The sequence below is a fragment of the Alteromonas sp. CH_MED4-4 genome (assembly GCF_037029575.1).
In the GTDB taxonomy this organism is placed as follows: domain Bacteria; phylum Pseudomonadota; class Gammaproteobacteria; order Enterobacterales; family Alteromonadaceae; genus Alteromonas; species Alteromonas macleodii.
The window spans coordinates 115343-173013 of record NZ_JAYMEU010000002.1 but is presented as its reverse complement, the minus strand read 5'-3'; the positions used below and the strand labels follow the sequence as shown (position 1 = coordinate 173013).

Genomic DNA, 57671 nt, shown 5'->3' with positions numbered 1-57671 from the left:
AAGAAATAGCATCGTTCGCGTTGCGTACTGCTTGGTTCAAGCCTTCAACTTGCGACGTAAGTCTGTCAGAAATTTGAAGACCTGCAGCATCATCTGCGGCACTGTTAATTCTAAAACCTGAAGACAATCTTTCGAACGACGTGTTAAGACGATCATTTACGTCAAAAAGCTGACGTTGTGCGTTGATCGAAGACACATTTGTGTTAACGAATAAACTCATTGGAATACCTCCTAGGGACTCGTCGACCAATGTGGTACGATCAAATCCTTCCAGTTCAAATTAGCTTGGTCACTACTCCGAGCTAACGCCTCTGTTAAAAGTAAAGTAAATTACCCCTCAACTATTGGTATCGGCCAACCCTTTAGGTTCTTTAGTTTTTTTTTCGTTTTTTTATTTTTTTTCGAAGCAAAAAGGTAAGCCTCTGAATTAGTTGACAAATAAATTTATAAAAATTTAAAAAGATCACGTTTATTCGGTTGATTTATCGAGCAATGATTAAAACGAGTTAAAACGTTCAAGACGGTTTGTCTTTTTCGCAACAAAGCGGCAGTACCTACTTCTCATACGCAAGACAGAATCAGCTTATTTATTGAACAGGAAAGAATTGGAATGTAAGTGCTACTGTATGTCTCATCAATAAGACAGGCGGAAATCTTTTACTCTAAATTTAAAATTGGCATTGATGCTGCATGGTATATTTTGAGCAAATTGTCGTGCTCTGCAATTTGTTTGAAATTGGCGGGATGTTTCGGTATTACTAAAAAAAGGCCGAGACTATCTAATCTCGGCCAATTTGCTCACGTTAGGAGATTGAGCAAATTCAGTTTCTGTCGGCTGGCAGGTATTTAGTAGGATAAACTGGCCTCTCAACCAACACTTCTACACTCTCAGTCCTGTTAGTCGACGCTTTCTCAAAGGGGCGGCCTTACGGCCGCTATCCTTTTTCAGGGGATGGCCTCTCAACTCCTTCCCAAATTCAAGCGTCTTTTAATTAACCACCTAGTAGTGAAAGTGCAGCCTGTGGACGCTGGTTAGCCTGTGCCAGGATAGTAGTACTAGCTTGCTGTAAAATCTGGTTGCGGCTTAGTTCTGCCGTTTCGGTGGCAAAGTCTGCATCTTTGATTCGCGATCTTGCCGCTGATACGTTCTCTGAGATATTGCTCAGGTTTCTAATCGTAGATTGGAATCTGTTTTGAATAGCACCCAAATCTGCGCGAAGGCCACCAATTGCAGAGATTGCTGCATCTACATCATCAAGAAGAGCAGACGCACCTGCTGCAGTCAAAACGTCGGCAGATATAATTCCAAGCCCTGTAGCACTGAAGCCGTTAACCCCTGCTGCGGTTAATGCTTGAGTTGATAAGTTCACTGAAATTGTTTGTCCAGAGTTTGCGCCTACCAAAAAGCTAGCAGAGAACACACCTGAAAGAATACTAACCCCAGCAAACTCAGTTGTTGTTGCGATACGTGAAATTTCAGTTCTCAATGCAGAAACTTCTTTTTGCAGCGCCGCTCGGTCAGCTGAGCTATTAATACCGTTCTGCGATTGAATCGCCAACGTACGAATACGTTGTAGAGCAGTGGTAGTTTCAGCCATCGCACCTTCAGCAGTTTGTGCTAGTGAAATACCGTCGTTAGCATTTCGTACCGCTTGATCCAAACCTTGAATTTGCGAGGTCATACGGTCAGTAATTTGCAGTCCCGCGGCATCGTCTGCAGCACTGTTAATTCTAAAACCAGATGAAAGACGTTCAAACGCGGTGCTCAAGTTATTACCGGTAGTGAACAATTGACGTTGTGCATTCAAAGATGACACGTTGGTATTAACAAATAGACTCATGGGTCTCTCCTAACAGTTTCGAGTGTTGCGCTATTGGTTTTATTATTTGCGCGATTAGTTTAAATATTTGGCATAGCCTGTGCTTTGAATTACATGTCAGTTTAATCTGACGTTTCATTGGCACACTACCAATGGAACTTGCTAAGTAGAGAAGTTACTTCTCTTTGCTGGTCGGTGGGTTTGGTGTTCCAGAACCTCAAACCTCTCACTACCTCCTGGCTCTATTCTCGCCGGTCAGCAGCTCTAACCATTCATCAGCAAACTCCATTTTTTATCGACCTTTACTTGAATTTACTTTAGTAATTTTTTCAAATAATTTTATTCGATTTAACGCACTGTTTTTCCTAACTTTTAAATACAGTTAATTTAAAAAAACTTGTATTCAAACTGTGCTTTTTACGCTCTTAAACATAAGATTTAGAAGCGTAGAGAAAAGAAACATGGTTTATCTCCCCTTTGTAATAGTTATCGTCAAAGATCGAATTTTACTTTAGGTATTTTTTGCTAATTTTTAGAAAAACGGCGGATATAAATTAAAAATCTATATATTCCAAAGTGTTAGAGGGTAGTTTTACGTGCACGAATAGTGTAAATGAGGGGAATAACGCGTTTTAAAGGTCGGTATATTAGAAAAGCTGGTCTTCAAAAGACCAGCTTTGAACGCACGTGAACTAGAGCACTACCTCCTGACTTCACGTTAATGGCGATTAGCCTAGAAGCTGTAAAGCAGCCTGAGGACGCTGGTTAGCCTGAGATAATACAGTAGTACTTGCCTGCTGAATGATCTGGTTACGCGTCAAGTTAGCGGTTTCCGTAGCAAAATCTGTATCTTTAATCTGTGAACGTGCAGCCGACACGTTTTCAGAGATATTGCTTAGGTTACGAATAGTTGACTGGAAGCGGTTTTGCAAAGCACCCAAATCAGCTCGTAAGCTACCAATAGCAGAAATCGCGCTGTCTACGTTATCAAGAATTGACGATGCTGCGCTCGCTGTAAGAACATCACCAGTGCCAATACCAAGACCTGACGGACCAAAACCTGAAACACCCGCAGCGGTTAAAGTAGGTGTAGACAAATTAACTGAAATTGTTTGACCCGCATTAGCACCTACTAGGAACGAAGCAGAGAATGTACCTGATAGAATGCTTACACCGGCAAACTCAGTAGTTGTGGCGACACGCGAAATTTCTGTACGTAGTGCAGATACTTCTTTCTGAAGCGCTGCGCGGTCTGCAGAACTGTTGATACCGTTTTGTGATTGAATAGCTAGAGTACGAATACGTTGAAGTGCTGTTGTTGTCTCAGACAACGCGCCTTCAGCAGTTTGCGACAATGAAATCGCATCGTTAGCGTTACGAACGGCTTGGTTTAGACCTTCGATTTGTGAGGTCATACGATCGGTAATCTGAAGACCTGCAGCATCATCAGCAGCGCTGTTGATACGGAAGCCTGAAGATAAACGTTCAAATGAAGTACTCAAAGAATTACTAACATCAAATAGCTGACGCTGGGCATTCAATGAGGATACATTGGTATTAACGAACATAGACATAAAGTCTCTCCTACACTCTCAGTCCAGCGTGCGCTGGCTGTCGGGATTTCCGACGTTTTGTTTTAGTAGTCATCAAGACCTGAGGGGTAATTGATGAACTGGCTCTCTCAGAAACTGTATCGACAACATATAAATTCTCTTTAGAAAAAATTACGATATTTGCCGATTAGCGGTAATATATTGCCGCTCGACGAGACAAGAACTTTCAGTAACCATCAGATTTTTAAAGGAGATTTCAATTGAAACAAAAACTTCAAATAGTTGAAATTAGTCGTGTATCACCACCTGCAGTTCATGCAGCCTTTACTGATTTGATGGAGAATCCCTTCGACAAAAGTAGCAGTTCACTGCTGTGCTGCTATCGCCAAGCAACAGATCATGTGAGCAGAGATGGCGCTATTGTTATCCTTACTTTGCGTAAAGAAACGTTAGAGGTGATCAACAAAGTGTTGATTAAAGAGCTCGGTACCGATTTAAGAGATCCTAAATTGATGTACGACGGTCAAAGAGCAATAGTAACGGCCTACGCTAAGACAATTGATGAAAATGAACAAGCACATACTAAGATGCTAAGTGTTCTCTCCACAACTGGACAATCTTGGTCTAGCAAACACTGGTTCGGCGATGATGGCTGGTGGATATGGAAGCCGCAATGGATAAACAATAAGGCATTCGGCTTTGCTTATCACCGCCCCGCTGATTACATTTCGCTTTACGAAGGCGACCCCACCCGCGCAATGCGCGTCCACAAACCAAACGTTTTCGGTCTTGCTAAAAATAACAAGGGATTCCCAAATGAAAGCGCCCTCTTGTTTGACCACGACGGTGAAGCAACAGTATTTTTAAGACGAGATGCCGATACATTTTCTGCTCAATTTGGCACATCTACGCCTCCCTATACAAAGTGGTTCTGGCATGACTTGGGAATTTATATTGGTGGGCCTTGTGCCATAGCGCTCACTAAAACAACATTCCTTGTTGCTGGTCGGCATGTGAACTGGGTCACCAGAGAGTTTTCGACACGACTTTGGCATTTCGATAAGACAAATAAAACACTAACCGAAATACTAACAATGCCCAGTAGCGGTGATACGAGTTATCCGGGCCTGATATTAGATAATGATCTACTCTACATGTCTTACTATTCAAGCCATATAGATAATCAGGCTAGGGTCTATGTAGCCAAAATTGGTGGGGTTAAATCGTTATTTTAACCCCGACTAAATGTAGTTAAATAAGGAAAGGTTGGAAATTTGCGGAAATGTTGCCAGTGCCGCACTTAACGCGGTTTCCTGTTTCGCAAATTCAGTCGATGCTTCAGCGTAGTCAACATCTTGAATTGAAGAGCGCTGGGCTTTCGCTGCAATTTCCATGTCTAGGTTACTTTCATAAGTACTTTCTGCGATATTCAAGCGACTTCCCAAGGAAGCGCGCTCTAGAGATATTTTCTCTAGGCCGTTATCCAGACCTACCAATGCATCGGCGATAGCATCCTGTAGCGCTCCATGATTAATTGAAGTGTCTGATAGTAAAGACTGCACTTCATGGATTGTTTGAGCCATGCTTTTTTTCTCAGGTTGATCTAGAGAAAAACTGATCGAGTCGCCTGGTGACGCAACGGCTTCAAATTGCATACCTTTCAGCGTAAAGGGCTCTCCTGAGGTGTAGCCTACCGTTTCAATAACTGCACCACTGTTTTGATTAACAAGCTGAGCCTGACCTGTTCCGAGAAAATCAACCCTAAAGTCGTTGTTTGTTAGGTTAGCATTATCATAATTATTATTAAAAAAGGTATCGAAAGTACCTTGCTCCTTAATTGTCGCTCCCTCTAACGAAGTTACCGTATTCGCTGTTACTGAAAAGTTGAAACGAGATAGTACGTTCTCAAAAACTTCATACCCGTTACTGGTAGACTGAATCTTCGAGCTATTTGAAAGCTGAATGAAGTTTACGCCAGCATCGCCTGAAAAGGATATTGCATTACCTCCCGAAGCAGGGTTAAAAGTAAATGCTTGATTGCCAGATTGATAACCTGCGTACAGGTAATTTCCATCTGCATCCTGCGTGTTCATCAAATCAAATATTTCGAGCTTAATTTGCTCTAACTCTGACCCGATAGCTCGTTTGTCAGGATCATCCAAAATACCATTTCCCGCCTGAACGATTAATGTTCTAGCACGGTTAACCGAATTGGTAATATTCGTCAATACAGCTTCCTGCTGTTCGAGCGAACCTGTTACTAGATCATTGTTGCGCTGAAATTGGGTTAGCTCATCGATTTCTTCGGTTAAACGTAATACTTTTGCCGCACCAACGGGGTCGTCACTTGGAGTGATAATGCGTTTTCCAGAAGCTAGCTGCTCTTGAGTCTTTGCCAAATCGCCCTGATTTTGCATAATCGAGCGCATGTTTTGATCATAAATTTGATTCGTTGATATACGCATAACTCACCTACCTTGCTGACTGCAAAATGGTATTAAACAATTCTTGCGCCGTAGACAAAATTCGCGCTGCGGCAGCATAGCTCTGTTGATACTTTATTAAATTTGCGGCTTCTTCGTCTAAGCTAACGCCAGAGACAGACTCAAACCAATTCTGCGATTGAACCTTCATGGCTTCCGCTGAAGCAAGTGTTACTTTTGCCATCGAGGCATCTTCACCAATTCGGCCAACCATAGATGCATAAGCATCTTGGAAGGTACGTGGTGTATTCGTTGCCTCACTGCTCACTTGCACGGTATTTTCGTTTTGAATTGCAGCTAAATTAAGCGCATTACTGTTATCGTTAAAGCCATCTGTATTATAGCTGATCGAGAAGCTATCCCCAGCTTTTGGCACGCCATCCAAGCTCAAATCAAAGCCTGGATCTGGGCTTATTCCCGCTTGACTAATGAGGTTAGTTAAATCAGTTGTGCCAGTTACTGTAGCTAAAACATTACCGCTTCCATCTACAACGTCGTATGTATCTGCGGCCGTAAAGTTAATTTGAGCTGGCGCTGAATTTAACAGCTCACCCGCTCCGTCAAAAGCAGAAGCGCCGACTTCTGTGTTAGATACCGTAACGTCAATAACATTTGCGCTTCCCAAATTTGTATTATTTGCTCCCGCTCTCACCGGGCTTGCAAACGCCAAATCTTCAGGGCGATTTGTCTCTAGTGTAATCTTAGACGCGATATCTTTAGTTGGCTGAATGAGAAACTCATTACCCACGGTATAGGGATCGGTTCCTGAGAAATCAACTTCAATACCACCGGGCAATTCATTAAACCCAGCTGTAACCGCGTAATTGGAATAGATAATATCATTGCCAGAAGCGTCTTTTTTCGGTGTGCCATCTGCATTTAATAGCGTAATTTCTATTTGGCTAGGCACGCCCGCAGTTACTGCCGTAACCTCAATTTTGTAGTCAGCATCCGTTAGCTCTGCACCTTTACCTTCGGTAATCTGGGCAGTTACAACATAGTCACCATTGGTATCGCTATATGCTAATCCGCGAAACGAAGGTATATCGAAAATATTGCTACCAAGTTGACCGTCTAAGTCCATCCCCAATTTATTTTGCGTATTCATTGCATCGGCGAATGCTACTGATAGCTGACCAACATCCCGCATTGCAGGGCCTAAAATTTCGTTTCTGTACCCGAATAAACCGCCAAGTGCGCCACCTAAATCATCTTCCACTATACGTATTGAGGCATCAGCTTTTGTCTGTGAGCCAAAGTTTGTTTCTAGTTTAAGCTGCTTGAACGTTAAGTCAGCATTGGTATTCAGTTCAAATAAATTAAATGCGCCATTTTCTAATACCAATGACTCACCAGAAGTCAGATTAATTGTTACCGCTCCATTTTGCGTGGTGCTTTCTTTAACTGTTATCCCCATGATTGAAGCGAGCTCGTCTATCGCTTGATCTCTCTCATTAAGCAATGCGCTAGGCTGGTCGCTAGTATTGTTGCCATTGGCAATAACAATATTGCGGTTTAGATCGCCAATGTTGCCAATCAAGGTGTTCGCTCGGTTCACCATCGACGTGAACTCTAGGTTTAGTTCTTCTTCTTTCTCCAACATATAATCAGAAAGTGTCTTCATTCGTTGGTACAAAGACTCAGATTTTCCTAACACTTGGTCGCGAGACGCCAGGTTAGTAGGATCGTCAGCAGCTGTTTGCAACGCGGCGAAGTACTCGCTCAATCCTTGGGAGATTGAGTTAGCCTCACTCGCTAGTAGATTGTCAATGGCCGCTGTTTTACTAGAGAATGCCTCAAGCTCGCCGACAGAAGTAATGTCCCTGCGCAATTGATTTTGAGCAAATACGTTGATGATACGTTCGGTATTGCCGATCTCTACACCGAAGACTTGGCTGTTTTGAAGCTCAGTGCGCTCGCGAACATAGCCTGGCGTGTTGACGTTGGCAATATTGTTACTGGTCGTTTGTAATAGCTTACTACTGGCGTTAACACCACTGGTGGCTAATGAGAATAAATCGACAGAACTCACAATGTAATCTCCAATGCTATGGCATTAACGTGCTGAGACGATCGCTGTTATACACTGCCATTATCTTGCGCGCGTATTCAGGGTCGGTAGCGTAGCCCGCTTCTTGAAGCGCATGGGTATAGCGCGCTGCGTCAGAAGCATTCTCGACAGCATGGCTGTAGCGAGGCTGTGATGTGATAAAGCGTCCATAGTCTTCCATTGCGTCTTCTACTGACGAGTAGGACCTAAAAGCAGCCTTTTGTTTTTGCGGTAGTCCATTGTTAAATTCCAACGTGTCGACTACAGCCTGCTCTCCTTGCCATCCCTTATTTGCTTTGATGCCAAATAAGTTGTGCGAGCTTTCCCCATCCGCTTTATGGATAACAAATTTGCCCCACCCGGTTTCAACCGCGGCTTGGGAAATTATTGCTTTAGGATCCATTCCGTATTTTGCTGCCACTTTCTCAGCTATTGGCATTAGGCTCTCTACAAACTGCTCGGGACTTTCGAACATGGCATCTTTTTGTGCTGACTGGCTGCGAATAGACTGTGAAGAGAGGGCAATATCCTGCGCCTCAGTTACGTTGTACACACGGTTTCTGTTAAGTGATGATAAGTCTCCGTCACTTCTGATTACACTGGCAGGCGTATAGCTATCCTCAGTTTGACCTAACTGTTTAACAATGACATCAGCGAGACCTAAACCGCCACCGGAAGTGAGGTCTGTCGCTAGCTGTTGGTCGTGCATATCACGATAAAACTTAACTTGCTGTGAATTAAATGGGCTATTTTCGTCAGCAAGGGCATCTTGTGCTTTACGCATTGATTTCAACATCATTTGCACAAATATCGCTTCAAACTGCTGGGCAGCTTCTTGCAATACCGTCTCGTCGCCCGACGCAATGGCTTCACGCATTTTGTTTATGCTGCCCATATCGTGGACATTGCGAGCCATATCAAGCTGACTTTTTGTGCTAAGTGATTCCATCGTGCTTATTCCGCTGTGACTTTATTTTACTAACGTCTCGTAAATGCTCTTTCTCGTTTTAAATAATAACGAGCTCTCCACGCAATGCGCCTGCTTGACGTAATGCTTCCAAAATTGCCATTAAATCGCCCGGCGCAGCGCCCACCTCATTTACCGCGCGCACAAGCTGGTCCAGAGTAACGCCTGGCTCAAACTTAAACATGCGGCTATCTGCCAAATCGACATCAACAATCGACTGAGTGGTAACGGCAGTCTGCCCTTCACCAAACGCGTTAGGTTGAGAAACTTGCTGATTTTCAGAGATGGTCACCGTTAGCCCGCCGTGAGTAATTGCTGCTGGTAACAAGCGAACGTCACTGCCAATAACAATGGTGCCTGTTCGGCTGTTTATTACCACCCGCGCTGGCGCATCAGCTGGTGTAAATTCGAAGTTTTCTAAGGTAGCCAAAAAGCCCACGCGCTGACCGACATCTCGCGGGGCCGACACGCGAACAGACGCTGCATCAATGGGCCTAGCAATAACATAGCCATTTTCGGGCTGTGCACCTAAGCGCTCGTTGATCGTATCTGCAAGCGACTTAGCCGTTGAGAAATCTGGATAATGGAGGTTAAGCGTTAACGTGTCGCCATTGGCAAAGCCTGTTGGTACAGATTGCTCTACCATCGCACCGTTTGGAATTCTGCCTACCGTTGGCGTATTAACGACAATACGAGAGCCATCACCGCCTTGTGCGCCAAAGCCACTTACGACTAAGCTGCCTTGCGCTACAGCGTAGACTTTACCGTCAACACCGCGAAGAAACGTCTGGAGCAGCGTTCCGCCTTGAAGACTGGCCGCCTCGCCAACTGAAGAAACCGTAATATCAATGGTTTGTCCTGGTTTTGCAAAAGCAGGCAGGTCGGCGTGTACCGCCACTGCGGCCACGTTTCTTATTTTTGGCTTGGTGTTAGCGTCAAGACTGATACCAAAGTTACGCAGCATGGTTCTGAAACTTTGTTCGGTAAACGGGCTTTGTTCACCCGTTCCAGGCAAACCTACAACAAGACCATATCCCACTAACTGGTTACTACGTACGCCTTGAATACTCGCTACATCTTTAATGCGCTGCGCACCTGCCTGTAAAGATAAAAGCATTGTGAAAACGGCTAATACTACTGAAAACAAACGCATGTTCACTCTCCTATCCTAAAACCTAAAGAGGCCACCAAGCAGAATCAAAGAACTTGGTTAACCAACCCTTTTCTTGTGCTCGCGCAAAACTTCCCGTACCCGAATATTGGATACGCGCATTTGCAACCTTAGTGGACACGATTTCATTCTCGGGGCTAATGTCTGCCGGACGAATAATGCCGGTAAGACGGATATATTCATCGCCCTGATTCAGGGTTAGCCACTTTTCGCCACGAATAACAAGGTTGCTGTTAGGAAGTACGTCGACCACGGTAACGGAGATAGCACCGTTTAAGCTGTTGCTTTGGTTAGCAGTGGCATCACCGGAGAAATCTCGGGATGAACTTATTCCTAATTGTACGGACTCTCCGCCAATATTTATCGCTTGGCCAGCAAGCCCGGTAATAGGGTTAAGATTGACGTTTGAATCTTTCGCTGTGCTAGTGTCGGCTGATTTGCTCGCTTGGGTATTCTCGCTTAACGTTACAGTGATGATGTCACCGACTCTTCTTGCAGTAACGTCAGAATATAAGTTGTTAGCAAGCTGCGAACGAAAAAGCGAGCCATCTTCTACTACCGTTTCACGCGGGTAATCTGGCACTACCGGTGCAAACGACGGGTCGTTTGCCTGAACGGGAGGCTCGTTTGTACTGGCGCAACCGCCAAGTATCAGAAGTGCAGCAGATAAACCTAAAATACGCATGACGCTACCTACTAAAGTTGCTGAATAACCTGACCAAGCATTTGGTCGACCGATGAGATAACCTTTGAGTTCATCTCATACAAGCGCTGGCTTTCGATAAGGTTTACTAACTCTTCGGTCACGTTGACGTTAGACGTTTCCAACGTGCCTTGTGATATATAACCCAAACCTTGAAGCCCAGGGATACCTTGGATAGGTGCACCGCTTGATGCCGTCTCTACATAAAGGTTCTGTCCCGTTGGCTGAAGACCAGTAGGATTCACAAAGTCAGAGATATTCAATTGACCTAAAACCTGTGGCTCTGCTTGTCCTCGGATACTTACGCTTATTTCACCATCTTGCGAGATGGTGATTTGTTGCGCATCTTCGGGAATAGCCACTTCAGGCTGAAGCAAAAAACCCGCGCCCGAAGTAACAATTTGGCCTTGGTCGTTCAGTGAAAACTGACCATTTCTTGAATATGCAATGGTGCCGTCTGGCTGCAATATTTCAAAGTAACCACGACCCTGAATTGACATATCAAGCGCGTTTTCAGTGGTTAACAGGTTACCCTGCGTATGTGCTTTTTGAGTAGCAACGACCTTCGAGCCTGAACCAAGCATAAGCCCAGAAGGTAGCTCTGTGTCAGCAGACGAACGACCGCCTGGCTGATTGATATTCTGATAAAGCAAATCTTCAAACACCGCGCGGTCTTTTTTAAAGCCCACTGTTGATGCGTTTGCTAGGTTGTTAGACACCACTGCCACATCGGTCTGTGCGGCGTCTAGTCCGGTTTTACTTATCCACAATGCTGGATGCATGTTAACCTCCGACGTTGCTCATAGGGCAACGGTGATAAAAATTATTTTAAAGGATGCGTAGTAGCTGATTACCGCGAGTATCAAGCTCTTCTGCTTGCTTCATCATTTTGACTTGAAGCTCGTAGTGACGCTGCAGGCTTATCATGTCCACCATTTCGTCAACCGCATTGACGTTAGAACCTTCAAGCATGCCCGACATTACTTTTACGTTGGCGTTGGCTGGCGCTATTGAGCCATCTTCCATTCTGAATAAGCCGTCGTTCCCACGTTCCATATCTGCATAGTTTGGGCTAACTAATTTAAGTCGTCCCACTTCTTCAATAACATTGGCAGGGGCACCTAACTGTCTCATTGACAACGTGCCATCGGCGGCAATATTGAGATTATCTAAAGGAACAGGAAGGAATATTGGCCCATTGTCACCAAGCACGACGCGATCGTGGATATCTGTCAAAATTCCGTCATCGCCCAACTTGAAATTTCCATCACGCGAGTACGCTTCTTGACCATTTTGATCTTGTACAGCGAACCAACCATCACCTTGAATGGCTACGTCTAAATCGCGGTCTGTTTTAATCATCGGACCCGACTCGTAATTATTCGACGGGCTTTCTGTCATGGAAAACACGCGAGTCGGCAAACCTTCGCCGTAGGCCGGCATTGACCTTGCCTGCTCTAACTGCGCTCGGAATCCCGTTGTCTGTGCATTAGCCAAGTTATTGGCCCTAATCCCTGTTCCTAGTAGGTCTTGGGAGGCGCCACTTGCTGAAATATAGAGAAGTTTGTCCATGACTGACTTTTGACTCTGATTAAACCTTAAACAAGATTTTGCAAAGGCAGTGCCAATCTGTGGATATTTAGTGCAATTGAAAAATAAGGGTGGTATTAATTTGATATATAAAGAAAAATAAAAAGGTCGCATTGTTGCGACCTTTCTAAACTGGGTCAAATAACAGCGGTATCACGCGCCTGAAATTTGCCGCTTAGCCTTCTTTAAAAGTGACTATTTATAAACTATCGGATATTAAGGATAGTCTGGTTTAATGAGTTGTTCACTTCAAGCGCACGCGAGTTTGCCTGGAAGTTACGCTGGGCGATAATCATGTCGATGAGCTCAGTGGTAAGGTTAACGTTAGCTTGTTCTAGCGCCGAAGAGTTAATTTCGCCGAAAGTACCAGTTGTTGCTTCACCCGCTAGTGCCTCACCTGAAAGAATACTTTCCTTCCACTGAGTACTGCTCTCCTGAGTTAGACCTTGTTCATTAGAAAAGCGAACCAAAGCGACTCGAACAATAGGTTCAGACGTACCATTAGAGAACGTCGCTCGAACCAAGCCATCCGGACCAATGTCGATACCTGTTAATCGACCTACAGGTAAACCGTCTTGTTCTAGTGAAGTAACTTCAAACGCAGAGGCGAACTGAGTCGGCTCATTAGGCGTCGCGTTATTAACATCGAGGTTAAAATCTATGCTTATTTGCTGCGTAGGATCTGAGCCATTAGCAAGTATACCTGCGCCTAACGCTTCTGTTTGCATTTTGAAATCAAGTGTAGGTAGGCCATCAGGCGTTTCCATGCCAGCAAAATCACCACCTTGAGAGAAGATAAGTTTAGATGCTGTTACGGCGTTACCAGTGTTACCACCGACACTATTTACTGCTGTTGCTGGGTCTGTGTCATTACCCGCTGAATCTGTCATATCAACTAGCGTGTCATCGATTGCAGTAGCAACATACCACTCATTATCAACACCCGGTGAAGCATCCTTTATGAAGTAATAGGTCATTACGTGGCTATCACCTAACGAATCGTAAACGGTTACCGATGTTGCCGCGTTGTAGGTAAGTGGATCTTCAGGGTCAAAATCTTGTGGATCTAGGGCTGCATCACCAGCAGGCAAGTTCATTCGAATGTCAACTTCTGTAGTTTGTGCGGGAGAACCCGAAGAGTCTGGAATACGCACTGGCTCAGTAGTACTAAGTGCTACCGAGGCACTTGTACCATCAGAGTTAACGGGGAAACCCAATAAGTTATCGCCGTTACTGTTAACCACGAAATTGTCGCTATCTAACTTGAACTGACCCGCACGTGTGAACGAGAAGTCGCGAGACGTAATTTCAGGTACTGTCGCAAAGAAGCCATTACCCGTGATCGCCAAATCAAGCGAGGTGTTGGTAAACTGAAGGCTACCTTGAGAAAATTGCTGAGCAACTTCTTGAGTGAGTACACCGTCACCTACTTTAGTTTTACCACCTGAAAGCAGTGATGCCGCATAAACATCGCCAAATTCAGCGCGAGATTCTTTAAAGCCAACTGTATTTACGTTTGCGATGTTGTTGGCGGTTACATCCAAATCTTTTTGTGCGGCTGATACGCCACTCAGTGCAATATTAAAAGACATTATTGATTCTCCTACTAACTGCCGATTTGAATGACGTCATCAAGATTGATACTGACATCACCATCCAAATTCAAAATTACGCCTTGACCACTACCAGCCAAGCTTACACTTCCAACATGGCGATTAACGGCGGTATTCAGCTGAACACCTTCTCCATTCAACTCGCCAGTGGCACTGATAACATATTCACCCGGTGCCATCTGGTTGCCATGCTTATCTTTGCCATCCCATTCAAACTCAATGTTGCCAGCGCTTTGTGTGCCTGCATCAATGGTTTTTATGACTTCACCAAACTGGTTCTCAATAGTGATCGTCATATTCTGAACTGTTTTTTCATTCACGATGACACCCGAAATGCCATCGCCTTCATTGGCCATATAACCCACGTTACCTTGAACCAGCACGTTTTGCCCGATAAGACTAGAAGCTTGTAACGCTTGATTCGATGTCATTGAAGCTGCAAACGACTCAAACTTTTCGTTAAGCTGGGAAATACCGTCGGCCATCGTAAATGATGTCATCTGCGCTACCATTTGATCGTTATCAACGGGTGCAGTGGGATCCTGATTGGCTAACTGCTCAGTTAACATTGAGAAGAAATCTTCCTGGGTTAACTGCTGCTCGGTGCCGTCAGCTATTTTGACGGTTTCCTCTTGCCAATACAGATCAGTATTTAAGCCAGTATTGTTTATGGTATTCACTGAGTAATCCTCACATTATTCAAGCGGCAAGTTACTGCCCTTGACCTAGCTGCAGTACGCGACGGAAAATACGCTTTGTGGTGTCCGCAACCTGCACGTTAGTTTCATACGCTTTAGACGCTGACATCATATTCGCCATCTCTTCCACAATGTTCACGTTGGGTTTATAGATGTAGCCGTTTTCATCTGCCATCGGGTTGTTAGGTGAATACTCCACTTGCAAAGGGGCATCACTTTCTACAATCCCCTTTACTTGAACACCTGCACCTTTTGACTGATCGCGCATTGCATCTTGCAACGCCGTAGCGAAGACTGGATGGCGAGCTCGGTATGTTTCGTCATAGCTGCTGCTAACCGAGTTAGCGTTGGCAATATTACTTGCCGTTGTATTAAGACGTACATTCTCCGCCTCCATACCCGTACTCGAAATTTGCATTACATTAAATAAACTCATGACTACTGACCTCCTGAGCTAAGCGCTTTTTTCATGCCTTTAATTTTTCCGTTCAAAAATTCTAGGCTGGCTTGGTAGCGCAATCCATTGTCTAAAAACCGATTTCTTTCCGCTTGAACTTCAACCGTATTACCGTCGCCAGTGTCTGGTTGTGTTGGGATGCGGTATTGCATGTCAAAGTTTGCCGCTACTGACGTAGAATTGCCGCTTAAGTGGCGATCATTTGTCCGCACCATTCCTGAAGAAGCGTGATTGGCTGTACCACCTGATGCTTCTCGCATAGCCGACTGCATTGCTTTATTGAAATCAATGTCCCGCGCTTTATAACCAGGCGTATTTGCGTTCGCTAGATTTCCAGAAATCACTTCCATACGCTCTGTGCGTATAGTGAGTGCTGACTCATTAAAGCCAACCAGCTTATCTAGGTTAATAGCCATAACATGACCTCTGACATACTAAAAATTTGTTTCGTGGTGACAATGTAAGCGGACAATTAAATATCGAATCTTGCCGTTTTACTGTCGTTTGTAGAAATAGTTAGCAAGGCAAATGCCATAATGAGATTTTGACGGAGGGTGTAAGTCAAAAGTGTCGACCTGATCATAAAAAAAGTATTAGTTATCAGGCCGATAAGTTAGATCATTTTTTTTGATAGTAAAGGCCAGGGTGGCACTTAACCATACTGTAAATTTCACTCGCAGCACTTATAGACTCCGACGCGCCAAGGAAAAGCACACCTTGAGGCTGCAGCTGTCCGGCAATTTGTTGCAGGATGCGTTGTTTTACTTCGGCCGAGAAATAAATTAAAACATTACGGCAAAAAACGATATCAAAGCGGCCAAGTGCTGCATAGCTCGAAAGTAAATTTAGACTTCTAAAGCTTACCATCCGACGAACGTCGGGTTTTACCTGCATAAGCCCGCTATCATTTTGCTGGAAAAAGGCCTGTCTCCTTTGCGGGGACAATCCCCTTGCAAGGGACAGTTCGTCATAAATACCTAACTCACACTTTTGCAGCATTTCTGACGATAAATCTGTAGCAACAATTTCAACACCCGCTCTTAATGCACCTGGCCTTTGGCGCTGATATTCAAGTACAGACATCGCAATAGAATAAGGCTCTTGTCCAGACGAACAAGCGGCACTCCATATGCGAAGCTTCTGATTTTTTGCCGATAGTGTTGGTAGTAACTCTTTTACAAGTAAATCGAAGGGATAGTTGTCTCGAAACCACAACGTTTCGTTTGTGGTCATTGCGTCAATAACGTTCTGTAGTAAAGTTCTGTCGAACCCTTTCACAACCACGTCAATCAGTTCGTCAGCAGACTCATACTTATGCTTATAGAGTAATGAAGCTAAACGGCTGCGCACCAGGTATTGTTTATTATCACCTAATACTATGCCGCATTGCTTTTCCAAAAACTCTCTAAACTTGAGGTAACTTGCTGGCGAAACGTCTTTATTAGCCAATCCAATCTTGCTCCGTTATTCGCACTCAGTCATTAGCCACTTTTGTACCGCGGTAGCAAGTTCATCGGGGTGGAATTTCGCGATAAAGTCATCAGCCCCTACTTTCTGCACCATAGCTTGGTTGAAGACACCACTGAGCGACGTATGCAATACAACATGAAGCTTTTGAAGTTCAGGCGTATTCTTAATTTCGGCGGTTAGTGTATAGCCGTCCATTTCTGGCATCTCGATATCTGAGACCAGCACGCCTACACGGTTCGTTACATCGCCATACTCTTCCGCAATTTCTTTAAGCCTGTTTAATGCTTCAAGACCGTTTTTAGCTAGCTCAATTTCTAAGCCTAGTGAAGTTAGGGCCTTTTTAACTTGGTTTCTCGCTACCGCAGAGTCATCTGCAATAAAGATAATTTTATTCTCTTGGCCTTCGGTTGTCAGACCTTCTGCCACCTCTGAACTTACTTCGGCATTCAACGGAGAAATTTCATTTAAAATTTTCTCAACGTCTAGAATTTCAATAAGTTCATTTTCAACTTCAGTCACCGCCGTTAAATAGCTTGCTCTGCCGGTGCCTTGAGGTGGCGGCATGATCGCATCCCAATTGGTGTTGATAATACGCTCTACGGCACCCACCAAAAAGCCCTGAACTGAACGGTTATATTCCGCAATAACAATAAAGGCATTAGAGAGATCTTCAATTTTACGGCCGCGTGTTGCCATACTTAAATCAATGACCGATATGGTTTGACCACGGATGTGCGCCACACCACGAACCAACGGGTTTAATTTCGGCATTGCTGTTAGCGGAGGACACTGAAGCACTTCCCGCACTTTAAAAACGTTAATTCCAAAGCGTTGGCGGCCGTTCAGTCTAAACAGCAGCAACTCTAAGCGATTCTGCCCAACAAGCTGCGTGCGCTGGTTTACTGAATCTAAAATCCCCGACATAGGTCACCTCTAAGTAATACTGGGCATGATCATTGCCTCTTATGATAAAGATAGACAATATCACTAAATTTTTGCAGGTCAAACGACAGAAAAATGACACTAAATAGCATTTTTCAGTCTTTAGTAGGGTTTATACCTTAACTTAGTCAATGATCCTGCGTTGACGCTCGTGCTTGTAAACCTTATGGATTTACTTTGGCTGTTATTTATTTGCACTAAGCAAACCGGCCGTATTAAGCATAGTCAATAACTTGTAAACTGAACACGAAAAGTCATGATGAAAAATATGAACGCCAAAACGCGCCTTACATTCACACGATTACTGTCATTGACCGTTTTCAGTGTGCTTTCTATGAACTGCTTGGCGACACAAACCAATCACAAACAGGTTGAAGAAGGCGCAAAACAATACCTAATAACTCAACTTGCTGATAATACGCAGGATACTAGCATTGATGTGTCTATTGTGAAGATAGACGATAGGATAAATATTCCTGACTGCCCAACTGGGTTCGAATACAATGCGTCGCAAGAAGCGCTGAGCCAATCGTATATATCAGTTAGAGTGAGCTGTAGAAATAATGAATGGTACCTTTTTACCAGCGGGCAAGTAACGCGTACCAAAGAAATTGTTGTCACTCAAGGCGCAATAAGTCCAGGAACCGTACTGACATCATCGAATCTCTCTCTGGCAAAAGTTGATGTAAGACGATTACGCCATACCGCATTTACTGAGCTAGAAGCACTTATTGGGGCTAGAATAAAACGCCGAGTGACTGACGGACAAGCTATACAGTCAAATATGCTATGCTTTGTGTGCAAAGGCGACAGAATTACCATAACTGCTGAGGTAGCAGGTATGGAAGTGAAAACAGCCGGAATCGCTCAGCAAGACGGTGTTGTTGGTGACAATATTAAGGTAATTAATGCCAGTAGCCAAAAGGCGGTGATAGCAAGAGTCGCAAGCCCTGAAGAAGTCGTGATACACTTATAAACGAGGCAGCGAATATCTACTTTTTTGTTCACAATTTAGCTAAAGAAATTAGCCAAAAGGCCGATACACTTTACAGAGGCGAAAAAGTAGTGAGGACTAATTATGGCAATTAACAATATAAACAATGGGTTACCGAAAACACCCGTTGATAATGGAAAGGTTGCGCAGCAAAACCAAACGCAGCAATCTCCACAGCAGGCATCAACACAGGCTGCGCAAACCGCATCAGTTCCGCGTCAGGATTCTGTATCGTTGACGCAATCTGCTCAGCAGCTCAACCAGGTTCAGAAGAAAGGTTCGGAAGCGCCTGTGAACCAAGATAAAGTCGATCGCCTTAAGCGAGCGATTCAAAGTGGCGAGTATAAAGTTAATCCTGAAGTGCTTGCCAACAAGATTGCAAAACTAGAAGGTGAGATTTTTGGCGCTAAATAGTGAGCGACAAAACTCGTAACTAATAAGAAGAGAGCTAACGTGACTGAACAAGCAAGCCAATTGACACAAGCACTAATAAAGCAAGTGGAGCAACTGTCTTCACTTGCCGTATTGCTTGAAAAAGAATTGCAACTTATCAGTTCGCGAGACGCAGAATCTTTAATGAACTTATTAGACGAAAAGACAGCACTGTTAACGTCTATTCAGGCTCTCGATGGAAGCATTGAGCGCACAATTAGCGATCAAGGCTCAATGTCAGAAGAAGATGAAGCATTAATGACTAATGCAAAGAAACTTCTGGACGATTGCAAATACCACACACAGGTCAATCAAAAAGCCGTAGAGCAAGGACAGCTACGCCTCACACACTTACGTAACTTGATGATGGAAGTTCGTGCCAAAGAATCGCTCACCTATGACAAAAAAGGAAAGCCGAAAGGCGGGACTTTAGGGTCGGGAGTGAGCGCCTAATTTTTTGCGATTTCAGTAACCCCCACTCAGCGAGCTTTAACTATTAAGCCTTAACCGGTAAAAGTAAATTATATCTCTGTGAATTTGCGCATGTTTTAAGACTTCACGATACAGCCACTTGCGCAAACTCCCCTTTCGCTAACGTTTAATAATACTTAACATCCTTTACTCGGCGCGGTTTTGCGGTCGACAGATATATATCGTAAACCTGCTGCATATCTAAAGCGAGTTCGGTGACGTATGTATCTTCACCTACCGGATAGGCTTTTACGACTTCAGCGCCTCTAATGACCCCCTCTACAGATGCTCGCAATGTTTCGCTATCTATAACCAAGTGAGACAGAGACTGATTGCCTTCAATTTTTTGACCATAGACTTGTTCAGTGAGCTCTCGGTATGCATCTAATTTTGACGCTTTCATCGCCATTATAAGCTTCATGCTGTCGCTTTCGCCATGCTGAGAAGAAATCGGCGCATAGCCTACCGCCTTGAGCACGGGATAGCTTTCTGGTTCTATTGTTTCCCACTCAACGTGTTTATCAATAATGCCGCATCCACCAGTGCTTATTGTTAAACCAAGAAAGCAAGACAGCAGCAGCGATTTTGATTTATGTATTTTTTTCAAGCACATAGTTTCATTTCCAAATTACATTATTAATAAAATCAAATGTGTAGTTACGCTGCTCTCGTCGGTGGCAGCCTTGTAACTACGAGATACTGCCATACTCGCGGTAGCAGATTTTGACGTATTTAAACTGACGCTTTTTACAAACCTTTAGCAAGATACGCGTTGCAAGATATGTGCAAGATATGCGCCCGATTGATTTAATGGCGATGAAACCACATCAATTGGCACTCTTTTCGCATACTTCGCTTTATAAAGCGGGCGCTTTGCATAGCGCAGTTAGACAAAAACCTCCAGAGGTGTGCGGTGCGACATATTAGCAAAACAACGCTGGTAACTATTTTAAATGCTGTCGTGGCGGTAATTTGCCTGTTTGCATTTTTGGTTGGGCAAGCAAATGCCGTGTGGTACGAGGCTACAGGACAGGCAGTGGTGCGAAATGGCGATAAGGAAACTGCCAGACATGCGGCTACCCAAGAGGCACTTAAGCAAGCCATGCTTTTTGCAGGCGCATCAGTTCATAGTGTCGCGAAGCTTACAAATGGTCTTCTTAAAAATGAAGAGATGACCATTCGCTCTACCGGCGAAGTTGAACAACTGGAACTGGTTGATGAAGTTTATAGCGGCGATGTGATTACGGTAAGTATTCGCGCTGACATTTTTCCAAGAGGAAAAGTGTGTGCCGCACAAAATGACCAAAAACATTTCGCTACCACACATTTCAGGGTACGTAACAGAGCGCAACTAACACAGGGTAATATTCCCAACTTCGATGCTTCATTCACCCATCAGTTAGCGCAGGCCATGCGAAATAAAACTGAAAACCTAGATATTATCTATATCGCGCCACATACTGCAAAATTTGACAGTCGATATACTGACCAAAATGTACGCACGCTTTCAGCGCAAAGTAATACTCAATTTGTGCTGGTGGGCATGATAGATGATTTAAGCGTGACACGGGAAGAGGCTTCGGCTTTTACACCGTGGCGTGAGGGTACTTCTCGACGCTCCTTTGCTATGACCATTCAAGTCTATGACGGCATTAATGGAGGCCTGTTGTTGACTAAGTCTTATCAGAATCAAGGAGAATGGACATTCGACAGATTCGAAGATGTAGATGAATTTTCGACGAAATTTTGGCAGTCGCTTTATGGGCAAACCGTCAACGCGACAATAGCAGAAGCGATTGAAGACATAAAAGAAGCCACTGCATGCCAGCCAATGACAGGTAGAGTGATTAATGTTGCCGGCGATAAAATTTCTGTATCTTTAGGCAGAGACAATGGCATTTCTGAAAAAGATGAACTATACCTTTATCAAGCTAAAGAGATTGTCGATAACCGTGGCCGTAAATACTTACAGTACTCGCTATATCCTGGCAAATTTGTAGTGAGTAGTGCCTACGGTAATTCGTCTCTAGTAGTAAACGAAGGTGCAGGAATTATCGCAAACATTCAAGAACACGATTTTGTAGTAAAAAAATAGTCTTTCTCGATCTGCCTTAAACAGTTTAGAGTTCCCAGTTTATATAGTACTTTCGTCATCTAAGTGAAATAATTGCCTTTGGAAATGTATCGAACATCAATTACTTCAAGCATTGAATAAAGTGTAACTATAATCTTTTACTTCAATTCGTTTTTGTTAGAATCCAAACTATCGTAGGGATTTTGTTCAACAAAACATGCTGTTTTATCCAACAGCGGCATATAAAATTATCAAATTGAACAATCCCCATACACTGCTCTTTAGATTTACGAGACTAGCGGTACACTTTGATATTTAAAAATACGCTGACCATAGCCAAAGCCCTCGTATCTACGAGGGCTTTTTATATGCATTAGAAAACCAGGCCACGGGCTCATTACTTTCACGTCAATGACAGAGACATTCTTCTCATAGCGCTGCACCTTGTTGACAAAGGGTTTCGTATTTTCCCGAACTACGTATAATAAAACTCCCTACGCATTAGGTCCCCATAGTTTAATGGATAAAACAAGGCCCTCCTAAGGCTTAGATGTTGGTTCGATTCCAGCTGGGGACGCCATTAATTGCGCAACGTTTCTGCTTTTTAGTAAAGATGCTTATACACACCGTCGCCTGTAATATTGAAGAATTTATTATACTTTGGTTGTAATTTAGCCAATTTAAGTAATACTCTTCAAAACAGGAGAGCATTATGACTTTCGATTTCCCCCCACCTGATAACGCTGATAGTTGTGCCGAAACAGCTGTGCAGTGCCCATTTTCTGAAGAAGAATGGGATGCTATTGAAGCTTTAGCGGAACCTGGTGCCATTTACTAAACGATGATTTTTGGAATTTAATCCCCACTTTATAATTACACTGCAATCGGCGGTGCTGCTATTCGTTGCGACCGGTGATATATCAAGCGGTTATGCTCCATAGACCAACGGGGCTGAAATAGCGTATAAAAGATAGAGAAGTAGCTTATACGGGGATTAATATGAGCCAATTTGAAAACGACGATATCGATTCGTTTTTTGCAGAAATGCAAGATGTAAAACCAATCGCTTCAGATGATAAGGCTTTATTACACGATCCTGTAAAGGCGCTCGCTGAAAAACAAAAACGAGCGGCTAGGCAGTTAAGCGTCCGCGAAAAACTCGCTAACCCACTGAGCATGGAAGGCGTGAAGCCGGTACCTCCTGATAATTTCATACACTTCCAGCAGCCAGGTATTCAAGACGGCGTTTTTAAAAAACTTCGCCTTGGTAAATACCCTCTAGAGGCCAACGTAACACTTTCAGGGAAAACCTTAGAACAAAGCCGAGACCTGATTTATAGCACCATTAAATCTAGTCACGAACGCGGGGTTCGTGCACTGCTCATAAAACATGGAACAGGTGAAAATAGCAAACCCTTTCCCGCTTTGAAAAAAAGTTATGTTAACCATTGGCTAAGAGAACTAGACGAAGTCATTGCCTACCATACGGCTCAACCCATGCACGGAGGCTTTGGTGCTACATATGTGCTTTTGAAAAAGCATCCGCAGCAGAAATTAATTAACAGAGAAAAAAATAAGAAAGGATAAAATGAGAGGCAAGAACTAGTTGAGTCAGCTTTACCTTTTTGGACTTGTCTTTAGGTGTAACTTTTAGGCTTTCTCATGAAGCGCTATATGCTGAACGTTTTTATTACCCCCTAATGATTAACGCCCGTATCAAGCAACTTGATACGGGCGTTAGAATTTTTCTTTCAGACTACTTAACTGAAGACTGCACACTTAGCATTGTTGGAGCTTCGGCAGACTTCGCAGATGTGCTAAAAACAGCAGTTACGAACATCAGCACTACAGCTACAGCCACTCCGGTTAAGCCAAACCCTTTAGAAGAACGATTCATCGGTCGTCTCTTATTATTTAAACCAGCCGGCACATGCCTTTCACTGGTACAACCCTAACTCAACTCCTGTAACCTAATTGCATTCCTTGCTTGCACTACAATAGATCAGTGACAAACTGATGACAAGGGCAAAAATCAGATTTTTGACACTTTGCCAAAGCTTTGACACCTATTTATGGTATGAACGTTTATTAAACAGTATTTTTTCGAAAGATAAACAGGGGTTTCCCCCTGTTTTTATCGAACCAACAGTGCTTTGTTACCCAACAAATTTACGGGCATTTCTGAAGATACGCATCCACGCACCATCTTCTTGCCAATCGTCTGGACGCCACGAGTTTGCCACGGCTCTGAATACACGTTCAGGGTGCGGCATCATGATGGTGCTGCGTCCGTCTAGTGAAGTTAGACCTGTGATCCCCTGCGGTGAACCATTCGGGTTTGCCGGATATTGCATGGTTGGCTTGCCGTAGTTGTCTACGTAACGCATCGCCACCTGCGCGCCTACTTGTGACAGCGCGTTGTCATTGGCAAATTCAGCCTGACCTTCACCGTGCGACACAGCAATAGGCATACGCGAACCTGCCATGCCATCAAGCAGCACAGACTTAGACTCCATCACTTCGACCATTGCAACACGAGCTTCAAATCGCGCCGACTGGTTGGTCACGAAATGTGGCCAATGCTCAGTACCTGGAATCAGTGATTTAAGGTTCGATAGCATCTGACAGCCGTTACACACACCTAAGCTGAACGTATCGTTACGGTTGAAGAAGCCTTCAAACTGGTCGCGAGCCATGCTGTTGAACAATATAGATTTCGCCCAACCTTCACCTGCACCTAATACATCGCCGTAAGAGAAACCGCCACAAGCCGCAAGGCCCGCAAACTGTTCAAGGGTAATGCGACCAGCCAACACGTCACTCATGTGCACATCGATAGCATCAAAGCCTGCACGGGTAAATGCAGCCGCCATTTCTAGATGCGAGTTTACGCCCTGCTCTCTTAATATCGCCACTTTTGGCTTAACGCCTTTGGCAATATAGGGCGCTGCTACGTCTTCGTTTACATCATAAGACAACGCAGCATGCAAACCTGGGTCGGCAGCATCTTGCTTTGCCGCGTGTTCTTGTTCAGCACACTCAGGGTTATCACGCAGTTTCTGCATTTCAAACGTGGTTTGTGCCCACGTTGTACGCATTGATACGCGGCTATCTGCAAGTACAGCAACGCCACCGCGACTAAACTCAATCATGTCGGTGCTATTAAGCGTACCGATATCGTGAGTCAATTCAGTTAAACCGAATTCAGTCAGTACTGCGTTAACGGCATCCATATCGCTTTCAAGCACTTGGATTACGCCACCTAGTTCTTCATTGAACAATACGGCAATGTCGTTTCCAACTAGGCTATCAAGGTTAATGCTTACACCTGTTTTACCAGCAAAGGCCATTTCAGCAACGGTGGTAAACAGGCCACCGTCTGAACGGTCGTGATATGCACACACCAAACCTTTTTCAATTAACGTCTGCATTGCGTCAAAAAAGGCTTTAAGGCGAGTTGCAGAGACCACATCTGCTGGGCTATCACCAAGCTGAGTATAGACTTGTGCCAGGCAGCTCGCGCCCAAGCGATTTTTCCCTTCGCCCAAATCGAGTAGCAGCAAGCGACTTGCGCCTTTGTCTGTACGTAGCTGAGGCGTTAGGGTTTTGCGAATATCTTTTACTGCACCAAACGCTGAAATAACCAGTGACAGCGGAGAAGTCACCGCTTTATCTTCACCGTTGTCATTCCATGCCGTTTTCATAGACATAGAGTCTTTACCCACAGGAATGGTTAGGCCTAGCTCTGGGCAAAGCTCCTCACCCACTGCTTTAACCGCTTCATAAAGACCCGCATCTTCACCTGGGTGTCCAGCTGCTGCCATCCAGTTTGCTGACAGTTTAATGCGCTTAATATCGCCGATGTTTGCTGCGGCAATATTGGTTAACGCTTCACCCACAGCAAGACGTGCAGACGCGCCGTGCGATAGTAACGCGACAGGCGTACGCTCACCCATCGACATCGCTTCACCGTGGTAGGTGTCAAACGCTGTTGCAGTAACCGCCATATCTGCCACTGGCACCTGCCATGGGCCTACCATTTGATCGCGACTTACAAGGCCGGTAACCGAACGGTCGCCAATGGTGATAAGGAAGGTTTTCTCTGCCACGGTAGGCAAAGATAAAATGCGATTTGCTGCATCACTTAAGGTAATGCCTGCCTCGTTTAGCGCTGGCGAGCTAACCTTGGTCGAGCTTACGTCGCGGTGCATTTTAGGCGGCTTGCCTAAAAGTACATCAAGAGGCATATCGATAGGTTTGTTGTCAAACTGGCTGTCGTTCAGGTTGAGGTGCTGCTCGACAGTGGCTTCACCAACCACAGCAAACGGCGCGCGTTCGCGGGCACAAATTGCTTCGAACACTGGCATATTTTCAGGCGCGACAGATAAAACATAGCGCTCTTGAGATTCGTTACACCATAGCTCCAGAGGTGTCATACCTGGCTCATCTGACAATACTTTTCTAAGTTCAAAGTTACCGCCGCGGCCACCGTCATTAACCAGCTCAGGCAGTGCATTTGAAAGACCACCTGCGCCCACATCGTGGATAAACTGAATAGGGTTTTTATCCCCTAGCTGCCAACATGCATCAATCACTTCCTGACAGCGACGCTCCATTTCAGGGTTGTCTCGCTGTACTGAAGCGAAGTCTAAATCTTCGTTTGACTGGCCAGATGCCATTGATGAGGCTGCACCGCCGCCAAGACCAATGTTCATTGCAGGGCCGCCAAGCACAATAAGCTTAGCGCCTACCGTAATTTCGCCTTTTTCAATATGCTCGCGACGAATATTACCTAAACCACCAGCTAACATAATAGGTTTGTGATAGCCGCGCACTTCAACACCGTTGAAGCTATTGACTTCTTGTTCAAAGGTACGGAAATAACCCAGTAGCGCAGGACGACCAAATTCGTTGTTAAACGCTGCGCCACCTAGTGGGCCTTCAAGCATAATATCAAGGGCGCTTACAATGCGCTGTGGCTTGCCGTATTCGAATTCCCACGGCTGTTCAGCACCAGGAATACGTAAGTTAGATACGGTAAAACCAACCAAACCCGCTTTAGGTTTTGAACCACGACCAGTAGCACCTTCATCACGGATTTCACCACCAGAGCCTGTTGCCGCACCTGGGAAAGGTGAAATTGCCGTTGGGTGATTATGGGTTTCTACCTTCATCAAAATATCAATATTTTCATGATGGTATTCGTATTGGTGTGACTGCGGGTTCGGGAAGAAACGACCTGCTTGCCACCCTTCCATTACCGCTGCGTTATCTTTGTAAGCTGAATACACATGATCAGGTAACAACTCGTAGGTGTTTTTGATCATTTTAAACAGCGACTTCTCTTGGTCCTCGCCATCAATGGTCCAGCTAGCGTTAAAAATTTTGTGGCGACAGTGTTCAGAGTTTGCTTGTGCAAACATGTAAAGTTCAACGTCAGTCGGGTTTCTGCCTAGCTTAGTAAAGCTATCAAACAGGTAGTCAATCTCATCATCAGCCAATGCAAGGCCTAACGACACATTTGCATTAACTAGCGCGTCCTTGCCTTCGCCTAATACATCTACACTGGTAAAAGTATTAGCTTCGGTGTGAGCAAATAATACCGCCGCCTCTTCAGTGTTCGTAAACACTGACTCAGTCATTCTGTCGTGTAAGAAACTAGCGATAAGCGCAAAATCATCTTCACTCACAGTGTTTTCTGTTTCTATATAAAACGCGCATCCACGCTCTATGCGGTTGATATTTTTTAGACTGCAGTTGTGAGCGATGTCGGTGGCTTTAGAAGACCAGGGAGAGATAGTGCCGGGGCGAGGAGTGATGAGGAAGAAGGTTCCAGAAGGGGTTTGTGCTTGCCTTGCGGGGCCGTAAGTGAGCAGCTTCTCGAGTATCTCTATTTGCTGCTTAGACAAGTCACCTTGGGAATCGACTAGGTGAACATATTCGCTATATAGGTTTTTAACCCTAACGCCGGATTGACCCAGCTTTGCAATCAGTTTAGTTTGGTTAAACTCTGATAGTGCAGGAGCGCCTCGAAGGACCAACATATTGATTTACCTGGTTTGTTAGAAACAACGACCACCAATGCGACGCGTTGCCTCTTGGATTGATGAGTATTTCGGCGCGGATTATAGAGTAATTATGCGCAGTAAGTAACCTCATAACGCGCTTACATGAACTTTTTTTTAAACTTAGATGGTTTAATGACAACAAGTAAAGGTCTATGCAGTCACAAGACTATAAAAAACGATTAAAACTACAATTAATAATCATATTATCTATTGCTGTTATAAGTTGTGGTGTTCCTTCCGTACCCACTGCCCTTTCTTCATTATTGGAACGAGAATCGATCCGCGTGGGAACCGTTTATGGTGCAGGAACATTTTATAACGGCGCCGAGGGGCCGCAGGGTTTCGAATATGAACTGCTGGCAGGATTTGCCGATTACCTTGGCGTGACGCTCGACCTTTACCCTTTCTACAGCTATGAAGTCATGTTAGAACAGTTAGAAGAAGGTAATCTGGACATTGTCGCGACAGGCGATGCGGTAACGCCTTCACTTAAAAGTCGTTTTGCTTACGGTCCAGCCTATCAACACGTTCAACAAGAGCTCGTCTTCCAAGCAGGGACATCGAGACCTAGAGACTTATTAGAACTTGATGCCCCTATTATTACTGTGGCAGGTAGCAGCCAAGCTCACTTACTGTCTAGTTTATTAGGCCAGGTAACCGACCAAGCAAGTGATAGTGAAAGCCCAATAATAAAAACCCAACTTGTTACCACCGAAGATTCTGACTCTGAAGAACTGTTACAACAAGTTGCCAATGGTGACATTGCTTATACGGTAGCTGACAGCAACCGTCTAGCCCTTCAGCGCAGGCGATATCCTAACTTAGCCGTGGCAAAAACCCTTAATGAAGATATGCCGATGGCGTGGGCGCTCCCATTACATCAAGATGACTCAGTGAAAGCAGCGCTGATTGAATATTTTGGTACTGTACATCAGTCAGGCTGGTTTACGGTGTTAGAAGACAAGTACTTTGGCCATATTCGCCAGTTTGATTACGTCGACAGTCGTGCGTTTAATTATGCCGCCGAGACAGCACTTGCCCAATACAAACCCTTATTTCAACAGTATGCAGGTGAATTAGACTGGCGACTGCTTGCGGCCATGAGTTATCAAGAAAGTCACTGGGACAGTGACGCTATTTCAAGAACTGGCGTTCGCGGTCTAATGATGCTCACCATGGATACGGCAAGTGACTGGAACGTAGATGACAGAACCGATCCTGAACAAAGCATTCGCGGAGGCTCTCGTTATTTTGCCAGTTTGCTCAATCGCATACCTGCGCGAATTAGCGAGCCAGATAGAACCTGGATGGCTATGGCGTCGTATAATATTGGTATGGGCCATTTGGAGGACGCACGCATTCTTACCGAGCAACAAGGTGGCAATCCAGACCTTTGGGTAGATGTAAAGCGTCGCTTGCCACAGCTTAGGCAAAAGAAATATTACCGTACTACTCGCTATGGCTATGCAAGAGGCGATGAAGCGTTACAGTATGTGGAAAATATTCGTCGTTATTATGACAGCTTAGTATGGTTGGACGAACAAGGAAAAATTTAGAGTAACTCGTTATTCACTGTCTTGAAAATTGTCATTTCGATGTCATCTTTGTACCGTACCCTTAGAAACAGTTAGCCAAATGCTGGCTCACTTTCTCAAAGACAAAAAAGAGCACTCAACGTGAATACGTGTCTACGACAGGAAAAAGAGAAAGGAGAACAAATGAAAAAAAATCGATTTATGAAAAAAGGAATAAAATTGAAAAACAACAACAGACGCAGACTTATGCTCAAGCGTTGTCACCAAAAAGTACTTCAGCGCCGCAAGCTATTTGTTACCAGCGATATGTTCACTCAGTTAACCCGTACGCCTGGCTAAGTCACCTCTATGCCATCTGGTTCACAATGATTGACCATGTAACCGGTACATACCAAATGGGCGAAAACACGAATAAGCACAACTTCAGGCAACGCTATAAATTAGCTTGAAGCATCACCCTCTAGCAGTCTTTTCGCCTTTTTGGCAGCCTTTATTTCTTTCCTGCGCTTGCGAAAAAAATCTGACAATTTGTTAGCACATTCGTCAGCTAATACGCCAGATACAACCTCAAGTTGATGATTAAGCGCAGGATGTTGCAATAAGTTCATGACCGAGCCCGCAGCGCCTGTCTTCGCATCCTTTGCGCCAAACACCACCCGCTTTACCCGTGCATGTACCAGCATACCTGCGCACATAGAGCAGGGCTCTAATGTCACATACAACGTAGCATCAATAAGTCGGTAGTTTTGCACCGCAGCTGCTGCTTCTTTAACAGCGCGTAGCTCTGCATGCGCAGATGGGTCATTATCCGTTATCGGCGTATTGAAGCCTTCACCGATAAGCTCACCGTTTAATACTACGCAGGCGCCGACTGGCACCTCACCAATCGACTCAGCCTTATCGGCAAGCGTTAACGCATGCCTCATCCACATTATGTCTTCTTCTGTCGCGATGTCTTCCATTGCGATTTCAGTCAACGGCTCCTGCACAGCCTCTTTTTCTTGCGTTTGCTTGTTTGCAAGGTCGAAGTTTGATGTTGGACGGTTGCTATTTTGGTCACTCATTCGTCAATTTTGCTACTTTACTTGGTGAAATTCGTTAACATTTATTTTGTATTAGCTTAGGTAAACATTCTAACTTATTAGAAAGTAATGACTTTTGTCACTTGGCAACCTACTTGCAATCTCTCATTATAACACTGCTGGTGTGAAGGACTTAACTGGTTACATTTTTTACTAAAAAGTACGTTAGATAACCGCTATAGTACATGAAGCGAAGCAGTAATTTTACCGATAAGTATTTAACTAAATACGGGGTGAATTAGGCAACAGGCCAAATTTTCACCTACACTGTTTTAAAGCCATTTGTGAGGGATACCACCGTGAATATGACCGCGATTGCAATAGTAGCCATTTGTGCCTGGGCCTTAGTTACCATTGTCGAAAGTGCAAAAGACAAAAGTAAGAAGAAACTTAGCAGCAAAGAAACCGATGCTTATAAAGCCGAAATTGCAGAGCTTAAGGAACGAGTTTCTGTGCTTGAGAAGATAGTGACAGACGAGCGCTACGACCTAAAAAAGCAATTTGCGGACTTAGAAAGCGACCGCGTAGCGTAAGCTTGAACTCACGTAATTCAACACACGTTCCATGGCAAGCGCGCTAGATTAAACAACGCTAAGTTTAACTGCGTGCTAGCTCCCTTCTAATAGTTTTCGCTCTGCTCGCTCCACACGCCGGGGTTTACCCGCAATCACTAGCACGTCATGGGCTTGCAAAATAGCGTCTTGGTCTGGGTCTTTAACTTCATTTCCATCCCGTCTTAGGCCCTTAATCGCTACTCGCATTCTCGAGAAATCGATATCTTTTATGGCTTTGCCAATACAGGAAGCGTGTTCGGACAACACCACAGCATGGATAAACTCTAACTTGTCTTCTGTGCCATAGGTGATCTCTGTTGTTTCTCCCGGGTAAAAGCCGTGCATATGATCGTAGCGACCTTTTCTCTCAGCTCGCACCCGCTTTAAAATACGAGACATTGGCACGCCGGCGTAATGCAGCACCTGCGATACCAACATCAAGCTCCCCTCTTGCAGCTCTGGCACGACTTGATTGGCACCCGCGCTGTATAGGCTTTCAAGCTGGTAGTCTCGTTTGGTACGCACCATAACATCTGTAGTGCTCGTAATGCTTCGGGTCTGCGTTATCACCTGCTTGGCCTTATCGACTTGATCAAACGTAACAAGCACAAGCTTGGCACCTTCTACATTGGCAGTAATCAATATATCTTTTTGACTCGCATCACCGAAGATGACGGGCTCTCCCGCGTTTCGACTCTCGTGTACTCTGACAGGATCCATATCTATGGCAACAAAATGAATGCCTTCCATTTTCAGCATGCGAGCTACCGACTGTCCAACGCGGCCAAACCCGCAAATAATGACGTGGTTGGTTAACGGCTCTGCATTACCAAAGCTCACATTGTCATCGAACGAGATATCCTTGTTAACAATACGCCTTGCTATGGTGACGCTGTTATTCATAAGCCACGGGGTTAACGCCATACTGATTACACCCATACACACAATCAGCGATGACTGCTCTGACGTTAACACGCCGTGTGTCGTAGCAAGCGCAGCAATTACAAAACTAAACTCGCCAATCTGACAAAGTTTAACCCCAGCAGACCAGCCATCTATTGCATCGGTTTTAACTAATAGAGATGCGCCTCTTACTAAAATGACTTTAACTATCATCAAAGCAAAAACGCCAAAAACAATCTCAAACAGGCTATTCCACAGTACAGTGAGTTCTAACTGCATACCCACGGTAACAAAAAATAACCCCATTAAAATATCTCGAAACGGACGAATGTCGGCTTCAAGTTGATACTTGTATTGGCTTTCCCCCAACATCATACCCGCCAAGAAAGCGCCTAGCGCCATGGATAGCCCGAAGTAATAAGTTAGCCCTCCTGCCAATAGGGCAATCAATATAGTGGTCAGAACAAACAGCTCGTCTGTCCTTGTTCTTGCTACCTCTCTAAACACCCAAGGTAGTAACCACTTACCCACTGACATTAGAAACGCAATGACAAACACACCTTTAAGCAACGCCTCGCCTAAAGCTAGCGCAATACTTACTTCACCAGTCTGGGCTAAAAGAGGAATAGCAATTAGGAACGGAACCACCGCTAAGTCTTGAAAGAGCAAGATACTTACCGCTAATTGTGTACGCCTGTTATTAAGAATGCCCATTTCGGTTGCTTGCTTAATTACAATAGCGGTTGAGCTTAACGCCAGCGTACCACCAATAATGATGGACGCACTCATTGGAATGCCGAGAAACAGAGGAACACAGGTAAACACTGCCGTGGTAAACACCATTTGCCCTAATCCTACACCGAATACTAAAGAGCGCATTGCCAACAATTTGGGTAACGAGAACTCAAGACCAAGTGAAAAGAGCAAAAACACTATGCCCACTTCAGCGAGCAGGTGCATTTCTTCTGGGTGGGCAAACACAAATAATAGTTGTGGACCCGCGAGTACGCCGGCAAACAGATAAGCAAGAATAGGAGGGAGATGAATGCGTTTAAATAATGCGACCGCGCATACCGATATGAACATCAATATCACGATATTTAAAAAGCTCGTCCCCACACTACCTCCTAAAGCTACATAAACTTCCATTTGTAAAACAGGCGCGATAAATCACGCGATTTTACGCTTTAAACTAAAGACTAATGCCTGAAACACTTTGTTGGCATCTAGTTTGCAAAATCCACTGTGCAAATGCAGATCCGGCAAGTTTTGCCGCTGTGATCGCCATAAATTCCGCGAAAATGCAGATGTGGCCACAGAAACGTCAGGGCTTTGACACTTGTTTCTTTGCATATCAACGCATTTTGTATAGGGGCACTACTGTGGATTTTTCAACGTCAGTCTACGATAGCACACAACATAACAATTTTTACCCTGCTGAGAGCACAGGTAAATCACTCTCTTTTAGTGAATTATCAGGCTTTATCACGCAGCTACTTTCTACTCTTGAACTACAAGAGCTAGGTGGCGTGTATTTTCAGCAGCTAAACACGTTGTTACCTATTGTCGGGTTTAGCTTGTCTGACTTTGACTCGCGTTGGGTGTACGGTAATGCAAAGATATCGTCAACACTCATTGATTTACCACTACAAGGTGCCAATGCCGTTAATGGCGATCAAGCTCATGTCTATTATTACATTAGTTCACCTTTGTCGTTATCGCAACGGGAGAGTCTATTCCAACTGCATGATTTATTTGGAAAACAAGTAAAGCACGCTCTTTCATTGATGCGTGTGCAACAGATGGCGACTAAAGATGTGTTAACTGGCTTAGGTAACCGAGCGGGCTTTGAGCAGTCAATGACAAGACAACTCGGCTGGGCGCAAAGACACGATGATCCTTTCGCACTTTTGGTGATCGACTTAGACAACTTTAAGTATGTGAATGATAATTTTGGTCATGGCGAAGGTGACAAAGTACTTGTCCATGTTGCATCACATTTATCTAATGTTCTGCGGGATGAAGACGAAGCATTTCGCTATGGCGGCGATGAGTTTTGTTGTTTGCTAGACTGTCAGTCGCAACAGCAACTAGCTTGTGCAGCCCAGCGTATTCAAATGAGTATCAATAGCTCTAGCTACTTATCTCGCTTAGGCGTATCAACCAGCCTTGGCGGCGCGATTTATCGCGACGGCGATACGATGAGTAGCCTATTTGACCGTGCTGACAACGCCCTGTATCGCGTGAAAAATTCTGGAAAAAATAGTTATCACGCAGCGTAACGTCGCGATTCGAATTTATCAGGATGGCGGCAAAGCAATGCCGCTTTTGCACATTATTGCCATGGATACCATAAGCAAGAGTATCTAGCCCTTTCAAAAAACGGCACTTTTAGTGCTACATAGATTCAGTCGAGACTAAAGGTTATTTCTATATCTGGCGCTTTGGGCTGCAGATAAACACAACGTCCTTCAACAATCAGTGCGACAGGCTCGTCGTTAATTAAGATTGCCGGCACGCCGTTTCGCTCCCATCTTGGCACGCGCCATACCTTAAACCATTCTTTCAGCAACTTAGATACGTTCGCATTTTCTGGCTTTACTTTAAGGTTGCGAGCATTGGTTTGCAGAGAAACGGTATCTTCTTCTCGCGCCTTTGGTACTGCAATTCGAATATGACCTCTAAGCCAAGGAAGCGCGATATTTTGGTTGGGCACTAATTTTAAGTTTTGCGGTACTTCATGAGTAGCGTTCACCACCCAATAAAGGTCTTGGTCAAACCGTATAACCCTCCCCCATTTAAAGTTCACTTCAGGGGTTGCATCATGCTTTGCTTTTAACATAGCAAGCACTTGGTCTGTCTGCGCTTTTGAGGGCGACAGCTCGCCTTGAGCTCGAAACCACGCGCGAATGACCATAGCCTGCCAAGGTAAAGACAATGCAGCGAGTTGTTGCCCGTCGAGCCTGAGATCTGTGCGTTTACAATCTTCAAAATATTTTTGGGCAGAATCGCTGACTAGTGCACTTTGCTCAGCACAAAGCTCGGCGCTGCGCCCCACGGTTTTGGTTAACTTAGGCCATCGCGCCAGCAAGTGAGGTATAATTTCGTTCCTTAAGAAGTTCCTATCAAAGCTATTTTGCTGATTAGATTCATCCTCAACCCACTGCAACATTTCCTCTTCGGCATAAGCCACAATCTCGGCTTTCTCTAGTGCTAGCATAGGGCGCATTATCAAGGTGTCACCTCGGTACTGAACTTCTCCCATACCCGCTAAGCCCTGAGGACCAGCACCGCGTTTAAGCTGAAGCAATACGGTTTCAAGCTGATCTTCGGCATGTTGTCCCAATAACAGTACACCGCCTATTTGGTCACACACTTCTAACAATGCGTTGTATCGAACCTTACGCGCTTCTGCTTCCAGGCTTTTTCTCGACCCCGTATCAACATCAACTCGATACAAATGAAATGCTACGTCTTCAAGACGACACTGTAATTCGCAGTGCTTTGCCCACTGTTCGGCATTATCACTTAAACCGTGATGTACATGTACAGCATGAATTGGGCTATCAAACTGCTCCCTATACGCAATAACGGCTTGGAGCAGAACTGTCGAATCCACACCACCGCTGTAAGCAACGACGAGTGGCGTTTGAAGTGGTAGCTCTACATCAGTGAGAGATGTCGCTATGCGGTTGACGATATGTTCGATTGTTGGGGATTGTAGAGGGGTCACAGACAGGTAATACCTTATTCTTTCAACGCTATATTTTACTGAGGTTTAACTTTGTATTTGGCTAAGCACTGGCTTTCTAATAACACAAGGGGGTTGGTTACCTTTGGTAAACAACCCCCTTGTTCGTATACGACATTACATGACCGACATGAATTAAGCCGCCGCTCGCTAGTTTTTATAGCAAGCGTTTAAACTGATAGAACGCAGCTGTACATAACGGCTAAATGCACCTTTCATGCTAGTTTTCTTAATGAACTTATAATGAGCTTAGCAATAACCGAACGACATCAAACGCTGGTAACGCTCTTCCATCAATTTAGTCTTATCTAGCTCTTTAAGCTGGTTAAGCTGCTGCTTAATGACCGCCTTCAAATTAGCCGCCATGCCATTATGATCGCGATGCGCACCACCTAATGGCTCTTCAACAATACTGTTAATCAGGCCTAGCTCTTTAATTTGTGGCGCACTTACGCCCATCGCTTCAGCAGCGAGTGGGGCTTTTTCTGCGCTTTTCCACAGAATAGACGCACAACCTTCTGGTGAAATCACCGAGTACGTAGAATATTGAAGCATATTAACACGATCGCCAACACCAATCGCGAGTGCGCCACCTGAACCACCTTCACCGATTACGGTACACACGATTGGAACGGTAAGCTCAGCCATCTCGAATAGGTTCTTCGCGATTGCCTCACTCTGGCCGCGCTCTTCAGCGCCAACACCAGGATACGCTCCCGGCGTATCGATAAAGGTGATGATAGGCATATTGAAGCGCTCAGCCATCTTCATAAGACGCAAGGCTTTACGGTAGCCTTCTGGTTTAGGCATACCGAAGTTACGCTTAATTTTTTCGTTGGTGTCACGCCCTTTCTGATGACCAATAATCATCACCGGCTGGTCATCTAGCATTGCTGGGCCACCAACAATCGCTTTATCGTCAGCAAACGCGCGGTCGCCTGCAAGCTCGTCGAATTCTGTAAAAATACGAGGAATGTAATCTAACGTGTATGGACGCATTGGGTGACGTGCAAGTTGAGAAACTTGCCATGCGCCAAGATCAGAAAAGATCTTTTTAGTCAGCTCTGCGCTTTTACCGCGAAGCTTATTGATTTCTTCTTCAATACCAACGTCAAACTCGCCACCTTGATTCACCAACCTAAGCTCTTCAATTTTTGCTTCTAGTTCGGCTATTGGCTGTTCAAAGTCCAAAAACTGTATACTCATTTCATGTCCTATTCGTACTACGCTCGTCTATGCAAACGCGAGATGTCCAATCTATCGAACTCTTACCCTTAATGGTAGAGAATTGAAACGGCTTTGTCTCCCAAACATTGTTTGAGATCGTGCAAAAGTTGGTCTTCAGGGGTAACGTACCATCTTGCACCACACGCTAAGATTACTTCAGCGTCTGGATGGGTTACCACTAACTGAACAGGACAACTTCCGCCGTTAAATGCCTGCAGGATAGATTGCATCTGACTCATTTTCTTCGGTTCAAGCAGCTGGGTATCAATATTAAGTGCCAGCGCTCTCGCGTTTTTCTCTCGTGCCTGAACAATGTCCATTACATCACGGGCGGTGATTGTATTGCCCCCAGAGAAATCATCAAAGCTGACCTGTCCCTTTATAAGCAATATTCTGTCAGTTTCTAACACACTTTCAAACTGTTCGTACATATCGGGGAAGAAACGTACGTCTATTCTGGCACTCTTATCATCCAGTGTCACTATGGCCCAGCGACGACCCCGCTTGTTCGTCATAACACGAACGCCAAGCACCAGTCCTACTGCACTGGCCATTTGGTCTTTGTTGGTTGGTTTTAAATCAACTAATCGACCGTCGGTGTAGTAACGCAGTTCTTCCGCGTACTGATTGATGGGGTGGCCGGTTAAGTACAAGCCTAGGGTGTCTTTTTCACCTTCTAGCCATACTTTTTCAGGCCACTCAGGGACATCGGCAAACGCTTGCTTCACGTCTTCTGGCTCGGTAGTCAGTAGGCCAAACATGTCTGACTGACCAAACGACTCGGCTTTTGCATGCTGTCCAGCGGCGGCAAGGGCCTCGGGTAAACTCGCCATAAGACTAGCGCGATGGGGGCCTAAGTTGTCCATTGCCCCCGCTAATACTAGCTTTTCTAGCACTCGCTTGTTTACCCGTTTAATGTCTATCTTGGCGCAGAAATCAAATAGATCCTTAAATGCCCCTTGGGTCTCCCGCGCTTCAATAATCGCTTCAATTGGGCCTTCACCTACCCCTTTAATCGCACCGATACCGTAAACAATGCGACCTTCGCTATCGACGGTAAATTTGTATTTACCCGCATTTAAATCTGGCGGCAGTATCTCAATACCCATGCGCTCACATTCATCGACAAGCGTCACGATTTTATCGGTGTTATCCATATCTGCCGACATTACCGCAGCCATGAATTCCGCTGGATAATGCACTTTCAGCCACAAAGTTTGATAAGACACCAACGCGTAAGCGGCAGAGTGAGATTTGTTAAACCCGTAACCCGCGAACTTTTCTACCAAGTCGAAGATTTTCATCGCTAGGTCTGGGTCAATATTATTGCCCTTGGCACCTTCGGCGAACGTGCCGCGCTGCTTCGCCATTTCTTCAGGCTTTTTCTTACCCATAGCACGACGAAGCAAGTCAGCGCCGCCCAGTGAGTAGCCCGCCATTTCCTGGGCTATCTGCATTACCTGTTCCTGATACAAGATAATGCCATAGGTAGGCTCTAGAATTTCTTTCAAGCACTCGTGCTGATATTCAGCATCGGGGTAGGAAATTTCTTCACGTCCGTGCTTTCGGTCAATAAAGTTATCTACCATGCCTGATTGCAGCGGGCCCGGACGGAACAGGGCCACCAGTGCGATAATATCTTCGAAGCAGTCAGGTTTAAGGCGCTTAATTAGTTCTTTCATACCGCGAGATTCCAGCTGGAATACCGCAGTTGTCTCGGCGTTTTGAAGGGTTCTGAAACTCTTAGGATCTTCAAGCGGAATAGCGCTGATATCGACATCAACGTTCTTCCCTTCTTTGATCATATCTATTGCCCACTGAATAATGGTCAGCGTACGAAGACCTAAGAAATCGAATTTTACCAAGCCCGCCGTTTCAACGTCGTTTTTGTCGAACTGGGTTACGGGGTTTTTACCTTCGTCATCACAATACAAAGGCGAGAAATCAGTAATTGTGGTTGGCGCAATAACAACACCACCGGCGTGCTTACCGGCATTTCGGGTAACCCCTTCAAGTATTCGCGCCATATCGATAAGGTCTTTCACTTCCTCATCGCTTTCATACACTTCTGGTAGCTGTGGCTCTGCTTTAAACGCCTTTTCAAGCGTCATGCCTGGATCTGGTGGAATAAGCTTTGAGATTCTGTCTACAAAGCCGTATGGGTGACCAAGCACGCGGCCTACGTCGCGCACTACCGCTTTTGCCGCCATAGTACCAAACGTAATGATCTGCGATACCGCCTGACGTCCGTAAAGCTCAGCAACGTGGTCGATTACCTCGTCTCGTCTATCCATACAGAAGTCGACGTCGAAGTCGGGCATGGATACACGCTCTGGGTTCAAGAAACGTTCGAATAGCAAGTCGAATTCAAGCGGGTCTAGGTCGGTAATTTTTAGGGCATAAGCCACCAGTGAACCCGCACCAGAACCCCGCCCTGGCCCTACCGGAATTCCGTTATCCTTACTCCACTGAATGAACTCCATTACAATAAGGAAGTAGCCTGGGAAACCCATTTGGTTGATAACTTCAAGCTCAATGCGAAGTCGGTCATCGTACTCTGGACGTTTCGCTTTGCGCACTTCTTCATCGGGAAATAGAAATTCTAGACGTTCTTCCAACCCCTCTTCAGACACCTTAACCAAGAAGTCTTCGGTGGTCATGCCGCCGGTTGGAAATTGCGGCAAGAAGTATTCGTTTAACCGTACAGTAACGTTACAGCGCTTAGCAATTTCAACCGTATTTTCTAAGGCTTCAGGAATATCGCTAAATAACTCAACCATTTCTTCAGCAGTGCGAAGGTACTGCTGGTCGCTGTATCGTTTAGGACGGCGGGTATCATCAAGCGTATAGCCGTCGTGAATACACACTCGAATTTCGTGAGCCTCGAAACCCTCTTGGTCAATAAAGCATACTTCGTTCGTGGCTACTACGGGTAACCCGCGCTGCTCAGCAAGCTCTACGGCAAGGTGTAAGTAATCCTCTTCACCTTGCCTACCGGTTCTAATCAGCTCTAAATAAAAGCGGTCAGGAAAATGGGTTTGATAAAACTCAAGGGCACTATCTAGAATTTTGGCGTTGTTTTTCATTAAACCTACGCCAATATCGCCTTGCTGTGCACCCGATAAAACAATCACACCTTCACTATGCTCTGCTAACCATTCTTGATCGATAACCGCACGGTGTGCCAAGTGTCCACGAAGGTAGGCCTTGGAGATAAGAATTGTAATGTTCTTATATCCCTCATTGTTCATTGCAATAAGGGTTAGCCTGAAAGGTTCATCGCCAAAGACTTCATTGGTCACCCAAAAATCGGTGCCGATGATGGGCTTAATACCTAAGTTATGTGCCTCGGAATAAAACTTTACCAAGCCACACATATTCATTTGGTCGGTGATCGCCACGGCAGGCATGCCAAGCGCGGCCACTTTACCTAGAATAGGTTTAACCTTATTCAGGCCGTCCATCATCGAAAAGTCGCTGTGAACACGTAAATGAATAAATGGCGATGACATGATGTTATTTCTCTTCGAGTAGCGCTTTTACAGGTTTAAAACTTTTTCGATAGCAATCTAAGATGCCATATTCAGCGATGGCTTCAAAGTGTGCTTTTGTGGGGTAACCTTTGTGCCCGGCAAAGTTATATTGCGGGTAGGCCTCGTGAAGCGAAATCATATCGTTGTCTCGCTCTACTTTGGCAATAATGGAAGCCGCTGAAATTTCTGCGTGCAGGCTATCGCCTTTCACTACCGCTTCAGACTCAAAATTCCACGCAGGAACCCGGTTACCGTCTACGCGCACAAAGTCAGGCCTTACTGGCAGGCCTTCCACTGCGCGGATCATGGCGAGCATGGTAGCGTGCAGTATATTAAGCTTATCTATTTCTTCAGGGCTAGCTCTACCTATATTCCAGTAGAGTGCTTTTTCACGAATTTCTTGGGCAAGCGCTACGCGCTTTTTTTCACTCAGTTTTTTAGAGTCCGTTAGCCCTTCAATGGGATTTTCAGGGTCGAGAATGACCGCGGCGGTGACCACATCACCGACTAACGGGCCACGACCTACTTCATCAACGCCGGCAATTAACTTATGCAAACAATTCCTCCACGACAGCTTTTGCTGCTGTTTTATCAGCGTTGCATTTTAGCGTATGGTGGAGGTCGGTGAAACGGGAAATAAGGGCTGAATTATCACTTTCGAAGAAGTTGAGTAGCTGATTGCTCATATTCTCTGCATTTACTTCTTCTTGTAGTAATTCAGGAATAATAGCTTCATTAGCCAATAGATTTGGCAACGTGAAGAAAGGCGCTTTATACAAACGCTGCATAATTTTATACGTGAGTGGTGCAAGTAAATAAGCGGCCACCATGGGGCGCTTGCATAACATGGCCTCTAAGGTAGCCGTGCCTGAAGCAAGCAAGATAACATCGCTAGCTATCATCGCATCTCGCGATGTGCCTTGCGTTACCTGAATGGGTAAACGTTCCTCTGCATTATTGGCTTCCAGCAAGAGTGCTTTTATTTGTGCAAGACGATGTTCGTTAGCAGCAGGGATAAGAAATTGAATGTCGCTGCGTTTAGCATGAATAGCTTCTATGGTCTCCAGAAATACTGGAAGTAGCGTTTCTACTTCGCCTCTGCGTGAGCCGGGAAGTACAGCCAATACGGAAGCATTACTATCTACACCTAATTCTTGGCGCGCCGCATTTTGGTCGGGCTCAATTGCTATAGCGTCAGCCATTGTGTGTCCCACAAAGGTATAGGGAACATGGTATTTATCGTAAACCTGCTGCTCGAAAGGAAATAAACCCAACACACGATTAGTCGCTTTCGCTATTTTATGGATGCGCTTTTCACGCCACGCCCACACAGTAGGACTCACATAGTGCATGGTTTTGATACCGCGTGCTTTAAGCGCTTTTTCTACTCTCAGATTAAAATCAGGCGCATCAATACCCACAAAAATATCTGGCGGATTTTGCTCGAAGTGAGCAAGAAGCTGCTTTTTAACTTTCAAGATGGCAGGTAGATGGGAGAGAACTTCAACAAGTCCCATAACCGACAAGGTTTCCATATCGAACAGACTATGAAAACCCGCGTTTATCATATTTGGACCGCCAATACCTTCGATAACCGCATCAGGGTATTGGCGTTTTAACTCTGCAACCATTCCGGCGGCAAGCACGTCACCAGAGGGCTCTCCGGCAACCATGCCGATACGGATAGGCCTAGACATAATTAGCGAATAATGCCTCGCTCAGAGTCTTGTAAGAACTTCACCATAAGGGCCACACCAGGGAACTCCTGTGCGGGTTCGGCAAGTTTTTCAATGGCTTCGTCTACGGTATTGCCTTCACGGTATATTGCTTTGTAAGCGCGTTTAATGGCCATAACTTCTTCTTTGCTGAAGCCACGACGCTTAAGTCCTTCAGAATTAATACCCTGAGGAATATTTTTCTGGCCGCTGACCATAACAAAGGGAGGCACGTCGCGCAGAATAATGCCGCCAGCCCCCAAGAACGAATGGGCTCCAATCTTACAGAACTGGTGAATACCTGCAGCACCGCCAACAATGACGTGGTCGTCCATGTGAACATGGCCTGCAATCGCAACACTGTTTGCAATAATAATGTCGTTGCCAAGAACACAATCATGGGCCACATGAGAATTGGCCATAAATAAACAGCGAGAACCGATTATAGTAATGCTGTTGTCTTGAATAGTGCCTCGGTGAACGGTTACCCCTTCCCTAAACTCGTTATCGTCACCGATGACAAGTTCAGTAGGCTCGCCCGCATACTTCTTATCTTGGCAGTCTTCACCAATTGAAGAAAACTGATAAAATTTATTGTTTTTACCGATACGCGTTGGGCCGCGTACCACCACATGTGATTTCAGAATACAGCCATCGCCTATGGTGACGTTGTCGTCTACGACACAAAATGGGCCAATGGTGACATTTTCACCAATCGTTGCACTTTCTGAAATTACCGCAGTTGGATGGATCACGTTAAGCTATCTCTCTCATCGCACACATAAACTCTGCAACACAAGCGATATCGCCATCAACGCTTGCAGTGCCTTTAAATTTCCAAATCCCTCTGCGCTCTTTAACTAGAGCAACATCAAACTCAAGCCTGTCACCTGGAACAACAGGACGCTTAAAGCGTGCGTTATCAATCCCTGCATACAAGTATAACTTATCATTGTTACCCATTGTCTTAAATCCTAAAACACCGGCAGCTTGTGCCATAGCTTCAAGAATTAATACCCCTGGGAAAATTGGCTGTTCAGGGAAGTGCCCCATGAAACACGGCTCATTGATAGTGATATTCTTATAAGCCTTTACAGACTCACCCAGAACATAGTCTGTTACACGATCAACAAGTAGGAATGGATACCGATGAGGTAACAGTTCCAATATTTCCTGAATTTCGATGGTATTAAGTGAATTGGCCAAAAACTTTCTCCTGTATACAAGCATGACCTACAACTATTTTATACCAATACAGATGATTGATTGGCATTCTGGTCAAACTCGCCGTAAAAACTAAAAACGGCGGCAACCATACGCTGTTAAGCGCAAAAAACAAATCAGACCAACACCTTTGGGGAGTTGGTCTGATAAATTTTACAACTGACTAGTGCAGTTATTAGTTAGTTTTGCTTACTTGCTGAAGAACTTGCTCAGATAAGTCGTGCTCTTCTTTTGCAAACGCAACCGCACCAGCGTTAAGCACTAGGTCATAACCTTGCTTTGCTGCAACAGAGTCAATAGCTTGCTTGATTAGGCCAAGAAGCTTGTTGCGCTCTTCGTTGCTGCGACGTTGAATGTTTTGCTGCAAAGGTTGACCTTTTTTAGCTAGCTCTTCACGTACTGACAAGATTTTTTGTTCTAGTTCTTTCTTCTCTGCATCGCTCATTGTCGCTGCGTCGCGCTGAAGACGTTCTGCGTAGAACTGACCATCACGCTGCAGTTGATTCACTTCTTCAAGCTGATCTTTAAATTCAGCCTGAATAGCGTTTTGAATTTCAGCCGCTTGAGGCATCGCTTGGAAAATACCTTGCACATCGACAACTGCAACTTTCTGCTCAGCCATTACAGATGTACTAACTAAAGCGCTACCCAACATTGCTCCTGCAACGATATGTTTAACCAACTGTTTCAAAGGGAACTCCTTTTGTGAATCTTATTATAGAGCGCGCCTAAAAACGCGCTCGCTTTAATGTCTTAGAAAGTTTGACCAATGTTGAAAGTGAAGAATCTCGCATCGTCACCATCACGTTGCTGTATCGCTTTCGAGAAGCTGAATACCATCGGTCCCATTGGCGATACCCATTGGACCGATATACCTGCCGAGCTACGATACAGGCTCCAATCAGAATAGTCCAATAGCTCACCGCGTTGTGTAGATGCTATGTCAAACTGACGGTAATAGTCATAGTCGAACTCAGTATCCCACACGTTACCCACATCCACAAACAAACTTGTACGAACTGAGTTATCCATTTCTTCTTCAACAAATGGCGTAGGAACAATAAGCTCGATACCGCCAAGTGCCATCGCGTTACCACCTAGGCTTCGCGTCGACCAAGACAGCTGCGCATCAGCTGGATCGCCTGGGAACACTTCGCCATCAGGTCCAACTATAGTGCCCGTATTGCCTAGGAATACACCGCGAGGACCTACCGTGTTATTCTCGAATCCTCGTAGTGAATCAGAACCACCTGCCGTAAAGTTCTCTGTAAACGGTAATATTTGCTCATTGCCGTTAATATCACCGTAACCATTCCCGTAGCCAAGACGTACGCGCGCTAGGAAAGACCAGCGCTGGTTACGAGATAATGGGAAGTACCACTTACCGTCAAATACTGTCTTGAAGTAGTTCACGTCTGAGTTAGGCGTGGTAATGCTGAATGACGCACGCTGAGACGAACCAGCAGTAGGGAACAGACCACGGTTAAGCGTACTTCTGCTCCAGCTTACGCTTGCCAAGAAGCTATCATATTTAATAGCCGCATCAGGATCTTCACCGTTAGTAAACTGATTATAGAATTGCTCAGTTTGCTCGTAGTAACCACGGTTGAATAGCTCTACGTTGCTGTAGGTCAAACCGAAGTTAATACGATTAAACTCGTTAATCGGATAACCAATGTTCGCACCAATAGACCAGCGCTTAGAGTTGTACTGAATAACGTTAAAGTCAGAACCGTCGAACTCACTATAGCCCAAGCTTCCGCCCAAACTAATACCGTCAATGGTAAAATAAGGGTCGTTGTACGTGATTTGCGCACTGCGCTGATATGAAACCGTGCTTAGGTTAAGACCCACACGTTTACCTGTACCCAAGAAGTTATCTTGCTGGATACCCGCCTGTAGGCTTAGCTTCGTTCTGTCACCATAGCCGATACCAGCATTAAACGAGCCCGATGGCTGTTCTTTTACGTTAAAATTAACGTCTACTTTATCTTCTGAACCCGGGATACGTACCGTTTCAAATTCAACCTCTTCCATATAAGTAAGTCGAGAAAGCTGGTTCTTTGAAGACTCAAGTAAGTTATTCGACAGCCACGTACCTTCCATCTGGCTGACATTTTGACGCAGAACGCTATCGGCTGTTACTACGTTGCCGTTAAATTTAATGCGGTTGACGTAGATACGTTTGCCTGGGTCAACGGACAGCGTGAGCTTAACCGTTTTGTCTTCGTCATTAATTTCAGGAACCGTAGTTACTGTTGGGTAAGCGTACCCAAAGCGACCAAGATACTTACTGATAAATTCTTCTGTATACGTTACTTCTGCTTGGTTATACAATTCACCCGTAGTAAGCGGAAGCACGCGTTCAATATACTCTTCGTGCCCGAGTACATCGCCTACCAGCTCAACTTCAGAGATAGTGTATTGCTCACCTTCTGTTACGTTCATGGCGATATAGATACCTGACTTTTCAGGTGTCATTGAAACTTGTGTAGAGTCAACGTTAAAGCGAAGGTAACCACGGTTTAAGTAATGGTTACGCAGCGTTTCCATATCCCCTTGCAGCGTTTGCTGCTGGTAGCGAGTTTCCGACAGGAAATCCCACCAAGGCGTATCGTATTGCAGCTCGAAAGCCTCCATCAGCTCTTCGTCTGAGAAGATTTCGTTACCTACAATATTGATTTGTTCAATTTCAGCCGCGTCGCCCTCTTCGAAAAGTAATTTCAAGTCAACACGGTTACGCGGTAGCGGCGTTATAATAGCCGTCACGTCAGCATTATATTTACCTATGCTGTAAAAGAAGTCTTTCAGGCCATTCTCGATAGAGGTTAGTACGGTCTTATCGAGCGGCTCACCAATACGAACGCCGTTCCCGTCTAAGCTTTCCTGAAGTTGCTCATCTTTAATATCATCGTTGCCTTCAAAGATGATATTACTAATGGTAGGACGCTCAGCGACACGCACGACAAGCGTATTGCCATCACGAAGAATTTCAACATTTTCAAAGTGAGTTGAAGAGTACAACGAGCGAATAAGCTGCGTTACCCTGAATGTATTAAGCTCGTCGCCAACTTGAACGGGCAAGTAGGTTAAGGCTGCACCAAGTGCAACTCGTTGCAAACCTTCTACGCGAATGTCTTCAACGACAAATTCACTGTCTTGCGCCGCAGCATTGGCAAAGCTAGCACTGGAAAGAATGGCTCCGGCTGCTACTAACTGTTTTAACTTCATCTATTTTTCTTTTCCTGGCCGCGTTTTGTATTAGCTGTTTTGTACTTCCTGATTTGTATCAGGTTATGCGAGCGATATCGTTAAAAATTGCGATACCCATGATCATAAACAGAAGCACGCCACCTATTCTGTAACCCCATTCCTGAACCGCTTCAGGCACAGGTTTGCCTGTGATCCACTCCACGATAAAAAACATGAGGTGACCACCGTCAAGCATGGGCAAGGGTAATAAATTTATTATGCCTAAATTTACGCTTATTAAGGCAAGAAAACTCAAAAAGTACGCAAGTCCATACCCAGCACTTGTTCCCGCACCTTGAGCAATTGAGATAGGCCCACTCAAATTCTTCACTGACACGTCGCCCGTGATGAGCTTACCTATCATTTCGACACTGAGTGTCATAAGACGCCATGTTTTATCTAGCGCCTTCCCAATAGCCTCTATAATGCCATATTGATGCGTAAACACATACCCTTCTGGCCAAGGCTCAAATGTTGGGCTTACACCGAGATATCCACTTTGCCCTTGTGGTGTATCGCGGCGCGCTATCGTGGCATCTAACGTCAGCTCTTGTCCATCCCTTTGTATATCAAGCGAGATATTCTCGCCGGGACTTTCAACAATAACGTCAACTAATCGCTCCCACGATGACAACTTAGCGCCATTTAATGCAAGAAGCTCATCACCGGGTTTTAAACCCGCTTGCTGAGCAGCGCTTCCTTCACCTACAAACCCAACGGTTAACGTTGCATCTGGGCGATAAGGGGTTAACCCTAAGCTGCTTAAAGGAGACTCGCTATCTGGGTCAAAGTTCCAAGAACCCAGTGTAAAAGTCAGTTCTTTTTCAACATTTGACGAATTTTTAACCGTAACATTGGTTTTTTCGGCGCCAATGTTTGAGACTATTTCCAGGTTTACCGCTTCCCAATCAGGCGTATTCCTGTCGCCAACTTTAATAATTTCATCACCAGGTTGTACACCAGCAATGGCTGCGATGCTTTCTGGCTCAACTTGTTTAACTACTGGCTTAACCGTTTCCAGCCCCACCAGATACATCAACCACAATGCGAAGAACGCAAAAATAAAGTTAACGCCAGGTCCAGCAGCAATAACCGCCATGCGCTGCAAAACAGGTTTATTGTTAAACGCTTTGTCTTCTAACTCAGGCGGTACGTCATCAATGCGTCCATCGAGCATGCGCACGTATCCACCTAATGGGATCATAGCGATGACATATTCTGTGCCTGATTTACTTGTTTTACGCCATATAGGCTTTCCAAAACCAATTGAGAAGCGCTCTACCTGCACACCGCATTTACGAGCCACATAAAAGTGCCCCCATTCATGTACAGCAACCAAAATACCTAAGGCTACAATGAATGCACCAAGGCTCCATAAAAATGCTAGCACTGGAATTTACCTCGAATAATCTCGTTAGCTTTTGCTCTTGCAAGACTGTCTTGCTCTAGTATTTGCTGAATAGAATTCACCGACACATTGGGCAGAGCATTAAGCGTGGCGTCATTTACTTTAGCAATATCGCAAAACTGGATCTTACCTTCTAAAAAGGCCTCGACTGCCACTTCGTTTGACGCGTTCACTCGTGTTGTTGCACACTGCCCTTCCTTACACGCATCAATAGCCAGTTTCAAATTAGGATAACGTTCAAAGCAAGGGGTTTGAAAACTGAAATTGGCAATGTCAGAAAAATCTAGTGGCGTTACGCCCGCTTCGATTCGCTCTGGATGAGCTAAGCCATAGGCAATAGGGGTGCGCATGTCAGGGTTGCCCATTTGTGCGATCACCGAGCCATCAACATATTGCACCATAGAATGAATAATACTTTGCGGGTGAATAACCACATCAATATCATCTGCACCAGCACCGAACAACCAACAGGCTTCAATGAACTCCAGCCCCTTGTTCATCATAGTTGCAGAATCGATTGTAATTTTTCTGCCCATCGACCAGTTAGGGTGTGTACTGGCTTCATCAATTGTAATTGACGAGAAGCTATCAAGCGGTCTTTCTCTAAACGGACCACCAGAACCCGTTAAGAGAATTTTACGAATGCCGGATGCGGCAAAGTTACCGTATTCATAATCGTGCGGTAGGCACTGGAATATGGCGTTGTGTTCGCTGTCAATAGGAAGAATTTCAGCGCCGCTTTGGTTCGCAGCCTCGATAAATAAAGCACCAGACATGACTAACGCTTCTTTATTGGCAAGCAAAACCCGTTTACCCGCCTTTACTGCTGCCAGTGTGGGTAAAAGCCCGGCTGCACCCACAATGGCTGCCATTACAGCATCAACTTCAGGCGCGCTGGATACTTCTTCCAGCGCCTTAGCACCAGCGAGAATTTCTGCATCCACACCGTACTGGGATGCTAACTCACAGGCTAGTTTGTAGTTAGCGTCATCAGCAATTACCACATAGCGCGGCGCGCATTTCTGGGCCTGCTCCATAAGCAATTCAAGCTGTGAGTTGCCAGTAATAGCAAATACGCGATATTTGTCTGGGTGGCGGTTTATTACGTCGAGTGTATTACAACCAATGGAGCCTGTGGCCCCTAACACTGTTACTGTTTGCATTACGCCATCCAGGTTACATAGCAGAACGCAAAAACAGGGAATGCCGCGGTTAAGCTGTCGATTCTATCGAGTACACCACCGTGCCCAGGGAGAATTTTGCCGCTGTCTTTAATGCCCGCACAACGCTTAAGCATGCTTTCGTTTAAATCGCCAAGGGCGGAAACAGCCACCGTAATACCGCCGATAGCAAGGTGAAGCCAAATACGCGAAGGCTCTACCTGATAGTGAAGGGCCGCAAAAGCGATAATAGCGAATGAAGCTGCAATACCGCCTAACAAGCCTTCTAAACTTTTACCTGGCGATACGTTAGGGCGTAACTTGTGGCGTCCGAATTTTACGCCAACAAAGAATGCACCAATATCTGCAGCCCAAACAATCCCCAGCACATAGAAGATGAGTGAAGCGCCGTAGAAAGGATCAACATCGTGCAAGCTCGTGCGAAGCGCAACAACCGCTACCCATGTGGGTATAAGCGTAAGTGCCCCAAATAGGGTTCTAACGCTGCGACTGTCTTTCCAGAACTTGGAATATTTGGGATAGGCTAGCACCATAAATAAAGACGCTATCCACCATAATACGGCAACCGTTAATATGGCACGGTATAAACCATGTAATTGGCCTTGATACCAAATCGTGCTGGCATCAACAATAAGAGACAAGGCTATACATATGGCAAAGGCACCTGCCATATAAATGAGCTTTTTAGGACGTTCACATACGCCCGACATATTCGCCCATTCATAAGCGCCAATGCCGACAACACCAGCAATGGCTATTTCAAACCAAAAAATAGGAAGAAAAAGAATAGCGTAAAGCGCCAGTGGCGCGAGGATTAATGCAGTTATTATTCGTTGTTTTAGCATAATTTGCCCTTGGCTATCGTTACCAGGGCGAGCCTGATAATTGCCTGTATGGTGTTAACCATCGGCTGTGACTACCTGTTCACCGGTTAAACCGAAGCGACGTTGGCGAACGTTAAAATCGTCTACGGCCAATTGAAACACGTCTTCGTTGAAGTCAGGCCATAGTACGTCGGTAAAGTACAACTCTGCATAGGCACATTGCCACAGCAAGAAGTTGCTAATACGGTGTTCGCCACCTGTGCGAATAAGAAGGTCTAACTCAGGAAGGTTAGCTGTTGAAATGTGCGCATTCAGTGCGTCTTCACAGATGCTTTCCACATCAAGTTCGCCGCTTTTCACTTGCGTAGCAAGCTGCTTAGCCGCGTTTACAATGTCCCATCTACCACCGTAATTTGCGGCGATATTCAAGACCAAATCTTTGTTGTCTTTGGTCATGTCTTCAGCTTTACGAATTTTTTCGACCAGCTTGGCATCAAACGCCTCAACATCACCAATAACCTGTAGACGTACACCATTTTTGTGTAGTCTTTTTGCTTCGCTATTGAGGACAAGATTGAACAGCTCCATTAAGACACTGACTTCTTCCTCTGGACGTTTCCAGTTCTCACTTGAAAACGCAAATAGCGTAAGTGATTCAATACCGTTTTGACGTGCAAAGCGCACAACAGAACGAACAGACTCTACCCCGGCTTTATGACCAAAGGTACGAATTTTCCCTTTCTTTTGCGCCCATCGACCATTGCCATCCATAATGATTGCAACGTGCTTCGGGCCAGCAGATTCTGCTGGCACCTCTGTTTTTGTCGATTTGGCTGCGCTTAAACGCTTTCCAATCATAATACTTACTTATACTTCCATTAGTTCTTTTTCTTTGTCAGCAAGCATGCTGTCAACTTTCTTAATGAAATCGTTAGTAATAGATTGAATGTTCTCTTCAGCAGCGCGGCTCTCATCTTCACTGATTTCTTTTTCTTTAAGAAGATCTTTGATGTCACCGTTCGCGTCACGACGGATGTTACGGATAGCGACACGACCACCTTCCGCTTCATTGCGAACAACGCGGATAAGGTCTTTACGACGCTCTTCAGTAAGAGGAGGAAGTGGAATACGAATTGAACCACCTGCACTCATTGGGTTTAAACCCAAATCAGACTGCATAATGGCTTTTTCTACCGCTTGAATGGCGCTTTTATCAAACACAGTTAACGCTAGAGTACGACTGTCTTCTGCAACGACGTTAGCCACTTGCTTTAGCGGCGTGTCTACGCCGTAATAAGGTACCATGATGCCATCTAGAAGGCTTGGATGCGCACGACCTGTGCGGATTTTGCTGAATTGGCCCTTAAGAGAAACTAGGCTTTTTTCCATGCGCTCTTGCGCATCTAATTCAATTTCATCAATCACGATTTGTATCCTATTGTTCTTAATTAATCGTTGTCAGCGTGGCGAATAACAGTACCTTCTTTTTCGCCCATCACAACACGCTTCAGGCAACCTGGCTTATTCATGTTGAATACGCGAATTGGCAAGCTGTGATCGCGCGCCAAAGTAAACGCTGACAAGTCCATCACTTTAAGTTCTTTTTCTAGTACTTCTTGATAAGTCAGTTCTTCGTAAAGCGTTGCTTCTGGATTTTTCACCGGATCATCGCTGTAAACACCATCAACTTTTGTCGCTTTCAATACCGCATCGGCTTCAATTTCGATACCGCGTAAACAAGCCGCTGAGTCTGTGGTGAAGAAAGGGTTGCCTGTACCGGCAGAGAAGATAACAACACGGCCTGACTTAAGAAGGCTAATGGCTTCTGCCCAGTTGTAGGCATCGCAAACACCGTTTAGCGGTATTGCTGACATCATTCGCGCATTTACGAATGCACGATGAAGCGCATCGCGCATGGCTAGGCCATTCATTACGGTAGCCAGCATTCCCATGTGATCGCCAACAACGCGGTTCATTCCCGCTTTTGCTAAGCCTTCGCCACGGAACAAGTTACCACCACCGATAACAAGACCAACTTGAACACCAAGTTCAACCAGCTCTTTAATTTCTTGTGCCATTCTATCTAGCACTTTAGGGTCTATGCCAAAGCCTTCCGCCCCCATTAGGGCTTCACCACTAAGCTTTAACAAAATGCGTCGGTATGCTGATTTTGGTGTGATACTCATAGTTTGAATTGTCCTCGTAAACCCGTTTTGTCCTATGTCTTTCGACAAGCCACTGTTGTAAAAAACATAGGACAAAGCGCTTTCGTTTGTCAGGCAGGCGCGTACTTAATCTCGCCTAGCTTCACACTTACGCATTGCAATGGCAACACTAAAGACGTTCAGCTATAAAAAAGCACCTCCTAAGAGGTGCTTTGTAGTTTATCTAACTATTGCTTAATGCAAAAGATAAACACTCAATTATTTCTTAGCAGCAGCCATTTGAGCAGCTACTTCAGCAGCGAAGTCTTCAGTCTTCTTCTCGATACCTTCACCAACTTCGAAACGTACGAAGTTGATTACGTCTGCGCTGTTGTTCTTAAGAAGCTCAGCAACAGAGATTGAAGGATCTTTAACGAAAGGCTGACCAGTCAAGCTCACTTCGCCAGTGAACTTCTTCATGCGGCCTGCAACCATTTTCTCAGCGATATCAGCTGGCTTACCAGACTGGATAGCGATTTCGATTTGGATTTCTTTCTCTTTCTCAACAACTTCTGCTGGAACGTTTTCAGGCTTAACGAACTGCGGGCTTGCAGCTGCAACGTGCATTGCAACGTCTTTCGCTAGCTCTTCGTCACCGCCAGTAAGGATAGAGATAACACCAATACGGCCGCCGTGTACATACGCGCCTAGTGTATCGCCTTCGACGTTGATAACGCGACGAGGAGAGATGTTTTCGCCGATTTTAGCAACAAGTGCGTCACGAACTTCGCTTACTTTAGAACCGTTAAGTTCTGCATCGTTAAGCGCATCGATGTCGTTGATGTTGTTAGCAGCAGCTACCTCTAGTAGCTCGTTACCAAACTTAAGGAAACCTTCGTCACGTGCTACGAAGTCAGTTTCACAGTTAAGTTCAAGCATAGTCGCACGACCTGCTTCAACCTTAGTAAGGATTACACCTTCAGCTGCGATACGGCCTGCTTTTTTAGCCGCTTTCGCTTGGCCTGATTTACGCATGTTTTCAATGGCTAACTCAATGTCACCATCCGTTTCAACCAGGGCTTTTTTACAATCCAGCATACCTGCGCCAGTACGTTCGCGCAGTTCTTTAACTAGTGCTGCAGTCACTGCCATTTTTCAATTCCTCAGCATTAAATATAAATTCGTTAGGTAAAAGGGGCGATGTCGCCCCTCTCAATACGTTTCGTATTGTAGTACTGCCATATTATTAAGATATGACAGTAAGCAATCAGAATTACTCTGCTGCTTCTACGAAGTCGTCTTGCTCAGCTTGTACTTCAAGGTTGCTTTCGCGACCTGAGTTGATAGCGTTTGCAGCAGCATCCAAGTAAAGTTGGATAGCGCGGATAGCATCGTCGTTACCAGGGATGATGTAATCAACACCGTCTGGGTTAGAGTTAGTATCAACAACACCAACAACAGGAATACCTAGGTTACGAGCTTCTGTTACAGCAATGTGCTCGTGATCTGCGTCGATAACAAAGATCGCGTCTGGAAGACCGCCCATGTCTTTGATACCGCCAAGGCTGTTTTCAAGCTTGTCCATTTCGCGCTGAAGCATAAGTGCTTCTTTCTTAGTTAGCTTCTCAAACGTACCGTCTTGGCTTTGCTGCTCAAGATCTTTAAGACGCTTGATTGACTGACGTACTGTTTTCCAGTTAGTCAGCATACCACCTAACCAACGCTTATTTACGTAGTACTGGTCGCACTTAAGAGCAGCATCTTTAACTGCTTCGCCAGCTGCGCGCTTAGTACCAACGAAAAGGATTTTACCTTTCTTAGACGCAACACCTGAAAGGTAGTTAAGTGCGTTGTTGAAAAGTGGAACCGTTTTTTCAAGGTTGATGATATGAACTTTGTTACGAGCGCCGAAGATGAAAGGCTTCATCTTTGGGTTCCAGTAACGAGTTTGGTGACCGAAATGCACACCTGCTTTCAGCATGTCACGCATAGAAACATTAGCCATTTTATTTTCCTCTTGGGGTTAGGCCTCCATATACCCCTTGTATCGATTCAGACCAACCTAAATTGAACTGAACACCCCGATACGAAGTGTCGGTATATGTGTGTTTTAATAAAATAAATTTACCCTCTAAAACGGTCCCAAATGCACGTGGCAAAATGAGCTTTCCGTCAGGGCGCGCGCTTTATACCACAATCCCACCTAACCCTCAAGTTTTGAGGGTAAAAAGCGACAATTTGAAGTATTTAGGTTAAAGAAAGTATAGAACCCTTAATGAACTCGCTTTCCACCTCTGCCTTTAGCAGATAAAAGCCAACAATATCATCACCTTACTAAGAATGACCTAAATAGTGTTATAATGCGTAAGTAATCAAAATTCTTCATCAAACTAGTTTCAAACGATTTGAGAGGCGCTGTGACAGCTATTATCAAAACCCCAGAAGAAATCGAAAAAATGCGCGTAGCCGGTAAATTGGCAGCCGAAGTGCTTACTATGATAGGGCCTTACGTAAAGAAAGGCGTTACCACTGATGAGCTAAATACTATTTGCCACGACTATATTGTAAATGAGCAAAAAGCGGTACCTGCGCCTTTAAACTACGGCCACCCGCCTTTTCCTAAATCTATCTGCACGTCAGTAAACCACTGTATTTGCCACGGTATTCCTTCTGATAAGAAACTGAAAGACGGCGACATCATTAATATCGACGTCACAGTTATTAAAGATGGCTATCATGGCGATACGTCAAAGATGTTTGTGGTGGGTAAGCCTTCTATCCTTGCAGAGCGCCTAATTCGCGTTACCCAAGAATGCTTATATAAAGCTATTGAGCAAGTGAAACCGGGTATGCGCCTTGGCGATATCGGTCATATTTGTCAAACCCACGCAGAAGCGCATAACTATTCAATAGTTCGTGAATACTGCGGCCACGGTATTGGCGCTAGTTTCCACGAAGAACCACAAATTGTTCACTACGGTAAGCCAGGTACAGGTGATGTGTTAGAGCCAGGTATGTGCTTTACCATCGAGCCTATGGTCAACGCAGGCAAGCGCTACTCAAAAGTGCTACCAGACCAATGGACTGTGGTAACTAAAGACAGAAGTTTAAGCGCCCAATGGGAGCACACCCTATTGGTCACTGAAACCGGCGTTGAGATTCTTACGCTTCGCGAAGAAGAAACCTTGGAACGCATCATTTCTCACGGATAAATCGACTTCGACAATATTGATAACGTTTCGAATAATCGCGTTAAAAATATGATTTCAGAAGATTGAGTCTATCGAATTATGCAAAGCAGCCGTTGAATTCGCGGCTGCTTTTTTATTGGCTCGTTAGCTCAAATTCCAACTATCAAAGTTCGGCATCGTGTGCCCACTCCCCTCATATTTACTGCGCTACACACCTATAACAAAAAACCATAAATATTCACAATTCAACCTAACTTATGCATTAATTTGCTACTGCGAACTACTAGCAATTCATGCTATTGTTCTTAGCGTCTAAAAAGAAGGCTATTTCAAAGGTGTATTTTGACGCTGCAATCACTGATAAAGAATATCGACACAATTAGCTCTGTTGATGAAATTCCCGCCATTAAATCGTGCGTGGAAGCCAGTTATGCCTGGATAACGGAGTCCTTCGACGCTACGCCGGTTAATCAACTCGTTACCGGTCGTGCACAGTTCGTCGATGCATTGCTTTGTCATCTTTGGCAACTTTATGGTTTAGATACCGTCGATGAATTATCGCTTTGCGCCGTTGGTGGTTACGGCCGTGGTCATCTGCAACCTCATTCAGACATCGATTTACTCATAGTTAGTAAAAAGAAACTTAAGCCCGATGTACAAGAAAAAATTGGCATGTTCATCACCCTTTTATGGGATATCAAATTAGATGTTGGCCAGTCAGTTCGCACTATCAAAGAAACGGTTAAGCTAGCAAAAGACGATATTACGATTGCGACCAATTTAGTGGAAAGCCGATTACTTTGCGGCAGTGAAGCCACCTTTGATAAATTGTGGGATGAAGTTAACGGTCGAAACTCATGGTCGAGCAAAGCGTTTTTCTCAGCCAAGTATGACGAGCAGAAAAAACGCCACGCCAAATTCAACGGTACCGCTTATAACCTTGAACCTAACATCAAAGAAAACCCCGGGTGTTTGCGTGATATTCAATCTATTGGCTGGGTCGCCAAAAAGCATTTTAAAGAATATGACGGCTGGAATTTAGTAGGCCACGGCTACTTTACAGAACAAGAGCACAGTGAATTAATTGCTTGTCGCATGCACCTTTGGAAAATGCGTTGTGCACTGCACCTGGTTGCAGGCAGAAGCGAAAACCGACTGCTGTTTGATTACCAACCTGACGTTGCAAAAATGATGGGGTATGGTGAAGAAGGTAAATCGTCTGTCGAAAAAATGATGCGGGACTTTTTCCGCACCGTAGCGCGGGTGTCTGAACTGAATCAAATGCTGCTTCAGCGCTTCAAGTACGACATGCTGAACCAAAGCGTTCAGAAAAGCGTGATCATAAACGAAGATTTCGAGCTGCTCGATAACATGATATCGCCACGACACGAAACCGTTTTCTCCTCTCCCGAAGCAATCTTGGACTTTCTGCATTTGGTGGCCAACACGCCAGAAGTACAAGGCCTCAGTACGATTTGCATACGTCAGCTGCGCAACGCTCACCGCGCTTTTGAAGCAGAATACTATGTTGAGCGCCCGCTGTGCCGCGAAAAATTCATGCGCTTAATGAAACAGCCTGAGTTCTTTGATTTTGCATGGGACATCATGCATCAATACGGCATTTTACAAGCTTATCTTCCTGAATGGGATGCCATTGTAGGTATGATGCAGTTCGATCTGTTTCACGCCTACACGGTGGACGAGCACACTCACCGGCTAGTGAAGCATGTTAACTACTTTTTCTCAAAGGCAAATAAAGATTTCCCGCGCTGCGGCAGAATTTGCAGAAACCTTGATAAACCAGAAGTGCTTTATATCGCTGCTATTTTCCACGATATCGCCAAAGGTAGAAATGGCGATCATTCCACGCTAGGGGCCCAGGATGTAGCAAAGTTCTGTCAGCAACACGATGTTCCCAGTGACGATGCTGAAATGATTGCATGGCTTGTAGAAAACCACCTACTGATGTCAGTGGTAGCCCAACGCCGTGATATTTATGACCCTGACGTTATAAGCGAGTTTGCTGGCGCAGTAAGAAGCCACAATCACCTTAATTTGCTTTATACGCTCACCCTTGCCGATATTCGTGCCACCAATGACAATCTTTGGAACGACTGGAAAGCATCTTTACTTCGCGAATTATATTTAATGACGCAAAAGGCATTGGATAATGGGCTACAGTGTCAAGTAACATTGAACGAGCGAGTAACTACTCACAAACACCAAGCAAGGCAAATTTTGCAAGAGCGCGCTATTGAGCCTGTTGCTATTGATGCATTGTGGGCCCGCCTGGACGACGATTACTTTGTTCGCTTTAAGCCTACTCAAATCGCGTGGCATACTGACGAAATTATTAAAGCTCAGAATGAATGGCTTACACCAGAGCACGATGGCCTGTTAGTAAAAGCAAATGACAACAGTGCGAAAGGTGGCACTGAGGTGTTTGTTTACGGCAAAGATAGAAAAGCATTGTTTGCGCAAGTCGCGTCAGTGCTGGACAGTCGCAACTGTTCAATTCACGACGCCCACGTTACCGTGACCAGAGATGGCTATGTGTTCGATAGCATGCTTATTCTTGAAAATGACGGCAG

The 57671-nt window shown here is 45.0% G+C and carries 51 protein-coding genes and 1 tRNA gene (2 of these 52 running past the window's edge); 14 read left to right on the top strand and 38 right to left on the bottom strand.

The window, feature by feature from the left end:
* The 3 genes from WA381_RS02280 to WA381_RS02270 form a co-directional block, all read right to left on the bottom strand.
* Positions 1-220 carry the 5' end (the start) of a flagellin N-terminal helical domain-containing protein gene (locus tag WA381_RS02280; RefSeq protein ID WP_156086053.1) on the bottom strand. The gene continues 620 nt to the left of window position 1, outside the view, so only the first 220 of its 840 coding nucleotides appear in the window; the start codon lies at positions 218-220; the stop codon falls past the left edge of the window.
* Positions 221-992: 772 nt separating this feature from the next.
* Positions 993-1841, bottom strand: a complete 849-nt coding sequence (locus tag WA381_RS02275; RefSeq protein WP_014975883.1) for a flagellin N-terminal helical domain-containing protein — start codon at positions 1839-1841, stop codon at positions 993-995.
* A gap of 707 nt (positions 1842-2548) precedes the next feature.
* On the bottom strand, positions 2549-3394 hold the full coding sequence (locus WA381_RS02270) for a flagellin N-terminal helical domain-containing protein (RefSeq protein WP_156086052.1): 846 nt from the start codon (positions 3392-3394) through the stop codon (positions 2549-2551).
* A 239-nt stretch (positions 3395-3633) separates the two neighbouring features.
* Between WA381_RS02270 and WA381_RS02265 the strand changes: the two genes are divergently transcribed.
* Complete coding sequence (locus tag WA381_RS02265) at positions 3634-4608, top strand: hypothetical protein (RefSeq protein WP_156086051.1); 975 nt, start codon at positions 3634-3636, stop codon at positions 4606-4608.
* A 6-nt stretch (positions 4609-4614) separates the two neighbouring features.
* Here WA381_RS02265 and flgL read toward each other — a convergent pair whose 3' ends face one another.
* The 13 genes from flgL to WA381_RS02200 form a co-directional block, all read right to left on the bottom strand.
* Positions 4615-5838 carry a flagellar hook-associated protein FlgL gene (flgL, locus tag WA381_RS02260; RefSeq protein ID WP_075176129.1) on the bottom strand — a complete coding sequence of 408 codons (1224 nt, stop codon included), beginning with the start codon at positions 5836-5838 and terminating at the stop codon, positions 4615-4617.
* A 7-nt stretch (positions 5839-5845) separates the two neighbouring features.
* Complete coding sequence (gene flgK / locus WA381_RS02255; protein WP_156086050.1) at positions 5846-7888, bottom strand: flagellar hook-associated protein FlgK; 2043 nt, start codon at positions 7886-7888, stop codon at positions 5846-5848.
* Positions 7889-7904: 16 nt separating this feature from the next.
* Positions 7905-8855, bottom strand: coding sequence for a flagellar assembly peptidoglycan hydrolase FlgJ (gene flgJ, locus WA381_RS02250; RefSeq protein ID WP_014975878.1), 951 nt, complete (start codon positions 8853-8855; stop codon positions 7905-7907).
* Between the two features lie 58 nt (positions 8856-8913).
* Entirely contained in the window at positions 8914-10026 is a 1113-nt protein-coding gene (locus tag WA381_RS02245; RefSeq protein ID WP_156086049.1) for a flagellar basal body P-ring protein FlgI, read from the bottom strand.
* Between the two features lie 22 nt (positions 10027-10048).
* The gene (gene flgH, locus WA381_RS02240) at positions 10049-10729 is read right to left on the bottom strand and encodes a flagellar basal body L-ring protein FlgH (protein WP_014948599.1); all 681 of its coding nucleotides are present in this window, start codon (positions 10727-10729) and stop codon (positions 10049-10051) included.
* An 11-nt stretch (positions 10730-10740) separates the two neighbouring features.
* The gene (gene flgG, locus WA381_RS02235) at positions 10741-11529 is read right to left on the bottom strand and encodes a flagellar basal-body rod protein FlgG (RefSeq protein WP_014948598.1); all 789 of its coding nucleotides are present in this window, start codon (positions 11527-11529) and stop codon (positions 10741-10743) included.
* Between the two features lie 46 nt (positions 11530-11575).
* A complete protein-coding gene (locus WA381_RS02230) occupies positions 11576-12319 on the bottom strand; it encodes a flagellar basal body rod protein FlgF (protein ID WP_014948597.1) in 744 nt (247 codons plus the stop codon).
* Positions 12320-12543: 224 nt separating this feature from the next.
* Positions 12544-13929, bottom strand: coding sequence for a flagellar hook protein FlgE (gene flgE / locus WA381_RS02225; RefSeq protein ID WP_156086048.1), 1386 nt, complete (start codon positions 13927-13929; stop codon positions 12544-12546).
* A gap of 14 nt (positions 13930-13943) precedes the next feature.
* Positions 13944-14630 carry a flagellar hook assembly protein FlgD gene (gene flgD / locus WA381_RS02220; protein WP_012517628.1) on the bottom strand — a complete coding sequence of 229 codons (687 nt, stop codon included), beginning with the start codon at positions 14628-14630 and terminating at the stop codon, positions 13944-13946.
* Positions 14631-14661: 31 nt separating this feature from the next.
* Positions 14662-15084: a flagellar basal body rod protein FlgC gene (gene flgC / locus WA381_RS02215; RefSeq protein WP_012517627.1), complete on the bottom strand. Its 423-nt coding sequence runs from the start codon at positions 15082-15084 to the stop codon at positions 14662-14664.
* 2 nt (positions 15085-15086) lie between these two features.
* Positions 15087-15521 (bottom strand): flagellar basal body rod protein FlgB, encoded by a 435-nt coding sequence (gene flgB / locus WA381_RS02210; protein ID WP_061094427.1) that lies wholly within the window; start codon positions 15519-15521, stop codon positions 15087-15089.
* 202 nt (positions 15522-15723) lie between these two features.
* Positions 15724-16554: a CheR family methyltransferase gene (locus WA381_RS02205; RefSeq protein WP_156086047.1), complete on the bottom strand. Its 831-nt coding sequence runs from the start codon at positions 16552-16554 to the stop codon at positions 15724-15726.
* 15 nt (positions 16555-16569) lie between these two features.
* On the bottom strand, positions 16570-17499 hold the full coding sequence (locus WA381_RS02200; RefSeq protein WP_014948591.1) for a chemotaxis protein CheV: 930 nt from the start codon (positions 17497-17499) through the stop codon (positions 16570-16572).
* Between the two features lie 277 nt (positions 17500-17776).
* Between WA381_RS02200 and flgA the strand changes: the two genes are divergently transcribed.
* The 3 genes from flgA (at position 17777) to flgN (ending at position 19396) form a co-directional block, all read left to right on the top strand.
* Complete coding sequence (gene flgA / locus WA381_RS02195; protein ID WP_014948590.1) at positions 17777-18493, top strand: flagellar basal body P-ring formation chaperone FlgA; 717 nt, start codon at positions 17777-17779, stop codon at positions 18491-18493.
* 102 nt (positions 18494-18595) lie between these two features.
* Positions 18596-18925 (top strand): flagellar biosynthesis anti-sigma factor FlgM, encoded by a 330-nt coding sequence (gene flgM, locus WA381_RS02190; RefSeq protein ID WP_014948589.1) that lies wholly within the window; start codon positions 18596-18598, stop codon positions 18923-18925.
* 39 nt (positions 18926-18964) lie between these two features.
* Positions 18965-19396 (top strand): flagellar export chaperone FlgN, encoded by a 432-nt coding sequence (flgN, locus tag WA381_RS02185; RefSeq protein WP_156086046.1) that lies wholly within the window; start codon positions 18965-18967, stop codon positions 19394-19396.
* A gap of 145 nt (positions 19397-19541) precedes the next feature.
* On the opposite strand, the gene WA381_RS02180 is transcribed toward flgN, so the two are convergent.
* On the bottom strand, positions 19542-20027 hold the full coding sequence (locus WA381_RS02180) for an LPP20 family lipoprotein (protein WP_014978560.1): 486 nt from the start codon (positions 20025-20027) through the stop codon (positions 19542-19544).
* A gap of 300 nt (positions 20028-20327) precedes the next feature.
* On the opposite strand from WA381_RS02180, the gene WA381_RS02175 reads away from it, so the two are divergent.
* From WA381_RS02175 to smrA, 4 genes are all read left to right on the top strand, one after another.
* Positions 20328-21509: a flagellar assembly protein T N-terminal domain-containing protein gene (locus WA381_RS02175; protein WP_014978559.1), complete on the top strand. Its 1182-nt coding sequence runs from the start codon at positions 20328-20330 to the stop codon at positions 21507-21509.
* 484 nt (positions 21510-21993) lie between these two features.
* A tRNA-Arg gene (locus WA381_RS02170) sits at positions 21994-22068 on the top strand.
* 132 nt (positions 22069-22200) lie between these two features.
* Entirely contained in the window at positions 22201-22326 is a 126-nt protein-coding gene (locus tag WA381_RS02165; RefSeq protein WP_264386958.1) for a hypothetical protein, read from the top strand.
* 161 nt (positions 22327-22487) lie between these two features.
* Complete coding sequence (gene smrA, locus WA381_RS02160; RefSeq protein ID WP_014978558.1) at positions 22488-23075, top strand: DNA endonuclease SmrA; 588 nt, start codon at positions 22488-22490, stop codon at positions 23073-23075.
* Positions 23076-23244: 169 nt separating this feature from the next.
* Here smrA and WA381_RS02155 read toward each other — a convergent pair whose 3' ends face one another.
* Both WA381_RS02155 and purL read right to left on the bottom strand, forming a co-directional pair.
* On the bottom strand, positions 23245-23385 hold the full coding sequence (locus tag WA381_RS02155; protein ID WP_197044394.1) for a hypothetical protein: 141 nt from the start codon (positions 23383-23385) through the stop codon (positions 23245-23247).
* Between the two features lie 259 nt (positions 23386-23644).
* Complete coding sequence (gene purL / locus WA381_RS02150; RefSeq protein WP_014978557.1) at positions 23645-27532, bottom strand: phosphoribosylformylglycinamidine synthase; 3888 nt, start codon at positions 27530-27532, stop codon at positions 23645-23647.
* Positions 27533-27708: 176 nt separating this feature from the next.
* On the opposite strand from purL, the gene mltF reads away from it, so the two are divergent.
* Together mltF and WA381_RS02140 are read left to right on the top strand one after the other, a co-directional pair.
* Positions 27709-29112, top strand: a complete 1404-nt coding sequence (gene mltF / locus WA381_RS02145) for a membrane-bound lytic murein transglycosylase MltF (protein ID WP_014948574.1) — start codon at positions 27709-27711, stop codon at positions 29110-29112.
* Positions 29113-29274: 162 nt separating this feature from the next.
* Positions 29275-29430, top strand: a complete 156-nt coding sequence (locus WA381_RS02140; RefSeq protein WP_014975860.1) for a hypothetical protein — start codon at positions 29275-29277, stop codon at positions 29428-29430.
* 101 nt (positions 29431-29531) lie between these two features.
* On the opposite strand, the gene tadA is transcribed toward WA381_RS02140, so the two are convergent.
* Positions 29532-30155 (bottom strand): tRNA adenosine(34) deaminase TadA, encoded by a 624-nt coding sequence (tadA, locus tag WA381_RS02135; RefSeq protein ID WP_014975859.1) that lies wholly within the window; start codon positions 30153-30155, stop codon positions 29532-29534.
* A gap of 323 nt (positions 30156-30478) precedes the next feature.
* Here tadA and WA381_RS02130 point away from each other — a divergent pair, with 323 nt between their 5' ends.
* Complete coding sequence (locus WA381_RS02130; protein WP_014975858.1) at positions 30479-30706, top strand: hypothetical protein; 228 nt, start codon at positions 30479-30481, stop codon at positions 30704-30706.
* 75 nt (positions 30707-30781) lie between these two features.
* Here WA381_RS02130 and WA381_RS02125 read toward each other — a convergent pair whose 3' ends face one another.
* On the bottom strand, positions 30782-32749 hold the full coding sequence (locus WA381_RS02125) for a cation:proton antiporter domain-containing protein (protein WP_014975857.1): 1968 nt from the start codon (positions 32747-32749) through the stop codon (positions 30782-30784).
* A gap of 263 nt (positions 32750-33012) precedes the next feature.
* On the opposite strand from WA381_RS02125, the gene WA381_RS02120 reads away from it, so the two are divergent.
* On the top strand, positions 33013-33912 hold the full coding sequence (locus WA381_RS02120; RefSeq protein ID WP_014975856.1) for a GGDEF domain-containing protein: 900 nt from the start codon (positions 33013-33015) through the stop codon (positions 33910-33912).
* A gap of 125 nt (positions 33913-34037) precedes the next feature.
* On the opposite strand, the gene tilS is transcribed toward WA381_RS02120, so the two are convergent.
* The 17 genes from tilS to rpsB all read right to left on the bottom strand — a co-directional run bounded on the left by tilS (position 34038) and on the right by rpsB (position 53894).
* Positions 34038-35363, bottom strand: a complete 1326-nt coding sequence (gene tilS / locus WA381_RS02115) for a tRNA lysidine(34) synthetase TilS (RefSeq protein WP_014975855.1) — start codon at positions 35361-35363, stop codon at positions 34038-34040.
* A gap of 267 nt (positions 35364-35630) precedes the next feature.
* Positions 35631-36587: an acetyl-CoA carboxylase carboxyl transferase subunit alpha gene (accA, locus tag WA381_RS02110; RefSeq protein WP_014948567.1), complete on the bottom strand. Its 957-nt coding sequence runs from the start codon at positions 36585-36587 to the stop codon at positions 35631-35633.
* Positions 36588-36655: 68 nt separating this feature from the next.
* Entirely contained in the window at positions 36656-40120 is a 3465-nt protein-coding gene (gene dnaE / locus WA381_RS02105; protein ID WP_014978556.1) for a DNA polymerase III subunit alpha, read from the bottom strand.
* A 4-nt stretch (positions 40121-40124) separates the two neighbouring features.
* On the bottom strand, positions 40125-40697 hold the full coding sequence (rnhB, locus tag WA381_RS02100; RefSeq protein WP_014948565.1) for a ribonuclease HII: 573 nt from the start codon (positions 40695-40697) through the stop codon (positions 40125-40127).
* On the bottom strand, positions 40690-41838 hold the full coding sequence (gene lpxB / locus WA381_RS02095) for a lipid-A-disaccharide synthase (RefSeq protein WP_014978555.1): 1149 nt from the start codon (positions 41836-41838) through the stop codon (positions 40690-40692). Before lpxB ends, rnhB begins: the two co-directional genes overlap by 8 nt.
* 2 nt (positions 41839-41840) lie before the next feature.
* Positions 41841-42611: an acyl-ACP--UDP-N-acetylglucosamine O-acyltransferase gene (lpxA, locus tag WA381_RS02090; RefSeq protein WP_014948563.1), complete on the bottom strand. Its 771-nt coding sequence runs from the start codon at positions 42609-42611 to the stop codon at positions 41841-41843.
* 1 nt (position 42612) lies between these two features.
* A complete protein-coding gene (fabZ, locus tag WA381_RS02085; RefSeq protein WP_014948562.1) occupies positions 42613-43062 on the bottom strand; it encodes a 3-hydroxyacyl-ACP dehydratase FabZ in 450 nt (149 codons plus the stop codon).
* A gap of 193 nt (positions 43063-43255) precedes the next feature.
* Positions 43256-43771 (bottom strand): OmpH family outer membrane protein, encoded by a 516-nt coding sequence (locus tag WA381_RS02080; RefSeq protein WP_014948561.1) that lies wholly within the window; start codon positions 43769-43771, stop codon positions 43256-43258.
* 62 nt (positions 43772-43833) lie between these two features.
* Positions 43834-46311 carry an outer membrane protein assembly factor BamA gene (gene bamA / locus WA381_RS02075; protein ID WP_014975852.1) on the bottom strand — a complete coding sequence of 826 codons (2478 nt, stop codon included), beginning with the start codon at positions 46309-46311 and terminating at the stop codon, positions 43834-43836.
* Between the two features lie 58 nt (positions 46312-46369).
* A complete protein-coding gene (gene rseP / locus WA381_RS02070) occupies positions 46370-47722 on the bottom strand; it encodes a sigma E protease regulator RseP (protein ID WP_014978554.1) in 1353 nt (450 codons plus the stop codon).
* The gene (ispC, locus tag WA381_RS02065; RefSeq protein ID WP_014978553.1) at positions 47716-48903 is read right to left on the bottom strand and encodes a 1-deoxy-D-xylulose-5-phosphate reductoisomerase; all 1188 of its coding nucleotides are present in this window, start codon (positions 48901-48903) and stop codon (positions 47716-47718) included. The genes rseP and ispC overlap by 7 nt, the downstream gene beginning before the upstream one ends.
* Entirely contained in the window at positions 48903-49766 is an 864-nt protein-coding gene (locus WA381_RS02060; RefSeq protein WP_014948557.1) for a phosphatidate cytidylyltransferase, read from the bottom strand. The genes ispC and WA381_RS02060 overlap by 1 nt, the downstream gene beginning before the upstream one ends.
* Positions 49767-49820: 54 nt before the next feature.
* Positions 49821-50603, bottom strand: coding sequence for a polyprenyl diphosphate synthase (uppS, locus tag WA381_RS02055; RefSeq protein ID WP_014978552.1), 783 nt, complete (start codon positions 50601-50603; stop codon positions 49821-49823).
* Positions 50604-50612: 9 nt separating this feature from the next.
* A complete protein-coding gene (gene frr, locus WA381_RS02050) occupies positions 50613-51170 on the bottom strand; it encodes a ribosome recycling factor (protein ID WP_014948555.1) in 558 nt (185 codons plus the stop codon).
* Between the two features lie 23 nt (positions 51171-51193).
* On the bottom strand, positions 51194-51931 hold the full coding sequence (gene pyrH / locus WA381_RS02045; protein ID WP_014948554.1) for a UMP kinase: 738 nt from the start codon (positions 51929-51931) through the stop codon (positions 51194-51196).
* Positions 51932-52168: 237 nt separating this feature from the next.
* The gene (tsf, locus tag WA381_RS02040; RefSeq protein WP_014978551.1) at positions 52169-53041 is read right to left on the bottom strand and encodes a translation elongation factor Ts; all 873 of its coding nucleotides are present in this window, start codon (positions 53039-53041) and stop codon (positions 52169-52171) included.
* Positions 53042-53162: 121 nt separating this feature from the next.
* Positions 53163-53894: a 30S ribosomal protein S2 gene (rpsB, locus tag WA381_RS02035; RefSeq protein ID WP_014948552.1), complete on the bottom strand. Its 732-nt coding sequence runs from the start codon at positions 53892-53894 to the stop codon at positions 53163-53165.
* A gap of 412 nt (positions 53895-54306) precedes the next feature.
* On the opposite strand from rpsB, the gene map reads away from it, so the two are divergent.
* Positions 54307-55101 (top strand): type I methionyl aminopeptidase, encoded by a 795-nt coding sequence (map, locus tag WA381_RS02030; protein WP_014948551.1) that lies wholly within the window; start codon positions 54307-54309, stop codon positions 55099-55101.
* Between the two features lie 321 nt (positions 55102-55422).
* A protein-coding gene (glnD, locus tag WA381_RS02025) for a [protein-PII] uridylyltransferase (RefSeq protein WP_039224764.1) crosses the window boundary here: on the top strand, positions 55423-57671 show its 5' portion. 403 nt of this gene lie beyond the right edge of the window; only the first 2249 of its 2652 coding nucleotides appear in the window; the start codon lies at positions 55423-55425; its stop codon lies off the right edge, out of view.

Excerpts from the sequence above, each read along its gene's own strand:
- WA381_RS02275 (WP_014975883.1), bottom strand. The coding sequence starts at position 1,841 with ATGAGTCTATTTGTTAATACCAACGTGTCATCTTTGAATGCACAACGT.
- WA381_RS02270 (WP_156086052.1), bottom strand. The coding sequence starts at position 3,394 with ATGTCTATGTTCGTTAATACCAATGTATCCTCATTGAATGCCCAGCGT.
- flgL (WP_075176129.1), bottom strand. The coding sequence starts at position 5,838 with ATGCGTATATCAACGAATCAAATTTATGATCAAAACATGCGCTCGATT.
- flgJ (WP_014975878.1), bottom strand. The coding sequence starts at position 8,855 with ATGGAATCACTTAGCACAAAAAGTCAGCTTGATATGGCTCGCAATGTC.
- WA381_RS02245 (WP_156086049.1), bottom strand. The coding sequence starts at position 10,026 with ATGCGTTTGTTTTCAGTAGTATTAGCCGTTTTCACAATGCTTTTATCT.
- flgH (WP_014948599.1), bottom strand. The coding sequence starts at position 10,729 with ATGCGTATTTTAGGTTTATCTGCTGCACTTCTGATACTTGGCGGTTGC.
- flgG (WP_014948598.1), bottom strand. The coding sequence starts at position 11,529 with ATGCATCCAGCATTGTGGATAAGTAAAACCGGACTAGACGCCGCACAG.
- WA381_RS02230 (WP_014948597.1), bottom strand. The coding sequence starts at position 12,319 with ATGGACAAACTTCTCTATATTTCAGCAAGTGGCGCCTCCCAAGACCTA.
- flgE (WP_156086048.1), bottom strand. The coding sequence starts at position 13,929 with ATGTCTTTTAATATTGCACTGAGTGGCGTATCAGCCGCACAAAAAGAT.
- flgC (WP_012517627.1), bottom strand. The coding sequence starts at position 15,084 with ATGAGTTTATTTAATGTAATGCAAATTTCGAGTACGGGTATGGAGGCG.
- flgB (WP_061094427.1), bottom strand. The coding sequence starts at position 15,521 with ATGGCTATTAACCTAGATAAGCTGGTTGGCTTTAATGAGTCAGCACTC.
- WA381_RS02200 (WP_014948591.1), bottom strand. The coding sequence starts at position 17,499 with ATGTCGGGGATTTTAGATTCAGTAAACCAGCGCACGCAGCTTGTTGGG.
- flgA (WP_014948590.1), top strand. The coding sequence starts at position 17,777 with ATGAAAAATATGAACGCCAAAACGCGCCTTACATTCACACGATTACTG.
- flgM (WP_014948589.1), top strand. The coding sequence starts at position 18,596 with ATGGCAATTAACAATATAAACAATGGGTTACCGAAAACACCCGTTGAT.
- WA381_RS02180 (WP_014978560.1), bottom strand. The coding sequence starts at position 20,027 with ATGTGCTTGAAAAAAATACATAAATCAAAATCGCTGCTGCTGTCTTGC.
- WA381_RS02165 (WP_264386958.1), top strand. The coding sequence starts at position 22,201 with ATGACTTTCGATTTCCCCCCACCTGATAACGCTGATAGTTGTGCCGAA.
- smrA (WP_014978558.1), top strand. The coding sequence starts at position 22,488 with ATGAGCCAATTTGAAAACGACGATATCGATTCGTTTTTTGCAGAAATG.
- WA381_RS02155 (WP_197044394.1), bottom strand. The coding sequence starts at position 23,385 with ATGAATCGTTCTTCTAAAGGGTTTGGCTTAACCGGAGTGGCTGTAGCT.
- purL (WP_014978557.1), bottom strand. The coding sequence starts at position 27,532 with ATGTTGGTCCTTCGAGGCGCTCCTGCACTATCAGAGTTTAACCAAACT.
- mltF (WP_014948574.1), top strand. The coding sequence starts at position 27,709 with ATGCAGTCACAAGACTATAAAAAACGATTAAAACTACAATTAATAATC.
- WA381_RS02140 (WP_014975860.1), top strand. The coding sequence starts at position 29,275 with ATGAAAAAAAATCGATTTATGAAAAAAGGAATAAAATTGAAAAACAAC.
- tadA (WP_014975859.1), bottom strand. The coding sequence starts at position 30,155 with ATGAGTGACCAAAATAGCAACCGTCCAACATCAAACTTCGACCTTGCA.
- WA381_RS02130 (WP_014975858.1), top strand. The coding sequence starts at position 30,479 with ATGACCGCGATTGCAATAGTAGCCATTTGTGCCTGGGCCTTAGTTACC.
- accA (WP_014948567.1), bottom strand. The coding sequence starts at position 36,587 with ATGAGTATACAGTTTTTGGACTTTGAACAGCCAATAGCCGAACTAGAA.
- dnaE (WP_014978556.1), bottom strand. The coding sequence starts at position 40,120 with ATGTCATCGCCATTTATTCATTTACGTGTTCACAGCGACTTTTCGATG.
- lpxB (WP_014978555.1), bottom strand. The coding sequence starts at position 41,838 with ATGTCTAGGCCTATCCGTATCGGCATGGTTGCCGGAGAGCCCTCTGGT.
- bamA (WP_014975852.1), bottom strand. The coding sequence starts at position 46,311 with ATGAAGTTAAAACAGTTAGTAGCAGCCGGAGCCATTCTTTCCAGTGCT.
- ispC (WP_014978553.1), bottom strand. The coding sequence starts at position 48,903 with ATGCAAACAGTAACAGTGTTAGGGGCCACAGGCTCCATTGGTTGTAAT.
- WA381_RS02060 (WP_014948557.1), bottom strand. The coding sequence starts at position 49,766 with ATGCTAAAACAACGAATAATAACTGCATTAATCCTCGCGCCACTGGCG.
- uppS (WP_014978552.1), bottom strand. The coding sequence starts at position 50,603 with ATGATTGGAAAGCGTTTAAGCGCAGCCAAATCGACAAAAACAGAGGTG.
- pyrH (WP_014948554.1), bottom strand. The coding sequence starts at position 51,931 with ATGAGTATCACACCAAAATCAGCATACCGACGCATTTTGTTAAAGCTT.
- tsf (WP_014978551.1), bottom strand. The coding sequence starts at position 53,041 with ATGGCAGTGACTGCAGCACTAGTTAAAGAACTGCGCGAACGTACTGGC.
- rpsB (WP_014948552.1), bottom strand. The coding sequence starts at position 53,894 with ATGGCTAATGTTTCTATGCGTGACATGCTGAAAGCAGGTGTGCATTTC.